Source organism: Salmonella sp. SAL04214, assembly GCF_046550615.1.
In the GTDB taxonomy this organism is placed as follows: Bacteria; Pseudomonadota; Gammaproteobacteria; order Enterobacterales; family Enterobacteriaceae; genus Salmonella; species Salmonella enterica.
The window spans coordinates 1-57,671 of sequence record NZ_JBGDXT010000012.1 but is presented as its reverse complement, the minus strand read 5'-3'; the positions used below and the strand labels follow the sequence as shown (position 1 = coordinate 57,671).

The 57,671-nt window shown below is 53.0% G+C and carries 53 protein-coding genes (1 of these 53 running past the window's edge); 20 read left to right on the top strand and 33 right to left on the bottom strand.

The features are described from left to right. Together ACLJQD_RS18760 and ACLJQD_RS18755 are read right to left on the bottom strand one after the other, a co-directional pair. Positions 1 to 13, bottom strand: the 5' end (the start) of a protein-coding gene (locus ACLJQD_RS18760) for a nickel/cobalt transporter (RefSeq protein ID WP_017442134.1). Its footprint begins 974 nt before the window's first position; only the first 13 of its 987 coding nucleotides appear in the window; the start codon lies at positions 11 to 13; its stop codon lies off the left edge, out of view. Continuing rightward, the gene (locus ACLJQD_RS18755; protein ID WP_000805728.1) at positions 4 to 642 is read right to left on the bottom strand and encodes a DUF1007 family protein; all 639 of its coding nucleotides are present in this window, start codon (positions 640 to 642) and stop codon (positions 4 to 6) included. Before ACLJQD_RS18755 ends, ACLJQD_RS18760 begins: the two co-directional genes overlap by 10 nt. 125 nt (positions 643 to 767) lie before the next feature. Here ACLJQD_RS18755 and csiE point away from each other — a divergent pair, with 125 nt between their 5' ends. Beyond that, positions 768 to 2,045: a stationary phase inducible protein CsiE gene (gene csiE, locus ACLJQD_RS18750; protein WP_000982966.1), complete on the top strand. Its 1,278-nt coding sequence runs from the start codon at positions 768 to 770 to the stop codon at positions 2,043 to 2,045. Here the strand turns inward: csiE and ACLJQD_RS18745 are convergent. Both ACLJQD_RS18745 and glyA read right to left on the bottom strand, forming a co-directional pair. Then, positions 2,040 to 3,179, bottom strand: a complete 1,140-nt coding sequence (locus ACLJQD_RS18745) for a 3-phenylpropionate MFS transporter (RefSeq protein ID WP_001173729.1) — start codon at positions 3,177 to 3,179, stop codon at positions 2,040 to 2,042. The genes csiE and ACLJQD_RS18745 overlap by 6 nt on opposite strands. A gap of 195 nt (positions 3,180 to 3,374) precedes the next feature. Next, entirely contained in the window at positions 3,375 to 4,628 is a 1,254-nt protein-coding gene (glyA, locus tag ACLJQD_RS18740) for a serine hydroxymethyltransferase (RefSeq protein ID WP_000919178.1), read from the bottom strand. A 324-nt stretch (positions 4,629 to 4,952) separates the two neighbouring features. Between glyA and hmpA the strand changes: the two genes are divergently transcribed. From hmpA to dtpD, 5 genes are all read left to right on the top strand, one after another. Next, positions 4,953 to 6,143, top strand: coding sequence for an NO-inducible flavohemoprotein (hmpA, locus tag ACLJQD_RS18735; RefSeq protein ID WP_000883151.1), 1,191 nt, complete (start codon positions 4,953 to 4,955; stop codon positions 6,141 to 6,143). 181 nt (positions 6,144 to 6,324) lie between these two features. Then, positions 6,325 to 7,866: a lysine decarboxylation/transport transcriptional activator CadC gene (gene cadC / locus ACLJQD_RS18730; protein ID WP_017442133.1), complete on the top strand. Its 1,542-nt coding sequence runs from the start codon at positions 6,325 to 6,327 to the stop codon at positions 7,864 to 7,866. Positions 7,867 to 8,226: 360 nt separating this feature from the next. After that, positions 8,227 to 9,558, top strand: a complete 1,332-nt coding sequence (gene cadB, locus ACLJQD_RS18725; protein WP_000100008.1) for a cadaverine/lysine antiporter — start codon at positions 8,227 to 8,229, stop codon at positions 9,556 to 9,558. A gap of 82 nt (positions 9,559 to 9,640) precedes the next feature. Then, positions 9,641 to 11,785, top strand: a complete 2,145-nt coding sequence (gene cadA, locus ACLJQD_RS18720) for a lysine decarboxylase CadA (protein ID WP_001100652.1) — start codon at positions 9,641 to 9,643, stop codon at positions 11,783 to 11,785. A gap of 55 nt (positions 11,786 to 11,840) precedes the next feature. Next, positions 11,841 to 13,301 carry a dipeptide permease DtpD gene (dtpD, locus tag ACLJQD_RS18715; protein WP_000856793.1) on the top strand — a complete coding sequence of 487 codons (1,461 nt, stop codon included), beginning with the start codon at positions 11,841 to 11,843 and terminating at the stop codon, positions 13,299 to 13,301. 48 nt (positions 13,302 to 13,349) lie between these two features. Here dtpD and glnB read toward each other — a convergent pair whose 3' ends face one another. From glnB to purL, 5 genes are all read right to left on the bottom strand, one after another. Next, a complete protein-coding gene (gene glnB, locus ACLJQD_RS18710) occupies positions 13,350 to 13,688 on the bottom strand; it encodes a nitrogen regulatory protein P-II (RefSeq protein ID WP_000717694.1) in 339 nt (112 codons plus the stop codon). Positions 13,689 to 13,764: 76 nt separating this feature from the next. Next, positions 13,765 to 15,099, bottom strand: coding sequence for a two-component system response regulator GlrR (gene glrR / locus ACLJQD_RS18705; RefSeq protein ID WP_024131115.1), 1,335 nt, complete (start codon positions 15,097 to 15,099; stop codon positions 13,765 to 13,767). Beyond that, a complete protein-coding gene (gene qseG, locus ACLJQD_RS18700; RefSeq protein WP_001054239.1) occupies positions 15,099 to 15,863 on the bottom strand; it encodes a two-component system QseEF-associated lipoprotein QseG in 765 nt (254 codons plus the stop codon). Before qseG ends, glrR begins: the two co-directional genes overlap by 1 nt. A 1-nt stretch (position 15,864) precedes the next feature. After that, positions 15,865 to 17,295 carry a two component system sensor histidine kinase QseE/GlrK gene (gene qseE / locus ACLJQD_RS18695; RefSeq protein WP_023242674.1) on the bottom strand — a complete coding sequence of 477 codons (1,431 nt, stop codon included), beginning with the start codon at positions 17,293 to 17,295 and terminating at the stop codon, positions 15,865 to 15,867. A gap of 648 nt (positions 17,296 to 17,943) precedes the next feature. Next, complete coding sequence (purL, locus tag ACLJQD_RS18690; RefSeq protein WP_017442131.1) at positions 17,944 to 21,831, bottom strand: phosphoribosylformylglycinamidine synthase; 3,888 nt, start codon at positions 21,829 to 21,831, stop codon at positions 17,944 to 17,946. Between the two features lie 21 nt (positions 21,832 to 21,852). Between purL and ACLJQD_RS18685 the strand changes: the two genes are divergently transcribed. Both ACLJQD_RS18685 and mltF read left to right on the top strand, forming a co-directional pair. Next, on the top strand, positions 21,853 to 22,086 hold the full coding sequence (locus ACLJQD_RS18685) for a hypothetical protein (RefSeq protein WP_001747289.1): 234 nt from the start codon (positions 21,853 to 21,855) through the stop codon (positions 22,084 to 22,086). Then, the gene (mltF, locus tag ACLJQD_RS18680) at positions 22,087 to 23,631 is read left to right on the top strand and encodes a membrane-bound lytic murein transglycosylase MltF (RefSeq protein ID WP_000734249.1); all 1,545 of its coding nucleotides are present in this window, start codon (positions 22,087 to 22,089) and stop codon (positions 23,629 to 23,631) included. Positions 23,632 to 23,681: 50 nt separating this feature from the next. Here mltF and tadA read toward each other — a convergent pair whose 3' ends face one another. From tadA to murQ, 4 genes are read right to left on the bottom strand one after another with little or no spacing between them, the layout of a single operon-like run. Beyond that, positions 23,682 to 24,233: a tRNA adenosine(34) deaminase TadA gene (tadA, locus tag ACLJQD_RS18675; RefSeq protein ID WP_001134564.1), complete on the bottom strand. Its 552-nt coding sequence runs from the start codon at positions 24,231 to 24,233 to the stop codon at positions 23,682 to 23,684. A gap of 24 nt (positions 24,234 to 24,257) precedes the next feature. After that, positions 24,258 to 24,893: a phosphatidylglycerophosphatase C gene (gene yfhb / locus ACLJQD_RS18670; protein WP_000253558.1), complete on the bottom strand. Its 636-nt coding sequence runs from the start codon at positions 24,891 to 24,893 to the stop codon at positions 24,258 to 24,260. 3 nt (positions 24,894 to 24,896) lie between these two features. Next, entirely contained in the window at positions 24,897 to 26,258 is a 1,362-nt protein-coding gene (locus tag ACLJQD_RS18665) for a PTS transporter subunit EIIC (protein ID WP_000361660.1), read from the bottom strand. 10 nt (positions 26,259 to 26,268) lie between these two features. Continuing rightward, entirely contained in the window at positions 26,269 to 27,162 is an 894-nt protein-coding gene (murQ, locus tag ACLJQD_RS18660) for an N-acetylmuramic acid 6-phosphate etherase (RefSeq protein WP_001048535.1), read from the bottom strand. 115 nt (positions 27,163 to 27,277) lie between these two features. On the opposite strand from murQ, the gene ACLJQD_RS18655 reads away from it, so the two are divergent. Continuing rightward, positions 27,278 to 28,126, top strand: a complete 849-nt coding sequence (locus tag ACLJQD_RS18655) for a MurR/RpiR family transcriptional regulator (RefSeq protein WP_017442130.1) — start codon at positions 27,278 to 27,280, stop codon at positions 28,124 to 28,126. 38 nt (positions 28,127 to 28,164) lie between these two features. On the opposite strand, the gene ACLJQD_RS18650 is transcribed toward ACLJQD_RS18655, so the two are convergent. Then, on the bottom strand, positions 28,165 to 29,082 hold the full coding sequence (locus ACLJQD_RS18650; protein WP_000684023.1) for an oxidoreductase: 918 nt from the start codon (positions 29,080 to 29,082) through the stop codon (positions 28,165 to 28,167). Between the two features lie 21 nt (positions 29,083 to 29,103). Then, positions 29,104 to 30,300 (bottom strand): OFA family MFS transporter, encoded by a 1,197-nt coding sequence (locus tag ACLJQD_RS18645; protein ID WP_001276364.1) that lies wholly within the window; start codon positions 30,298 to 30,300, stop codon positions 29,104 to 29,106. 115 nt (positions 30,301 to 30,415) lie between these two features. Between ACLJQD_RS18645 and ACLJQD_RS18640 the strand changes: the two genes are divergently transcribed. Further along, a complete protein-coding gene (locus tag ACLJQD_RS18640) occupies positions 30,416 to 31,342 on the top strand; it encodes a LysR family transcriptional regulator (RefSeq protein WP_001022463.1) in 927 nt (308 codons plus the stop codon). Positions 31,343 to 31,379: 37 nt separating this feature from the next. Further along, on the top strand, positions 31,380 to 31,640 hold the full coding sequence (locus tag ACLJQD_RS18635; protein WP_001196291.1) for a YfhL family 4Fe-4S dicluster ferredoxin: 261 nt from the start codon (positions 31,380 to 31,382) through the stop codon (positions 31,638 to 31,640). Positions 31,641 to 31,751: 111 nt separating this feature from the next. On the opposite strand, the gene acpS is transcribed toward ACLJQD_RS18635, so the two are convergent. The 12 genes from acpS to rseD form a co-directional block, all read right to left on the bottom strand. Further along, complete coding sequence (acpS, locus tag ACLJQD_RS18630; protein WP_000986043.1) at positions 31,752 to 32,132, bottom strand: holo-ACP synthase; 381 nt, start codon at positions 32,130 to 32,132, stop codon at positions 31,752 to 31,754. Beyond that, on the bottom strand, positions 32,132 to 32,863 hold the full coding sequence (gene pdxJ, locus ACLJQD_RS18625; protein ID WP_000818969.1) for a pyridoxine 5'-phosphate synthase: 732 nt from the start codon (positions 32,861 to 32,863) through the stop codon (positions 32,132 to 32,134). The genes acpS and pdxJ overlap by 1 nt, the downstream gene beginning before the upstream one ends. Before the next feature lie 11 nt (positions 32,864 to 32,874). Further along, positions 32,875 to 33,603, bottom strand: a complete 729-nt coding sequence (gene recO, locus ACLJQD_RS18620) for a DNA repair protein RecO (protein ID WP_000399380.1) — start codon at positions 33,601 to 33,603, stop codon at positions 32,875 to 32,877. Positions 33,604 to 33,614: 11 nt separating this feature from the next. Next, entirely contained in the window at positions 33,615 to 34,520 is a 906-nt protein-coding gene (gene era / locus ACLJQD_RS18615) for a GTPase Era (RefSeq protein WP_000102230.1), read from the bottom strand. Continuing rightward, complete coding sequence (gene rnc / locus ACLJQD_RS18610) at positions 34,517 to 35,197, bottom strand: ribonuclease III (protein ID WP_001068341.1); 681 nt, start codon at positions 35,195 to 35,197, stop codon at positions 34,517 to 34,519. Before rnc ends, era begins: the two co-directional genes overlap by 4 nt. A 273-nt stretch (positions 35,198 to 35,470) precedes the next feature. After that, positions 35,471 to 36,445 (bottom strand): signal peptidase I, encoded by a 975-nt coding sequence (lepB, locus tag ACLJQD_RS18605; protein WP_000002559.1) that lies wholly within the window; start codon positions 36,443 to 36,445, stop codon positions 35,471 to 35,473. A 16-nt stretch (positions 36,446 to 36,461) separates the two neighbouring features. Then, positions 36,462 to 38,261: a translation elongation factor 4 gene (gene lepA, locus ACLJQD_RS18600; RefSeq protein ID WP_000790154.1), complete on the bottom strand. Its 1,800-nt coding sequence runs from the start codon at positions 38,259 to 38,261 to the stop codon at positions 36,462 to 36,464. A 251-nt stretch (positions 38,262 to 38,512) separates the two neighbouring features. Then, a complete protein-coding gene (gene rseC / locus ACLJQD_RS18595; RefSeq protein ID WP_000589087.1) occupies positions 38,513 to 38,992 on the bottom strand; it encodes a SoxR-reducing system protein RseC in 480 nt (159 codons plus the stop codon). Then, complete coding sequence (gene rseB, locus ACLJQD_RS18590) at positions 38,989 to 39,945, bottom strand: sigma-E factor regulatory protein RseB (protein ID WP_000812017.1); 957 nt, start codon at positions 39,943 to 39,945, stop codon at positions 38,989 to 38,991. Before rseB ends, rseC begins: the two co-directional genes overlap by 4 nt. Beyond that, positions 39,945 to 40,595: an anti-sigma-E factor RseA gene (gene rseA / locus ACLJQD_RS18585; RefSeq protein WP_001168374.1), complete on the bottom strand. Its 651-nt coding sequence runs from the start codon at positions 40,593 to 40,595 to the stop codon at positions 39,945 to 39,947. Before rseA ends, rseB begins: the two co-directional genes overlap by 1 nt. Positions 40,596 to 40,626: 31 nt before the next feature. Then, a complete protein-coding gene (rpoE, locus tag ACLJQD_RS18580; RefSeq protein ID WP_000003307.1) occupies positions 40,627 to 41,202 on the bottom strand; it encodes an RNA polymerase sigma factor RpoE in 576 nt (191 codons plus the stop codon). Beyond that, a complete protein-coding gene (rseD, locus tag ACLJQD_RS18575) occupies positions 41,199 to 41,363 on the bottom strand; it encodes a rpoE leader peptide RseD (protein ID WP_014344135.1) in 165 nt (54 codons plus the stop codon). Before rseD ends, rpoE begins: the two co-directional genes overlap by 4 nt. Before the next feature lie 263 nt (positions 41,364 to 41,626). Between rseD and nadB the strand changes: the two genes are divergently transcribed. Further along, on the top strand, positions 41,627 to 43,249 hold the full coding sequence (gene nadB / locus ACLJQD_RS18570) for an L-aspartate oxidase (RefSeq protein ID WP_000989187.1): 1,623 nt from the start codon (positions 41,627 to 41,629) through the stop codon (positions 43,247 to 43,249). Here nadB and trmN read toward each other — a convergent pair. Then, the gene (gene trmN, locus ACLJQD_RS18565; protein ID WP_000083347.1) at positions 43,234 to 43,971 is read right to left on the bottom strand and encodes a tRNA(1)(Val) (adenine(37)-N(6))-methyltransferase TrmN; all 738 of its coding nucleotides are present in this window, start codon (positions 43,969 to 43,971) and stop codon (positions 43,234 to 43,236) included. The two genes, nadB and trmN, sit on opposite strands and share 16 nt — an antisense overlap. A 129-nt stretch (positions 43,972 to 44,100) precedes the next feature. Here trmN and srmB point away from each other — a divergent pair, with 129 nt between their 5' ends. Further along, positions 44,101 to 45,435, top strand: a complete 1,335-nt coding sequence (gene srmB, locus ACLJQD_RS18560) for an ATP-dependent RNA helicase SrmB (protein ID WP_000219174.1) — start codon at positions 44,101 to 44,103, stop codon at positions 45,433 to 45,435. Positions 45,436 to 45,452: 17 nt separating this feature from the next. On the opposite strand, the gene ACLJQD_RS18555 is transcribed toward srmB, so the two are convergent. Continuing rightward, entirely contained in the window at positions 45,453 to 46,352 is a 900-nt protein-coding gene (locus ACLJQD_RS18555; RefSeq protein ID WP_000365859.1) for a LysR family transcriptional regulator, read from the bottom strand. A 102-nt stretch (positions 46,353 to 46,454) separates the two neighbouring features. Here ACLJQD_RS18555 and eamB point away from each other — a divergent pair, with 102 nt between their 5' ends. After that, positions 46,455 to 47,042, top strand: a complete 588-nt coding sequence (eamB, locus tag ACLJQD_RS18550; RefSeq protein ID WP_000188414.1) for a cysteine/O-acetylserine transporter — start codon at positions 46,455 to 46,457, stop codon at positions 47,040 to 47,042. Positions 47,043 to 47,103: 61 nt separating this feature from the next. On the opposite strand, the gene grcA is transcribed toward eamB, so the two are convergent. Then, entirely contained in the window at positions 47,104 to 47,487 is a 384-nt protein-coding gene (gene grcA / locus ACLJQD_RS18545) for an autonomous glycyl radical cofactor GrcA (protein ID WP_000627811.1), read from the bottom strand. 318 nt (positions 47,488 to 47,805) lie between these two features. On the opposite strand from grcA, the gene ung reads away from it, so the two are divergent. Continuing rightward, positions 47,806 to 48,495, top strand: coding sequence for a uracil-DNA glycosylase (gene ung, locus ACLJQD_RS18540; RefSeq protein WP_000179978.1), 690 nt, complete (start codon positions 47,806 to 47,808; stop codon positions 48,493 to 48,495). A 115-nt stretch (positions 48,496 to 48,610) separates the two neighbouring features. Here ung and ACLJQD_RS18535 read toward each other — a convergent pair whose 3' ends face one another. Continuing rightward, complete coding sequence (locus ACLJQD_RS18535) at positions 48,611 to 49,648, bottom strand: tRNA/rRNA methyltransferase (RefSeq protein ID WP_000997370.1); 1,038 nt, start codon at positions 49,646 to 49,648, stop codon at positions 48,611 to 48,613. A 203-nt stretch (positions 49,649 to 49,851) separates the two neighbouring features. Between ACLJQD_RS18535 and trxC the strand changes: the two genes are divergently transcribed. From trxC to ACLJQD_RS18510, 5 genes are all read left to right on the top strand, one after another. Further along, on the top strand, positions 49,852 to 50,271 hold the full coding sequence (gene trxC, locus ACLJQD_RS18530; protein ID WP_001098732.1) for a thioredoxin TrxC: 420 nt from the start codon (positions 49,852 to 49,854) through the stop codon (positions 50,269 to 50,271). A gap of 72 nt (positions 50,272 to 50,343) precedes the next feature. Further along, positions 50,344 to 51,024: a tRNA-uridine aminocarboxypropyltransferase gene (gene tapT / locus ACLJQD_RS18525; protein WP_017442128.1), complete on the top strand. Its 681-nt coding sequence runs from the start codon at positions 50,344 to 50,346 to the stop codon at positions 51,022 to 51,024. Between the two features lie 53 nt (positions 51,025 to 51,077). Then, on the top strand, positions 51,078 to 53,738 hold the full coding sequence (gene pat, locus ACLJQD_RS18520; RefSeq protein WP_000082642.1) for a protein lysine acetyltransferase: 2,661 nt from the start codon (positions 51,078 to 51,080) through the stop codon (positions 53,736 to 53,738). A 114-nt stretch (positions 53,739 to 53,852) separates the two neighbouring features. Next, positions 53,853 to 55,208, top strand: coding sequence for a CDP-diacylglycerol--serine O-phosphatidyltransferase (gene pssA / locus ACLJQD_RS18515; RefSeq protein ID WP_000949286.1), 1,356 nt, complete (start codon positions 53,853 to 53,855; stop codon positions 55,206 to 55,208). A gap of 44 nt (positions 55,209 to 55,252) precedes the next feature. Then, entirely contained in the window at positions 55,253 to 55,576 is a 324-nt protein-coding gene (locus ACLJQD_RS18510; protein ID WP_001264473.1) for a YfiM family lipoprotein, read from the top strand. On the opposite strand, the gene ACLJQD_RS18505 is transcribed toward ACLJQD_RS18510, so the two are convergent. Both ACLJQD_RS18505 and ACLJQD_RS18500 read right to left on the bottom strand, forming a co-directional pair. Further along, a complete protein-coding gene (locus tag ACLJQD_RS18505; RefSeq protein WP_000807820.1) occupies positions 55,573 to 56,874 on the bottom strand; it encodes an MFS transporter in 1,302 nt (433 codons plus the stop codon). The two genes, ACLJQD_RS18510 and ACLJQD_RS18505, sit on opposite strands and share 4 nt — an antisense overlap. Before the next feature lie 103 nt (positions 56,875 to 56,977). Further along, positions 56,978 to 57,433, bottom strand: a complete 456-nt coding sequence (locus ACLJQD_RS18500; protein WP_000985658.1) for a DUF4385 domain-containing protein — start codon at positions 57,431 to 57,433, stop codon at positions 56,978 to 56,980. Positions 57,434 to 57,671 lie beyond the last annotated feature (238 nt).

The window sequence follows — 57,671 nt, the reverse complement described above, 5'->3', positions numbered from 1 at the left end:
AAATTACTGACATTGCAATGTCACCGTTTGGGCAAACTGTTTACCTAAATCCATATCCTCCGGCGGCGCGTCCTCTTTATCCAGCGACTGGGCGAAACGTAGCGTCTCTTCGCCGGGCGCAGGAGTATAAACCTGAATCCGACACTTTTCGCGCAGCGGTTCCGGCATCGTAATATCGCTGTCCTGGTCATAATGCATATCGACATAATAAGAGGGATCAAACGTTGAAAAGGTATAAGTCTGTCCGCTTAACGGCTGCGGTTCAGCCAGCGGTAGCGTAAAGGTCAATACCGCCTGATGCGCGTCACGCGTCATACCGTATTCTGTCGGCCTGTTTTTAAACTTCACTTTCGCGCCATTGCGCCACACTTCTGTAAAGTAGTGCTGCCCAAGTACGTTAGCCATCACTTCCGCCGCCAACTTTTTCCATATTTCTGACCCCGGTGCCGCGTTTCCGGCGTCATACAGCAGATCTGCGGATGTCAGCGCGTCCATTGTCCAGCGCATTTTTAACGCCACAAATTGCTCATTTTCACTGACCACCTGCGTTTGCAGACGGATGAAGCTGTGCGGATGCGCCGCCGCCACGAAAGATAAAACGGCAAGAAATAGTGTTAAGGCGCTGCGTTTCACTGGCTTCATCTGTTCCTCGCGATAAAAATTCTGTGACGTTCCTCAGCATTCCTGGCCTAAAAGCACGCTTATCACATTTTTCACACGCAAACTTTAGCTATCCTTACCAGACAAACTAACGGGAGACCTGACAGATGATGCCGACAATTGCCCCACCATCTGTACTTTCCGCTCCCCAGCGCCGCTGTCAGGTATTGCTGACGCTTTTCCAGCCGGAGCCAATTGCCACGGTGGAAATCTTCAGCGCGCTTAATGGCGTTGATGATGATACTGCCCGTGAGGATATCACTGAGACAAGCCTGGAGATCCAGCGCTATCATCGCCTTGCCATCACAACATGCCAGAACGGTTGCTATCGGATCGAAGGTACAGCACTCGATCAGCGCCTTTGCCTTTTACACTGGCTCAGGCGCGGCCTGCGTTTATGCCCGACCTTCGTCACGCAACAGTTTACCCCGGCCTTAAAAAACGCGCTAAAGCAGCGCGGTATCGCGCGTCCGCTGTATGATGATATTAATCTTCACGCGCTCATCAATCTGTGCGCCCGCCGGTTGCAAAAACCATTTGAACATCGCGACGTGCAGTTCCTGCGTCTCTTTTTACAGTATTGTCTGCTACAACACCATGCTGGCATCACCCCGGAATTCAACCCTGTGCAGCAGATTTGGGCGCAGTCGTGCGCGGAATATCCACTCGCCCAGGAAATTGGTCGTCACTGGCAGCGCCACGTGATGCAGGCCGCACCGCTCAATGAAGCGCTGTTTATGGCGTTACTGTTTTCAATGATTCGCCTCCCCGACCCGATTCGCGACACGCATCAACGGGCGCAGCAACTGCGACTGGAGGTGGCGCGGCTGGTGCTGCGCTTTCGAGAAAAAGGGAACGTACGCTTTAGCGACGAACAAGGGCTTAACGATCAGCTGTATGTCCATCTCGCCCAGGCGCTGAACCGAAGTTTATTCACGATTGGCATCGATAATACGCTTCCGGAAGAGTTCAACCGTCTTTATCCGCGTCTGGTTCGTACCACACGTGAGGCGCTCGCCGGATTTGAAGCCGAATATGGTGTCCACTTTTCCGAGGAAGAGACGGGTCTGGTGGCAGTGATTTTCGGCGCCTGGCTGATGCAGGATAACGATTTGCATGAAAGACAGATCGTATTGTTAGCGGATAAAAATGATGCGCTGGAGACGCATATTGAGCAGCAACTGCGTGAACTGACCCTGTTGCCGCTGAATATCAGACGGATATCGCTCCAGGCGTTTCAAAAAGAGGGATGCCCGCGCGGCGTAGCGCTGATTGTTACCCCTTACGCCACGCCGCTACCGCTCTTCTCACCGCCATTAATTCATGCGGATCGCGCCCTCACAGAGCACCAACAGCAGCAGATCCGCAAGATCCTGGAATCATGACGCGGCAACCACTTTGGGCCGAAGGAAGATAGCGGGCAATGCCACCAGCGCCATAATCCAGAATACGCCGCCGCCCAGATGTTGATACAGAAAACCGGCAAATACTGTCATAATCGCGATGCTGCCGCCCATCGCCACAGCGGAATAGACGGCCTGCAAACGAATCACCTCGCTTCCCTGACGCGCAGCGATATAACGCATGGCGGCCAGATGGCAAACGGTAAACGTGCCACAGTGCAGGATTTGTATCACAATCAGCCACGGCAGCGCCGTACTCCAGCCCATCAGCCCCCAGCGTACCACCCCGCACACAGCAGAAAGCAATAGCAAGTCGCGGGCGCTAAACCGGCGGAATAGCTTTTTACTCAGGGCGAAAATGATCACTTCCGCCACCACGCCCAACGACCATAAATAGCCGACCGCCGATGCTGAATAGCCAGCCCCCTGCCAGTAGATGGCGCTAAAACCATAGTAGGCGGCGTGCGCCCCTTGCAGCAAACAGACGCAGGCCAGAAAACGCCAACTTTGTGCCACCAGCGTACGCCAGGCGGGCCAGCCTGCGCTCTCCTGCTGACGACTTTCCCCTTGCGGCGGCACGCTGGGACGTAACAACATACCCAGCAACATCGAGGCGACGCCGAGCGTCAGTAGCGCCAGAATCGCCTGGTAATCGTATAAACTCACCAGCTTACCGGTCAGCGCCGACCCTATCACGAAGGCGATGGACCCCCACAGCCGCACCCGACCATAGTCCAGGGTAATTTGCTTTTGCCAGGTATTGGCCAGCGCATCGGTCAGCGGCACCAGTGGTGAAAAGAAGAGGTTAAACCCAACCATCACCACCATTAGCCACGCGACATGCGTTCCTGCCCAAAATGCCAGCGCAAATACCAGCGTCAGCAATGCCAGTACGCGCAGCGCGGAGATCAACCGCGAAGGATCGCTTACGCGAGGCGCAATGAGCAGACTACCGAGAAAACGCGCGACCAGACCCACGCCCAGCAGAAGACCGATGGTTTCCGGCGTTAGCCCAAGACCTTTGAGCCAGACGCTCCAGAAGGGCAGAAAAATACCGTAACTAAAGAAGTAGGTGAAATAACTGAGCGCCAGCCAGCGCGTGGAATGCAATGCCATGATTCCCTCCCGTTTGGAGGCGATAGTCTGGCGGTAAACGGTTGCGCTGGCAAGGGTAACATAAGGTTAACAGGCGGAGGGAGAAGTTCAAACGGCAACGCCGCCGGATAATGACTTCCGGCGGCGTCACGTTATGGCGCATAAGTAATGCCCGACAGACGCAGCGCCATCGGGCCATTTTCACAACATAAGCGCTTACGCGTAAACCGGGAAGCGGGCGCAGATATCCAGCACTTTCGCTTTCACGCGCTCAATGGTGGCTTCATCATTGATGTTGTCCAGCACGTCACACATCCAGCCAGCCAGCTCTTTCACTTCCGCTTCTTTGAAGCCGCGACGAGTGACCGCCGGAGAACCGATACGGATACCGGAAGTCACGAACGGGCTCTTAGGATCGTTCGGCACGCTGTTTTTGTTCACGGTGATGTTAGCACGGCCCAGCGCGGCGTCAGCTTCTTTACCGGTCAGGTTTTTATCCACCAGGTCCAGCAGGAACAGGTGGTTCTCAGTGCCACCAGACACCACTTTGTAGCCGCGGTTCAGGAACACTTCCACCATCGCTTTGGCGTTTTTCGCCACCTGCTGCTGGTAAACTTTGAACTCCGGCTCCATCGCTTCTTTCAGCGCTACCGCTTTACCCGCAATCACGTGCATCAGCGGGCCGCCCTGCGCGCTTGGGAAGACGGCGGAGTTCAGTTTTTTGTACAGCTCTTCATCGCCGCCCTTCGCCAGGATCAGGCCGCCGCGCGGACCCGCCAGGGTTTTGTGGGTGGTGGTGGTGACAACGTGAGCGTGCGGAACCGGGTTCGGGTAAACGCCTGCGGCAATCAGGCCCGCCACGTGCGCCATGTCGACAAACAGGTATGCGCCGATGCTGTCAGCGATTTCACGCATTTTTGCCCAGTCAACCACGCCGGAGTAGGCAGAGAAGCCACCGATAATCATCTTCGGCTTGTGCTCTTTGGCCAGCTTCGCCATCTCGTCATAGTCAATTTTACCGGACTCATCGATACCGTAAGGTACGATGTTGTACAGTTTACCGGAGAAGTTAACCGGGGAGCCGTGAGTCAGGTGACCACCCTGCGCCAGGTTCATACCCAGAACGGTGTCGCCCGGCTGCAGCAGCGCGGTGTAAACAGCGAAGTTAGCCTGAGAACCGGAGTGCGGCTGCACGTTAGCGTAGTCAGCGCCGAACAGTTCTTTCGCGCGGTCGATAGCCAGCTGCTCTACGACATCAACGTATTCGCAACCGCCGTAGTAGCGCTTGCCCGGATAACCTTCAGCGTATTTGTTGGTCAGCTGAGACCCCTGCGCCTGCATCACGCGCGGGCTGGTGTAGTTTTCGGAGGCGATCAGTTCGATGTGCTCTTCCTGACGTACTTTTTCCTGCTCCATAGCCTGCCACAATTCGGCATCATAATCGGCAATGTTCATTTCACGCTTTAACATCCGCATCTCCTGACTCAGCTAACAATAAAATTTGTGCCTGAAAAGGCAGTCCGTGGGACTTCGGCCAACAGTATAACCGAATCATTCTTCGATAACAGGTCTTGACAAAGGTTTTTACGCAAACGATTACCTATGCGTCAGATAAGGGTTTCCTGAACGAGAGCCTGACGAATTTCAACGGATTTCTTTTCAGCTTTGTGATGCAGATTTTTCACGTTGTTACCTCCATAACGTAAAGCAGAGAAGAACCATTTACAATGCAAGGGTATTTTTATAAGATGCATTTGATATACATCATTAGATTTTCACATAAAGGAAGCACGTATGCTTGACGCACAAACCATCGCTACAGTAAAGGCCACCATTCCCCTGCTGGTTGAAACAGGACCGAAACTGACCGCCCACTTCTACGACCGTATGTTTACGCATAATCCGGAGCTCAAAGAAATCTTCAATATGAGCAACCAGCGTAACGGCGATCAGCGCGAAGCCCTGTTTAATGCTATCGCGGCCTACGCCAGCAATATCGAAAATTTACCGGCGTTGCTGCCGGCGGTAGAAAAAATCGCGCAGAAGCACACCAGCTTCCAGATTAAGCCGGAGCAGTACAACATCGTCGGGACGCATCTGCTGGCGACGCTGGACGAAATGTTCAACCCGGGCCAGGAGGTGCTGGACGCGTGGGGCAAAGCCTATGGCGTACTGGCTAACGTCTTTATCCATCGGGAAGCCGAGATTTATCACGAGAACGCCAGCAAAGACGGCGGCTGGGAAGGCACGCGCCCCTTCCGCATCGTTGCGAAAACCCCGCGTAGCGCACTGATCACCAGCTTTGAGTTTGAACCGGTCGACGGCGGTACGGTGGCGGAATACCGTCCCGGGCAGTATCTGGGCGTCTGGCTGAAGCCGGAAGGTTTTGCACATCAGGAGATCCGCCAATATTCACTGACCCGTAAACCCGATGGCAAAGGGTACCGTATTGCCGTGAAGCGTGAAGACGGCGGCCAGGTATCAAACTGGTTACACCATCACGCCAGCGTGGGCGATGTGGTGCATCTGGCTGCGCCGGCAGGTGACTTCTTTATGAATGTCGCCGCTGATACCCCCGTTTCGCTGATTTCCGCTGGCGTCGGCCAGACGCCGATGTTGGCGATGCTCGATACGCTGGCGAAAGGACAGCATACCGCGCAGGTGAACTGGTTCCACGCGGCGGAGAACGGCGACGTTCATGCGTTTGCCGACGAAGTGAGCGAGCTGGGCCGTACACTGCCGCGTTTCACTGCCCATACCTGGTACCGCGAGCCAACCGAGGCCGATCGCGCCCAACGCCTCTTCGACAGCGAAGGGCTGATGGATTTAAGCAAACTGGAAGCCGCAATCAGCGATCCGGCAATGCAGTTCTATCTTTGCGGCCCGGTAGGCTTTATGCAGTTTGCCGCAAAACAACTGGTTTCACTTGGCGTGAATAACGAAAACATTCATTACGAATGCTTCGGCCCGCATAAAGTGCTGTAATTGCAAGAAATCCTCTGAAAAAACGGGCGTTATCGTTAAGGCGAACGCCCGTTTTCCTCCCCGTTCCCCTGCTTATTGCGCTGCTTTTTATGCCTTTCTTTTACAAAAAAGGGGAATAAAAAAAGTCTGTGCAAATCGTGTTATTATTAACGTTTGACTTAGCTCGTTAGGGCATCTTTTTATGCAGCAACCTGTTGTACGCATTGGAGAGTGGCTGGTTACACCTTCTGTTAATCAGATCAGTCGTCAGGGACGCCAGATTACTCTTGAACCACGGCTGATCGATCTTCTGATGTATTTTGCGCATCACCCGGATGAAGTGTTAAGCCGGGATAACATTATTGATCATGTCTGGATGCGCACCATCGTGACCAACCATGTTGTCACCCAAAGCATTTCTGAACTACGCAAATCATTAAGAGATGGCGGAGACAGCAATGCTGAATACATCGTTACCGTACCTAAACGCGGCTATAAGCTGACGGCGCCGGTTATCTGGTGCGAAGAAAATAGCGATGAGATCGATAATTCATCAACGTCGCCGCCGCCGATCGCAGCGACGAATGCAGAACCGACAGAGGGGGTTCTTGCCGCTACGCCTGTGCCGCCCGCCTCTTTGCAAACGCCGACTAAAAAGGCGAAAAAGCCGCGTATCGCTGCTTTCTGGACGTGGGTAATGTTCCTGCTCTCGCTGGCGACGCTGGTGGTGTTTATCGTGATGTCGGTGGTAGATCATAATGCCGCGGTAACAAAAACGCGGTTATTACTTAACCCACGAGATATAGATGTTCGTTTTGAAGGCGGCAATTCCTGTAATAACTGGGTCTCGCAGGAGTCCTACGCCATCGGTCTGGGCGGCTTAATCACCGACCTGCTGAACACCTACTCGACCTTTATGGTGCACGATAAAACCAATTACCGGGTCAATGAGCCAAGCAGCTCCGGTAAGACGTTAACCATTCAGTTTGTCAATCAGCGCCACTATCGGGCGCAGCAGTGCTTTATGTCTGTTGTGCTCATTGATAACGCCGATGGTTCAACCATGCTGGATAAGCGTTATTTCGTCACCAATACTAACCAGTTGTCCATCCAGGATGATCTGTTTAATAGCCTGTCTTTCGTTTTAACACAGCCCTGGCCTAATCGTATGCGAGAACAACTGGCCCTGTTCAGAACGCCGCAAAATACCGCGCTGATGCGTTTTTATGAGGCGCGCCAGCTTATTCTGAGCGGCGATGCGCAGGCGCTAAGTAAAGCCAGCGATATTCTGAATGGCATTATTAAGGAAACGCCTGATTTCAACTATGCCTATGAATATAAAGTGCTGGTAGATGTATTACGGCAATCACAACAGCCGTTTGATAAAGAACAAGTGGCTGCGCTGAACGAAGAGTTTAAAAAAATAGATCAAATTCCGGGCGTTGAGAAAACGTCTGTTTATTATAAAATCAAGACCGTTGATCTTTTGGGCAAAGGTGATATCGATGCAGCGTATGAGGAAATCAATAAAAGCATCGAGCTTGAAATGTCGTGGTTTAACTATGTCCTGTTGGGGAAAGTTTACGAAATGAAAGGTGAGAATCGTCTGGCCGCTGATGCCTATCTGACCGCCTTTAATTTACGTCCAGGTGAAAACACGCTGTACTGGATCGAGAACGGCGTATTTCAGACATCCGTTCAGAAAATTGTCCCTTATCTGAATAGTTTTCTGGCAGAAGATTAAATTTAACGCTGAACCATGACAAATAAAAGCGAAAAGATATTAAATTTTTCGCTTTTATTTTGTGAAAAACATGTTGCCAAAAATAGCTTATGTTAATTTTGGCAACATATTCATCGCAAAGATATGTAAATATAACTCTTTGTAATTAAACGATGTTTATCCTTTCATGATATTTTCCATGATATTTATATGTTAATTCAAAAAAATCAATCTATCAGTTTTTTCATGTTTGTGTTTATTTCACTTTTTCTTTAGGACTTATCTCAACCCATTCGTTAATCTTGTCGACAGTTGAACGGGCACGCAGCATATATGAAGCATAAGCCCGGTTCTTAAAAATACAGCTCAGGAGAAATGAACATGAGTTCTGTCAAAAAGATCGGGCTATTTGCCTGTACTGGCGTCGTTGCCGGTAATATGATGGGGAGCGGGATTGCATTATTACCCGCCAACCTTGCCAGTATTGGTGGCATTGCCATCTGGGGCTGGGTAATTTCTATTATTGGGGCAATGTCGCTGGCTTATGTTTATGCGAGGCTGGCAACCAAAAACCCTCAACAGGGTGGCCCTATCGCTTATGCTGGGGAAATATCTCCGGCGTTTGGTTTCCAGACCGGCGTTCTTTATTATCACGCAAACTGGATTGGTAACTTAGCCATCGGTATTACCGCTGTTTCTTATCTTTCTACGTTCTTCCCGGCATTAAATAATCCAATACCGGCAGGTATTGCCTGTATTGCTATCGTCTGGCTGTTCACCTTTATTAATATGCTGGGTGGGGCCTGGGTCAGCCGCTTGACAACGATTGGCCTATTCCTGGTGCTGATCCCGGTAGTTTTGACCGCAGTCGCCGGCTGGCATTGGTTCGATATCGCGACCTATCACGCGAACTGGAACACGTCCACGACGACCGACTCTCACGCCATTGTTAAAAGTATTCTGCTCTGCCTGTGGGCGTTCGTTGGCGTTGAGTCTGCCGCCGTCAGCACCGGCATGGTGAAAAACCCGAAACGCACCGTACCGCTGGCAACCATGCTGGGTACCGCGCTGGCAGGCATCATCTATATCGCCGCGACTCAGGTTATCGCCGGGATGTTCCCAGCTTCCGTTATGGCCTCTTCCGGCGCGCCGTTCGCTATCAGTACCTCCACGATTCTGGGTGGCTGGGCTGCGCCGCTGGTTTCCGCCTTTACCGCTTTCGCCTGCCTGACGTCTCTGGGCTCCTGGATGATGCTGGTCGGCCAGGCTGGGGTTCGCGCCGCCAACGACGGCAACTTCCCGAAAATTTACGGCGAAATGGATAAAAACGGTATTCCGAAAAAAGGTCTGCTGTTGGCTGCGGTGAAAATGACGGCGCTGATGATTCTGATCACCATCATGAACTCCAGCGGCGGTAAAGCGTCCGACCTGTTCGGCGAACTGACCGGGATTGCCGTACTGCTTACCATGCTGCCGTACTTCTACTCCTGTGTTGACCTGATTCGCTTCGAAGGGTTCAACATCCGTAACTCGGTAAGCCTGATTTGTTCTGTACTGGGCTGCGCATTTTGCTTCATCGCACTGATGGGCGCCAGCTCCTTCGAACTCTCCGGCACCTTTATCGTCAGTCTGATCATCCTGATGTTCTACGGTCGCAAAATGCACCAGCGCCAGAACAACGACAGCGACAACAATACGGCTGAAGCGCTTTAACCGCTAACTCCTTTTTCTCAAAGCCCCTTTCGTCACCTGCTATAGCGTAGCGGGAGGGGCCCACTTTACCAGGAACAAGACTATGAACGTTATTGCTATCATGAACCACATGGGCGTCTACTTTAAAGAAGAGCCTATTCGTGAACTGCATCGTGCACTGGAAGGTTTAAATTTCCGTATCGTCTATCCAAACGACCGAGAAGACCTGCTGAAGCTGATTGAAAATAACTCCCGCCTTTGCGGCGTCATTTTCGACTGGGATAAATATAACCTTGAGCTTTGCGAAGAGATTAGCAAGCTGAACGAGTATATGCCGCTGTACGCCTTCGCCAACAGCTACTCTACGCTGGACGTCAGCCTCAACGATCTGAGAATGCAGGTTCGCTTCTTTGAATATGCTTTAGGCGCCGCAGCCGATATCGCGGCGAAAATTCGCCAGAATACCGATGAATACATCGACAATATTCTGCCGCCGCTGACAAAAGCGTTGTTCAAATATGTGCGCGAAGGGAAATATACTTTCTGTACGCCTGGCCACATGGGCGGGACCGCTTTCCAGAAAAGCCCCGTCGGCAGCATCTTTTATGATTTCTTCGGCCCGAACACGATGAAATCCGATATTTCGATTTCCGTTTCTGAACTGGGTTCGCTGCTGGACCACTCCGGCCCGCATAAAGAAGCGGAAGAGTATATCGCCCGCGTCTTTAACGCCGAACGTAGCTACATGGTGACGAACGGCACCTCTACGGCGAACAAAATCGTCGGTATGTACTCCGCGCCGGCAGGCAGCACGGTACTGATTGACCGTAACTGCCATAAATCGCTGACCCATCTGATGATGATGAGCGACATTACGCCGATTTATTTCCGCCCAACCCGTAACGCCTACGGTATTCTTGGCGGTATTCCGCAAAGCGAGTTCCAGCACGCCACTATCGCTAAACGGGTAAAAGAGACGCCTAACGCAACCTGGCCGGTCCATGCTGTTATTACTAACTCAACCTATGACGGTCTGTTGTATAACACTGACTACATCAAGAAAACTCTGGACGTGAAGTCCATTCATTTTGACTCCGCCTGGGTGCCTTATACCAATTTCTCTCCTATTTATCAGGGTAAATGCGGTATGAGCGGCGACCGTGTAGAAGGCAAAATCATTTATGAAACCCAGTCCACACATAAACTGCTGGCGGCGTTTTCACAGGCATCCATGATTCATGTTAAAGGCGACATTAACGAAGAAACCTTTAACGAAGCCTACATGATGCATACCACCACTTCTCCGCACTACGGTATCGTAGCGTCTACTGAAACCGCAGCGGCGATGATGAAAGGTAATGCGGGTAAACGCCTGATTAACGGCTCTATTGAACGTGCGATTAAATTCCGTAAAGAAATTAAACGCCTGAAAAGCGAATCTGACGGCTGGTTCTTTGACGTATGGCAGCCGGAACATATCGATGGAGCTGAGTGCTGGCCGCTGCGTTCAGATAGCGCATGGCATGGCTTCAAAAATATCGATAACGAACACATGTACCTCGACCCGATCAAAGTCACTATCCTGACGCCGGGGATGAAGAAAGACGGTACGATGGATGAATTCGGTATTCCGGCAAGTCTGGTCGCCAAATATCTCGATGAACGCGGCATCATCGTAGAAAAAACCGGTCCATACAACCTGCTGTTCCTGTTCAGCATTGGTATCGACAAAACCAAAGCTCTGAGCCTGCTGCGCGCGCTCACTGAATTTAAACGCGCCTTTGACCTGAACCTGCGCGTCAAAAACATTCTGCCGGCACTGTACCGCGAAGCGCCTGAGTTTTATGAAAATATGCGCATCCAGGAACTGGCGCAGAATATTCATAAACTGGTCGAACATCATAATCTGCCGGACTTAATGTACCGTGCGTTTGAAGTGCTGCCGAAAATGGTGATGACGCCGTATACTGCGTTCCAGAAAGAGCTGCATGGCGAAACGGAAGAGGTGTATCTTGAAGAGATGGTTGGACGCGTCAACGCCAACATGATCCTTCCTTACCCTCCGGGAGTGCCGCTGGTGATGCCTGGTGAAATGATCACCGAGGAAAGCCGTCCGGTACTGGAATTCCTGCAAATGCTGTGCGAAATCGGCGCTCACTATCCGGGCTTCGAAACCGATATCCACGGCGCCTATCGTCAGGCAGACGGACGTTACACCGTTAAGGTGCTGAAAGAAAATACGAAATAAGTACCAAAGGGAAGTGGCTTGCCACTTCCCTTTTTTCACGCAGCAAGGAGACTTTATGAAAACACCCTCACAACCGCGCGCGATTTTTTACATCGTGGCGATTCAAATTTGGGAATACTTCAGCTTTTACGGCATGCGTGCCTTACTCATCCTTTATCTTACCCACCAGCTTGGTTTTAATGACAGCCACGCGATCAACCTCTTCAGCGCCTACGCCTCTTTAGTTTACGTTACCCCTATTCTTGGCGGCTGGCTTGCCGACCGCCTGCTTGGCAACCGCGTGGCGGTTATCACCGGCGCCTTATTGATGACGCTGGGTCATGTGGTATTGGGCTTAGAATCTGATTCAACGCTGAGTTTATATGCGGCGCTGGCCATTATTATCTGCGGCTACGGCTTGTTTAAATCCAATATTAGCTGTCTGCTGGGCGAACTTTACGCCCCTGATGACAACCGCCGCGACGGGGGATTCTCGCTGCTCTACGCCGCCGGGAATATTGGGTCGATAGCCGCGCCGATCGCCTGTGGTCTGGCGGCGCAGTGGTATGGCTGGCATGTCGGCTTTGCGCTGGCGGGCGTCGGAATGTTCATCGGCCTGCTCATCTTTTTAAGCGGTCATCGCCACTTTCAGCAGACGCGCGGTGTTAATCGCCCCGCGCTGCGGGCGGTTAAATTCGCCCTTCCAACCTGGGGTTGGCTGGTATTAATGCTGTGTATCGCGCCGGTATTCTTCACCCTCCTGCTGGAAAATAACTGGTCTGGCTATGTGCTGGCCATTGTCTGCGTCTTCGCGGCGCAACTTATCGCCCGTATTATGGTTAAATTTCCCGAACACCGTCGCGCCTTGTGGCAAATCGTTCTGTTAATGATCACCGGCACTCTCTTCTGGGTTCTGGCGCAGCAGGGCGGAAGTTCGATCAGTTTATTCATCGACCGTTTTGTCAACCGCCACTGGCTGAACATGACCGTCCCCACCGCATTGTTCCAGTCGGTCAATGCGATTGCGGTGATGGCGGCGGGCGTGGTGCTGGCGTGGCTGAGCAGCCCGAAAGAGAGCGCCCGCTCGGTGCTGCGCGTCTGGCTTAAATTTGCCGTGGGACTGGTATTAATGGGCGGCGGTTTTATGCTGCTGGCGCTAAACGCGCATCAGGCCCGGTTAGACGGGCAGGCATCAATGGGAATGATGATCGCAGGGCTGGCGCTGATGGGCTTTGCGGAGCTGTTTATTGATCCGGTCGCGATGGCGCAAATTACCCGCCTCAACCTGCCTGGCGTCACGGGCGTGCTGACCGGTATTTATATGCTGGCGACCGGCGCGGTCGCTAACTGGCTGGCTGGCGTCGTCGCGCAACAAACCACGGAATCGCAAATTAGTGATACGGCGGTAGCCGCCTACGGACACTTTTTCTCGCAAATGGGCGAGTGGACGCTAAGTTGCGTGGCGCTGATCGTCGCCATTGTCGGCCTGAGATGGGTTTGCACCCGGACTACATCGGCGCTACCGCAGGGCGATTAAACGGTGGTTCGCTGCCCACAAGGAGGAGACGGGCAGCGAATCGGCACATCAGATAGCCGCGTCGTCTTCTTCGCCAGTACGGATACGAATAACGCGGGCGACATCAAAGACAAAGATCTTACCGTCGCCGATTTTCCCCGTCTGCGCGGTACGAATGATGGTATCAACACAGGTATCCACGATGTCGTCAGGCACAACGATTTCAATTTTTACCTTCGGCAGAAAATCCACCATATATTCCGCGCCGCGATACAGCTCGGTGTGGCCTTTTTGACGGCCAAAGCCTTTGACTTCAGTGACCGTCATGCCGGTAATACCTACCTCGGCCAGCGCTTCACGGACATCGTCCAGCTTGAAGGGTTTAATAATCGCATCAATCTTTTTCATGCTATTCCTTGAAAAGGTCGCCTGTGTTTTGATCGGTTAAACGTAACATATTTCGCACTACTTTACGGCATGAAAACTACTCTTTGAAATCATTCGCATCCAGTTCGTGACGGGAGAGTAGCTTATAGAATTCCGTGCGGTTGCGCCCCGCCATCCTTGCCGCGTGCGTCACGTTACCTTTGGTAATTTGCAGTAACTTGCGCAGATAGTTCAGTTCAAATTGGTTTCGCGCTTCGGCAAAAGTTGGCAGCGCGGTGTTTTCGCCTTCCAGCGCCTGCTCGACCAACGCATCGCTGATCACCGGCGAAGAAGTTAACGCCACGCATTGTTCAATGACGTTGACCAGTTGGCGCACGTTGCCCGGCCAGCTTGCCGTCATCAGCCGTTTCATTGCATCAGTAGAAAAGGCGCGAACAAACGGTTTATGCCGCTGTGCCGACTGTCTGAGCAGATGATTAGCCAACAGCGGAATATCCTCGGTACGCTCCGCCAGCGCCGGAATTTTCAGGCTCACGACATTCAGCCGGTAGTACAAATCTTCACGAAATTCGCCCCGCGCCATCGCCTTCGGCAGATCGCGGTGCGTTGCGGAAATAATTCGCACGTCGATATCAATATCGCGATTGCTGCCCAGCGGCCTGACTTTGCGCTCCTGTAACACCCGCAGCAGCTTCACCTGTAACGGCGCGGGCATATCGCCAATTTCATCCAGAAACAGCGTGCCGCCTTCCGCCGCCTGGAACAACCCTTCACGATTGCTCACTGCGCCGGTAAAGGCGCCGCGCGCATGGCCGAATAATTCGGACTCCAGCAACTGTTCCGGCAACGCGCCGCAGTTGATGGCGACAAACGGCTTGTTACTGCGCGGGCTGGCATTATGAATCGCCTGTGCGAAAATCTCTTTCCCGGTGCCGCTTTGTCCGTTAATCAATACGCTGACATCCGACTGCGCGACCATGCGCGCCTGTTCAAGCAGTCGCAGCATCAGCGGGCTACGGGTAACGATAGCGTTGCGCCAGCTATCGTCCGTCGCGGGAGCGGACTGCTCCAGCGCTTCATCTATCGCTTTATATAACGCGTCTCTGTCGATCGGCTTCGTCAAAAAGCTGAATACGCCTTTCTGGGTAGCGGCCACCGCATCCGGAATGGAACCATGCGCCGTCAGAATGATAACCGGCATTCCCGGCTGTACTTTCTGAATTTCTGTGAACAGTTGCATACCATCCATTTCGTCCATGCGCAGGTCGCTTATTACCAAATCCACTTTTTCCCGATGCAGTACCCGCAGTCCTTCCTGGCCGCTCTCTGCGGTCACGACGCTGTATCCTTCACTGGTCAGGCGCATACCGAGCAATTTCAGTAATCCGGGATCGTCATCGACCAGCAGCAGGTGCGCCGGTTTACGGCTTATCATGGCGTTACCTCATCTTGTGACGGCGACGGCGCCGCGCCATCTTCAGACGTCGCGGGTTTGTCATTCGTATGCGGCGTATCGGCGTTGTAATTCCCTGCCGGTTTTCGTGTCGAAAGCTGGCGCTCAATATCGGTTAAACTCTCCAGCTTACGGGTGGTAAGATCGAGCTGCGTTTGCAAGGCCTGTTGCTGCTGGCGCAGCGCATCCAGCTCACTATCTGACGTTTGCTGGAGCTTGCTATAACGCTGACGTTCGGCAGAAAGCGCTAATTGCAACGCCTGACCGTCATGCCAGATTTGGTAGACGGGCCGTACCTGAGCCGGTATTTGCGCGCTTAACGCCTCCAGACGGGTCACTATGGCGCGCCGCTCCGGCGGCGTAATTTTTGCATCCGCCAGTAAAATCCCGCGCCTGAAGGCATTTTGCCAGTTATCATCCGTCAACGCGCGCGCCTCTGCGCGCGACTGAACCGGCATCAGACGATCGGCGCAGTCAATCGTGCGTAGCCAGTACAGCGGATTCGTCTCCACCGCCTGCCCGCGTAGCGACCAGATATCCGCGCACGCCGTCGGGAGATAATCCGCCAGTTGATAATGGGGGAGCGTGTCCTGCGCTGCGCTACCGGGCAGTTGCTGTGAAGCATGGGGAACACATGCGGTCAGCGCCAGACACGATATGCCCACCGGTATTCCCCACCGCAAAAGGCATCGTTTAATAGTTTGGACGAAAACGTGTGACATACGCACCAGGCTTAAATTCATATTAGTGTTTGTCAGATGCAGGCAGCGGCAGCGAGATGCGAAAACAAACTTCCTGCGCTTTGTCATCCACCAGTTGGATCTCTCCCTGCATTCGACGAATACAATCTCTGGCGATACTTAGCCCTAACCCACTGCCTTTTACCGCCCCTTTTCGCTGGTGGCTTCCCTGGAAAAAAGGCTCAAAAATCATTTCTCTTTCGGTTTGCGGAATCGGTTCGCCGCTATTAACCACATCGATATAAACCGTGGAGCCCTGAGAGCGACTACGGATACAAATGTTACCGGATTCAGCGCCATAGTGCACCGCGTTGGAATAGAGATTATCCAGCACGCTCATCAGCAACATGGGCTCTGCTATGCAGCGTTCGGCCTCCAGGTCGACATCGGTATGCATCATTTTAGCGCGGGCAGGCAAACTGTGGGCGGAAACCACCATATCCACAAGCGGCGCGATATCGACCGCTTCCAGCTCTGTGGCACTGTCTACCAGTTTCCGGTTGTAATCAAGCAATTGCTCAATCAATTTTTGTAAATTACGACTGCTGTCATCCAGAATATCGACCACCTCTTTTTGCTCCGGCGTCAGCGGCCCAACCACCTGATCGGCCAGCAGCTCAGTCCCCTCGCGCATACTGGCCAGCGGGGTTTTCAGCTCATGGGACAGGTGACGTAGAAACTGATGGCGCTGGGATTCCAGCCACGCCAGACGCTCACTCAGCCAGATAATGCGCTGCCCCACCGATCGTAATTCACGCGGACCGGTAAAGGTGACGGTATTCCCCAAAGAACGGCCTTCGCCCAGGCGATTAATCATCCGTTCAATTCCTTTCACCGGCCCGATAATCATGCGGGTAAAAAGTAGCACCATCGCCAGACTCACCAGAAATAGTACCAGCGCCTGCCAGCCGAAAAATTGTCCGCGCTCGGCGATTTCTTGTTGTAACTGCTGCCCACGCGAATAAACCACAGTACGCGTCGCCTGCACCATTTCCGTATTCGCGTTGGCAAAGGCCTCCAGACGCGCGGCCGCTGTCGCTTCCGGGCCGCTATCTTTACACTGCAATTGCGCCAGCGCGTTTAAATCCTGGCGTAACGCCTGATACAACTTATCATCCGGCAAGACGCCGGCATGGGCGTCCAGCATATCGCTATAGCGCTTACGCTGGCTTTGATACACTTTTGCCAGCGTCGGATCGTCAAGCACGCAATACTGTCGGTAGCTTCGCTCCATCTCCAGCGCGACGTTGGTCATCGCCTCGCTGCGCCGGGCGTCAATAAGCGTGCTGCGGTTAGTCACCGCAGCCTGATCGCTTAATGCGTTAAGGCTTTGCCACGCCTGCCAGGCCAGAACCAGCAACGGCAGCAGGATCAGCAAAAAAGCCAGCATGACCAATTGTCGTAAAGAACGGGGGAAAACAGACCAGCGCTTCAACGTGTCGCTCACATAAAAGAAGAATAAAAAAGATGCTAACCGAGGGAAGCGCCAGATACAACAAAGCCGGGCTAAACCCGGCTTTGTTATGGAATAAGGCGGTGCCTAACTCGACGTTTCGCCCGGAGGTTGATAAAGCTACGCTATTATCAGAAGTTGGACGGCAGGCACCTTGTTGTGCGTCATTCGAAGTTTATGTAGCGCGTCCCTAAGGGGCTGACATAAGAAGGTGAATGAGCCACTGGTTATCATTATGCAGTAATTGTGCCAACATTCAAAAGACTTTGTTAACACAATGATAGATATGAAAAATATCGTTATTCATGCTAAAAATGGCTCTGTCTGTTTTTTGCCCTTTCTGTCGCCAATCAGCAACACCTGCAACACCTAAAAATAAAACAATTTAAAATCAAATAGTTAAATGTCTCTTTTTGGCGACAACCTATCCCCCACTCATGTCGGGATTTCCCGACACTTTAATCTTGCGGCATAAGCACTAGTTTATTGCCGGATGGCGGCGTAAACGCCTTATCCGGCCTACCGCTTGACGTTCAAGACGGTAGCTTCAACCGCGCTTCCCCGTGGGCCTGTAAACGCCGTCTACAAAAAAGCCCCTCGTGAAGAGGGGCTTAATGGCTATCGGGCTAATTAACCAAGCTGCTTACGCGCATTACGGAAGATACGCATCCACGGGCTATCCTCGCCCCAGTTTTCCGGGTGCCAGGAGTTGGCGACGGTGCGGAATACGCGTTCCGGATGCGGCATCATAATCGTCACCCGACCGTTTTCGGTCGTCACCGCCGTGATGCCGTTCGGCGAACCGTTCGGGTTAGCCGGATAGGTTTCGGTCACCTTACCAAAGTTATCAACGTAGCGCAGGGCGACCAGGCCTTTGCTCTCAAGCGCGTTGAGATGCGCATCGTCCCGCACCTCAACGCGCCCTTCCCCATGGGAAACCGCAATCGGCATCTGTGAGCCTACCATTCCTTGCAGCAGCAGCGATGGGCTTTGCGTCACTTCCACCAGGCTGAAGCGGGCTTCGAAGCGGTCAGAATGGTTACGTACAAAACGCGGCCACAGTTCGCTGCCCGGGATCAGCTCGCGCAGATTCGACATCATCTGGCAACCGTTGCACACCCCAAGCGCCAGCGTCTGCGGACGATGGAAGAAGGTTTCGAATTCGTCGCGCACCCGAGGGTTAAACAAAATGGATTTCGCCCAGCCTTCGCCCGCCCCCAGCACGTCGCCGTAGGAAAAGCCGCCGCAAGCCACCAGCGCATGGAAGTTGCCCAGACCGATACGACCGCCCAGCAGGTCGCTCATATGGACGTCAATCGCGTCAAAGCCCGCACGATGGAACGCCGCCGCCATCTCCACGTGAGAGTTCACCCCCTGCTCGCGCAGTACAGCGACTTTCGGTCGTGCGCCTGTCGCAATGTACGGCGCGGCGATATCTTCATTAATATCAAACGACAGCTTCACGTTGAGGCCCGGATCGGCATCATTCGCTTTCGCCTCGTGTTCCTGGTCAGCACATTGCGGATTGTCGCGCAGACGCTGCATCTGCCAGGTGGTTTCCGCCCACCAGATACGCAGCGTAGTACGGCTTTCGCTGAATACCGTCTGGTCATTAGCGGTAATCACAAAGCGATCGCCAGCCAGAGCCTGACCAAGGTAGTGGACGCAGTCAGCAAGGCCGTACTGCGCCAACAGCGCTTCGACCGCGTCTCTGTCTTCAGCGCGTACCTGAATCACGCCGCCCAGCTCCTCGTTGAACAGCGCAGCCAGATGGTCATCGCCCAGCGCAGCGATATCGACCTGCACGCCGCAGTGGCCGGCAAAGGCCATCTCGGCCAGCGTCACCAGCAGACCGCCGTCGGAACGGTCGTGCCAGGCCAGTAATTTACGCGCAGCGACCAGCGCCTGCATGGCGTCATAGAAGCCTTTCAGTTGCGCGACGTCACGCACGTCCGCGGGTTTGTCGCCAAGCTGACGATAGACCTGCGCCAGCGCCGTTGCGCCCAGCGCGTTGTGGCCCTTGCCAAGATCGATCAGCAGCAAGGCGTTATCTTCCGTTGACAGCTGCGGCGTAAGGGTGTGACGCACGTCTTCCACACGGGCAAACGCGGAAATCACCAGCGACAGCGGCGAGGTCATTTCGCGCTGTTCGTTGCCTTCCTGCCAGCGGGTTTTCATCGACATCGAATCTTTGCCCACCGGAATCGTCAGGCCAAGCTGCGGACAGAGTTCCTCTCCCACCGCTTTAACCGCGTCATACAAACCGGCATCTTCGCCAGGATGACCGGCTGCCGCCATCCAGTTAGCGGAAAGCTTAATGCGCTTGATATCGCCAATCTGCGTCGCGGCAATGTTAGTCAACGCTTCACCGACGGCCAGACGGGCGGAAGCGGCAAAGTCCAGCAGCGCCACCGGCGCGCGCTCGCCAATCGACATCGCTTCGCCGTAGTAGCTGTCGAGGCTGGCGGTAGTGACCGCGCAGTCAGCCACCGGGACCTGCCACGGGCCAACCATCTGGTCACGCGCCACCATACCGGTGACGGTACGGTCGCCAATAGTGACAAGGAAGGTTTTTTCCGCCACGGTCGGCAGATGCAGAACACGATTTACCGCGTCGGCAATCGTGATATCCGCGCGGTTCAGCGCATCGCCTTTCGCCTTCAATGTTTGCACATCGCGGGTCATTTTCGGCGTTTTGCCCAGCAGGACATCCAGCGGCAGGTCGATCGGCTGATTGTCGAAATGGTTATCATGCAACGAGAGATGCTGTTCTTCGGTAGCGTCGCCAATGACCGCATACGGCGCGCGTTCGCGCTTACACAGTTCATCGAACAGCGGCAACTGGTCAGCCGCGACCGCCAGCACATAGCGCTCCTGGGATTCGTTACACCAGATTTCCAGCGGGCTCATGCCCGGCTCGTCGCTAAGAATGTCGCGCAGTTCGAACTTCCCGCCTCGCCCGCCGTCGCTCACCAGCTCCGGCATCGCATTGGAGAGACCGCCCGCGCCCACATCATGGATAAACAAGATTGGGTTAGCGTCGCCCAACTGCCAGCAGCGGTCGATCACTTCCTGGCAGCGGCGTTCCATTTCCGGGTTGTCGCGCTGAACAGAGGCAAAATCGAGATCCGCATCAGACTGGCCGGAAGCCATTGACGATGCCGCGCCGCCGCCGAGGCCGATATTCATCGCCGGGCCGCCAAGGACGATCAGCTTCGCGCCGACGACGATCTCGCCTTTCTGCACGTGATCGGCGCGGATATTACCGATCCCGCCCGCCAGCATGATCGGCTTATGGTAGCCGCGCAGCTCTTCGCCGTTGTGGCTGTTCACTTTCTCTTCATAAGTACGGAAGTAACCGGTCAGCGCCGGGCGACCAAATTCGTTGTTAAACGCCGCGCCGCCCAGCGGACCTTCGGTCATGATATCCAGCGCAGTGACAATACGTTCCGGCTTGCCAAAATCCTCTTCCCACGGCTGTTCAAAGCCCGGAATACGCAGGTTGGAAACGGAGAAGCCCACCAGCCCGGCTTTTGGTTTCGCGCCACGCCCGGTGGCGCCTTCATCACGAATTTCGCCGCCGGAACCGGTCGCCGCCCCCGGCCACGGAGAGATAGCGGTTGGGTGGTTATGCGTTTCGACCTTCATCAGAATGTGCGCGGGCTCCTGATGAAAATCGTAACGGCCAGTATTGTGATCGGCGAAGTAGCGCCCCACCGCAGATCCTTCCATCACCGCGGCATTGTCTTTATAGGCAGAGAGCACATAGTCCGGCGTGGTTTCGAAGGTGTTTTTAATCATTTTAAACAGCGACTTCGGCTGCGGTTTACCGTCGATAATCCAGTCGGCGTTAAAAATCTTGTGCCGGCAGTGCTCGGAGTTCGCCTGGGCGAACATGTACAATTCGATATCGTTCGGGTTGCGTCCCAGTTTGGTAAACGCCTCCTGCAAATAGTCGATTTCATCTTCCGCCAGCGCCAGACCAAGACGCAGGTTGGCGTCAATTAACGCCTGACGGCCTTCTCCCAGCAGATCGACACTGGAAACCGGCGCAGGCTGATGGTGGATAAACAGTTTTTCCGCATCGGTTAAAGAAGAGAACACCGTCTCCATCATACGGTCGTGCAGCTCTGCGGCCACTTGTCGCCACTGTTCCGCCGTCAACGTCGAAGCCTCGATATAGTACGCTACGCCACGCTCCAGACGATCAACCTGTTGCAGGCCGCAGTTGTGGGCGATATCCGTTGCTTTTGAAGACCAGGGGGAGATGGTACCAGGACGCGGTGTGACCAACAGGAGTTTACCCGCCGGCGTATGGCTGCTAAGCGCCGGGCCGTATTGCAACAGACGGGTAAGCTGCGCCTGCTCGCTATCATTTAACGGGGCGTTCAGGTCAGCAAAATGGACATACTCAGCGTATATATTGTGGACCTGGAGGTTGGCAGCCTGAAAGCGCGCCAGCAGTTTATTGATACGGAATGCAGACAGTGCAGGCGAACCACGCAGAATTTCCATCATAAGTCTCTCGTCTTCTAAGCTTTGGTGTGCGCAAGGGGGGAAACGGCCGTCATTATAAAGAATCTGACGCGCCGACGAAACCGTTTGCGTAGAAATAAAATCACCGCTTTTTCTTGTCATACGGTGCGGCTATCGTTGCGAATAAGTTGCCAACTGGCGCATTGTTACGCAAAATGCCGCTCATTAATGACTTATCTATTGCAGCAAAACATCTTTTTCAGCCCGAGGCAACGCACGATCCAGAGAATTAACTAATTGAAAAAATTAAAGATTAATTATCTGTTCATCGGCATATTGACGCTGCTGCTGGCAGCAGCCCTTTGGCCCTCAATCCCCTGGTTCGGTAAAACCGAAAACCATATCGCCGCGATTCAAGCCCGGGGGGTACTGCGCGTCAGTACGATCGACTCGCCATTAACCTATTCCGTTATCAACGGTAAAAAATATGGTCTGGACTATGAACTGGCGCAGCAGTTCGCCAACTATCTCGGCGTGAAGCTGAAAGTGACGGTGCGCCAGAATATCAGCCAATTGTTTGACGATCTGGATAACGGCAATGCCGACCTACTCGCGGCAGGGCTGGTCTACGACAGCGCGCGCGTTAAAAACTATCAGCCCGGTCCCATGTATTACTCGGTTTCGCAACAGCTCGTCTACCGGGTCGGACAATATCGCCCACGTTCGCTGGCGACCGTTAACGAGAATCAGCTTACCATTGCGCCAGGGCACGTCGTGGTCAATGATTTACAGCGTTTAAAAGAGACAAAGTTTCCCGATCTGAGCTGGAAAGTGGATGATAAAAAAGGCTCGACGACGCTGCTGGAAGAGGTCATCAGCGGCAAACTGGATTACACCATTGCCGATTCAGTGGCGATCAGTCTGTTTCAGCGCGTCCATCCCGAACTGGCCGTGGCGCTGGACGTCACGGATGAACAGCCCGTGACCTGGTTTAGCCGACTGGACGACGATAATACGCTCTCCGCCGCGCTGCTCGATTTTTTCAATTCGATCAATGAAGACGGTTCTCTGGCGCGGATCGAAGAGAAATATCTGGGACATGGCGATGATTTCGACTACGTTGATACCCGCTCTTTCCTGCGAGCGGTAGATAACGTCCTGCCGGAGCTGGAACCGTTATTTAAAAAATATGCCAAAGAGATAGACTGGCGCCTGCTGGCGGCGATTTCTTATCAGGAATCACACTGGGACCCGCTGGCGACCTCGCCAACCGGCGTGCGCGGCCTGATGATGCTGACTAAAAATACCGCCCAAAGTCTGGGGCTGACCGACCGTACCGATGCGGAGCAAAGCATCAGCGGCGGCGCTCGCTATCTTGAAGATATGATGGCTAAAGTTCCCGAAACCGTTCCGGAAGACGAGCGTATCTGGTTTGCCTTAGCCGCCTACAATATGGGTTATGCGCACATGCTCGATGCCAGATCGCTGACGGTAAAAACCAAAGGCAATCCGGATAGCTGGACCGATGTGAAGCAGCGTTTGCCTCTGTTAAGCCAAAAACCGTATTACAGTAAGCTAACCTACGGTTACGCGCGTGGACATGAGGCTTATGCTTATGTGGAAAATATCCGTAAATACCAGATAAGTTTAGTGGGGTATTTGCAGGAAAAAGAAAAGCAGGAAGCGGAAGCCATGAAACTGGCGCAGGATTACCCGGCGGTGTCGCCGGAGGAGCTGAATAAAGCGCCCTTCCCCCTCCTGTCGTTTTTATCGCAGTCATCAGGCTACCTGACGCATTCGCCGTCTTTACTGTTTACGCCGCAGAAGAAAGAAGAAAAATAGCGCGATGGTCTTATCGGATGGCGACGCGCAACGTCTTATCCGGCATTGCGCTATACTGTCGGCCCCGCGCCTTCCGCACGGTCGGCTTTCTTCAGGGCTTTAATTTCCTGACGACGCATACGGAAAAAATCACTGAGCAGCGTCGCACATTCATCGCGCAGCACCCCTTCAATAATGTCGACCCGGTGATTCATTCCCGGATGGTGCAGCACATCAATTAGCGATCCGGCCGCGCCGGTTTTTGCATCGCGCGCGCCAAAGACAACGCGTCCAATGCGGCTATGCACCATAGCGCCTGCGCACATCACACAGGGTTCCAGTGTGACATACAGCGTGGTATCCAGTAACCGATAATTCTGCAATACCAGACCGCCCTGACGCAGCGCCATTATTTCAGCATGCGCAGTAGGATCGTGGCGGCCAATGGGTCGGTTCCAGCCTTCGCCAATGACGCGATGGTTATGCACCAATACCGCGCCAACCGGAACCTCGCGTTCGTCCCAGGCGCGTTTCGCCAGCGTCAGCGCGTGGCGCATCCAGTATTCGTGATCTAATTCGACATCAGACAAAGAGGTAACTCCGGTAATGAAAGCGGGCGGCATTATACACAGACGCTATGCGTTTCACTATTCGAGCTGCTGCAGCTCGCCGTGCGGCGTCACCCGCCAGCGATGCTGGCAAAAATAAAGCAGCGGGTTATCCTGTTTGCTGTCGCTGTAGCCGCTATAAAGACGCAGCGGCGTACCGATTTTACGTTCCAGTTGCGCGACTTTTTCATGGCCCAGACAGCGCACGGTTAATACCCAGCCGCCATACCGTCGCGCCATCTGGCTGGCGATGAGGTTAACGCGCGGCAGCCACGGCGTATCAAAATAGACTTGCTCTACCAATGATTGCGGAGAACCGGTAATAAGCCAGATATCCGCGTCAGAGCTCAATAGATAGGTGGTCAGACGCTCCTGTACAACCGGAAACGCCGTGACGTTAGCGCGAAACCAACGGACAAAATCCGCCTGATGCGCCTGCAAACGCGTTTCGCTATGGCCAAAAGTACAGCCCCACAATAACAGACTCATCGGCCAGCGGGCCGCACGCCCTTTTACCAGTAAACCGATACCGATAATGGGCAACAACGGCAGTACGAGCAGCGCATTTAGCGGCTGACGGCGCAGCAAATAACGCAGAAAACTGCCGAACATATCCTGTTGATGTAACGTTCCATCCAAATCAAAAAAGACGACACGACGCTCGTGGCTGACCAAACCTTACTCCTCTGGATCATTGAACCCCAGCAGCCAGGTAAAAATAAACCCGGCAATTACCGCTATTAAATAGCCTAACAGATAGAACAGGACTTTTCCGGCAACAATTGTTAATGCCAGCGGCAAACCGGAAATACCAAAGGTAATTACCGTCGCCACTTTCCAGTAGCTGATCAACGCCCCGCCTACCGCGCCGCCGAGGCAAGCGCCAATAAATGGCTTACCCAATGGCAGCGTGACGCCAAAAATCAGCGGCTCGCCAATCCCCAGCAGTCCGACCGGAAGCGCGCCTTTAATCACCTTTTTGAGCCGCGCATTGCGGGTTTTCATCAGTACGGCAATGGCCGCGCCTATCTGACCAACGCCCGCCATCGCCAGGATGGGAAACAGCGCGTTATAGCCGTGCGCTTGCACCAGCTCCACATGAATAGGCACCAGCCCCTGATGCAGCCCGGTCAGTACCAACGGCAGGAAGGTTCCGGCTAACACCGCGCCCACCAGAAAACCGCCGCGATCGATAGCCCAGGACGCGCCGTGAGCGATAGCGTCTGAAATCCAGCCGCCAAGCGGTTGCAGAGCGACAATCGCTACCGCGCCGGTGATAACAGTCGTCAATAAAGGGTTAAGAATTAACTCCAGCGACCCCGGCAGCAGCTTACGGAACTGGCGCTCAATCCAGCACATTAACGCCACCACCAGCAGGACGGCGATAACGCCGCCCCGTCCCGGCTGAAGCGCCTCGCCAAAGAGCGTAATCTGCGCCAGTTGCGGGCTGGAAAGGATCCCCGCCATCACGCCGCCTAACGCCTGCGATCCGCCAAAGACTTTCGCGGTATTGACGCCAACCAGAATGTTCATGATAGCGAACACCGCGCTACCAAATATCCCCATCAGGCCCAGCAGGTTAGGATAGTGGACGGCAACATCGCCGACGATATCCGGACGTTTAAGAATGTTGATAATGCCGGTAATCAAGCCGGATGCGATAAAGGCGGGGATAAGCGGTATAAAAACATTCGCCAGCTTACGCAACGCATCGCTCATCGGCGCTTTATACTTCGCTTTCGCCTCGGATTTGGTACGCGCCATAGCATCGTCCGGCTTTACACCACCTGCGGCAATCTGCACGCGCATCGCATCAACCACCTGCGCAGCCTTCCCCGGCCCAACGATCAGCTGATGTTGCTCCCCTTGCTTTACGTATCCACTGACGCCAGGCAACGCTTTTAAGCGCGGAATATCCAGTTGGCTGTCGTCCTGTACCTCCACTCTGACTCGCGTCATACAGTTTTCCAGGCGCAGAATATTTTGCTCTCCGCCGATACCACGTAAAATGTCGCTGGCGAGCGCTGCCGTCTTATCCATACACACCTCTTTAGTGTTCTAACGCCGCCCTTAAAAAGCCCTGATGAGCGGCGAGTTTTTCCCTGGCGGCTGCAGCATCCAGCCCCGTAAGCGCCATCAAAATGGCGGGCTTAACCTCAAAATCGGTCTGTTTCAGCAACGTTTCCGCCTCTTCACGACCTATCCCGGTCGCTTCAACGACCATCCGACACGCGCGATCGACCAGTTTGACGTTGGTGGCTTTCATATCCACCATCAGGTTCTGATAGACCTTACCGAACTTCACCATCGCGCCGGTAGAAATCATATTGAGCACCATTTTCTGCGCGGTGCCGGATTTCAGCCGCGTGGAGCCGGTAAGCGCTTCCGGCCCGACAACGGGCGAAATAGCGATATTAGCCTCCCGCGCAATAGGCGAATCTGGATTACAGGAGACGGCAACAGTGGTACAACCGGACTGTCGCGCATAGCGCAGGCCACCAATCACATAGGGTGTACGACCCGACGCCGCGAGCCCCACGACCAGATCCTGTTCTTGCAGATTTAGTGCGACAAGATCGTCTTCGCCTGCCTGTTGGCTGTCTTCCGCGCCTTCGACCGCTTTCAACAACGCGCCCGGCCCGCCGGCAATCAGCCCGACGACCAGACCGTGCGGAACGCCAAACGTCGGGGGGCATTCTGAGGCATCCAGTACGCCAAGCCGACCACTGGTGCCCGCGCCCATATAGATGATACGTCCGCCAGACTTCAGCGCCGCCGCCGCGGCATCCACCGCACGCGCAACGTCAGGCAGAGTGGCTTTTACTGCTTCCGCTACCCGCGTATCCTGTTCATTAAAACGCTTAACTAATTCAGGAGTAGGCAACGCATCCAGATCCATCGTTTGCGGGTTACGGGTTTCAGACACTAAGGTACCGAGATTCATTTTTGTCCCTCTGGAATTTTTAATTCATAATAAGCGTCCATGATGGAATAGAATATTCCCCCAGGCGAGTGAAATTTCGTTTTGTCGTCGCCATCACGTTTCGCAGGAGCTGCCCATGAACTGTTTGATTCGTATTCGCCAGCGTTATCCGGATCTCGCGCAAAGCGACAGGAAACTGGCGGATTATCTGCTCGCGCAACCGGATACGGCGCGGCATCTGAGCTCGCAGCAACTGGCGGCCGAAGCGGGCGTCAGCCAATCCAGCGTAGTCAAGTTCGCGCAAAAACTGGGGTTTAAAGGGTTTCCGGCGTTGAAACTGGCTCTCAGCGAAGCGTTGGCCAGCAATCCTAATCCGCATTCCGTTCCCGTTCATAACCAGATTCGCGGCGACGATCCGATGCGCCTGGTCGGGGAAAAATTAATTAAAGAGAATATGGCGGCGATGCACGCCACGCTGGACGTTAACAGTGAAGAAAAGCTGTTAGAAAGCGTCACGATGCTGCGCCACGCCCGCCGTATTGTGATCACCGGGATTGGTGCCTCTGGGCTGGTGGCGCAAAATTTTGCCTGGAAGCTACTGAAGATTGGCATTAACGCGGTGGTTGAGCGCGATATGCACGCCCTGCTGGCGACGGTGCAGGCGCTGGCGCCGGAGGATCTGCTGCTGGCGATCTCTTATTCCGGGGAACGGCGCGAGCTGAACCTGGCGGCGGACGAAACATTACGCGCAGGCGCGAAGATCCTGGCCATTACCGGTTTTTCACCCAACGCCTTGCAGCAGCGCGCCACCCGCTGTCTGTATACGATTGCTGAAGAGCAGGCGACGCGCAGCGCCGCTATCTCCTCAACACATGCGCAAATGATGTTGACCGACTTACTGTTTATGGCGCTGGTACAACAGGATTTAGAGCGGGCGCCGGAGCGTATTCGCCATAGCGAGGCGCTGGTAAAAAAACTGGTTTGAAAATGGCTCTTCCGCCTCATGCAGAAGAGCTATCAAGTTTATTGCGCTTCTTTCGCGTGAATCAATTGCGTCAGGAGTGTGTTAACCGGTACGGCAATATTGTTCTGAGCGCCGATTCGCGCAATCGCACCATTTAAATAGTCGATTTCAGTCAGTCGGCCTTTATGTAAATCCTGATGCATAGAAGGATAGTGGTGGCCGCTCTCACGCGGATCGAACACTTTCTTCACCGTATTCATCACCATTTGCTCAGTCAACGGAATATTCTGGCTGGCAGCAACCAATACAAACTCATCAACTACCGCTTGCGCTAAATCTAAAGCACCAGGCCGCTGACCAAATCCGCCGACATTACAATCCAGTAACGCGCAATAGGTGTTCATTACGCTATTAAAGGCTGCTTTCTTCCAGATCGATAATAATACGTCAGGGCTTATTTCAGCATTCAATCCAGCGCTATTAAGGGTGGCAATGACCTTAGCCTCTTGAGCCGAATCCTGGCTGGCAATCGGCTGCAGTTCAATCGTTCCGGTACCGGTGGCCATAATATGCCCAGCCCCCTCCAGTTCGCTGGACCATAACGTCACACCCGCATAGATTTTCTGCCGATCGACATATTTCTCCAGCGTTTCAATATTTCCCAGGCCGTTAGATAAAATCATCACTACTTTCGCGGCTGGCAGTAATGGCTTAATACGCTGTAACATGCTATCCAGCTGCATGGCTTTGGTAAACAGAATAACCAGCTCAAACTCCCCCTGGGATTCATCGGCCAACATAGCAGGGATGGGGTAATACTTCTGAGTCGTTTCCGTTTCGACAAACAACCCCTTGCTACGAATAGCGTCGACATGCTCCTGCCAGCCATCAATAAGCGTCACGTCGTGCCCGGCCTCCAGCAGCATATAGCCAAAACGACATCCCATAGCGCCTGCACCTGCGATTGCAATTTTCATTTTTATTTCCTTATTATCTGATTAATGAATTTTGGCTAAAACCGTTGCGACATATTTCTTCGTTATCAGGGTCAACACGACTCCAATAAGCAATAGCACCGTTGTCAAAATAAATACTGTATTGTAGCTTCCGGTATATTTTGCAATAGCGGACGTTACATAAGGAGCAATAACCGCACCGACGGCAAAACCAAAATACATAAAGCCGTAGTTTAGCCCCTGGTTACGCATACCAAAATTCTGGCTGGTCAAGCCAGGGAAGATAACTAATATACCGGCATAAGCAAAGCCCACGCCCAGAGCGCTGAAATAAAATACCGAAGTATTGCCATTGAAGAAAAATAACAGCAGCATACACAAGCAAGTAAAGAGGTAAACAATAACCAGCGTATTATAGCCGCCTAATTTATCGGTTAACCCTCCCCAGAACAGGCGACCGATCGAGTTAAATATCGAGACCAGGCTAACGACTAATGCACCGGACAGTAAACCGTACTGCGTCATACCAATTTGCGCAGAACTTGAGCTAATTACCATCCCAGAGAACACGCCCAGCGCCAGAATCATAAACAGCAGCCAGAAGCGCAGATCTTTCAGCATGTGCCGATAGTCTTTATCCAGAGGCGACGCTTTAATTCCTCCACTATCTTTTGCTGGCGCGCTACGAATAAAGAACTGGACGATAAAAATAACCACCAGATAAACAATACCCAGATATAACAACGCCCGACTAACATCGTGAGTTTGCGCCATAAAATATTCGGCCAGGCGGGTGCAAAGTAGCGTCCCGACGCCAACACCCGCCAGTACGATACCGCTGGCCAGACCGCGACGGTCAGGGAAAAATTTCAGAATATTATTAAGATTACCCGTAAAAGCCAGGCCCGATCCCAACCCGGCAATGACGCCGTAGGTTAAAAACAGCATGGGCAAATTATCCACAAACCCGGACAAGATAAAACCTAAAGAAAACAGGATACCGCCGATAACTATCGCCTGCTTTCCTTTACCATTGTCGATCATTCTCCCGCCCCAAATCATCGGTAAAGGAATGATCCCCATGTTGATAGAGAATGCTAACGCCAGCGTAGCCGGATCCCAGTGATATTGCGCCATGAGTGGTGTTTTGAAATAGCTAAATGCGTAGACGCCCCCGAGCACAAAATTGATGCACACGTGAGCGGCAAGCATTCCCCAGCGGTTGATTGATGCCGACATAATTTTCCCTTTTTAAAATGCACTGATCACAGTTTAAAAAAAGCAAAATAGGCAAACAATTTGGTATTTTTTATAATCGTTATAACAAAACCCAATCGATTGGCATTAAATTTTAATGAATATCAAACAACTACATTCCTTCCTGATATTGTGTGATGAATTACATTATGGTCGGGCAGCCAGTCGCCTGTTTATCACTCAGCCATCATTAAGTCAGCAAATCAAACAACTTGAGTCATCACTTAAAACAATATTATTTAAGCGAAAAGGTAGAGGAATTAAATTAACAAAAGCAGGCATTATTTTGCAACGACACGCTAACAAAATAATGCTGGATTTAAAAAATGCCGAAAATGAACTTCTACCCTATCAGGACCAACAGCGCGATACTATTTCAATCGGGGTGTCAGGCAGCTACCTGGTCCTGCCCGCTTTTCGCAACTTTATGGCGCACCATCCGGAAATATCTTTAAATGTTAAAGAGTTCTCAACTGAGCAAACCATTAAAAAGCTGACGGATAGCGCCGTTGATATTGGCATTGTTTATCGAACAGCGCTCCCTGCCCAGCTAAGCTCGACCATGCTGTTTGAAGATGAAATTATCGCTGCAATTCCACTTTCTCATCCTCTGGCGACACGCGAACGTCTGCATTTAAAAGATTTAAACGACCAGCCCATTATCGTGCTTAATGACTCTCTGCTATTAAGAGGGATCATCACCACAGAATTTAATAACCGCAAAGTCGTCCCTAACGTCATCTGCGAACTGGATAACCACTACTCATGCCTTGAGTATGCCGAAGCGCAGATTGGCATCGCATTTATTACCCGCTCGCTAACCCATTTATCGACACCCAAAAATGTTCGCCTGGTTTCACTGGGCATCCCCGCATTCTTTATTCCTGTCATGCTGGTGCACAGTAATGACCTTTCACTGGATAACGCAACCATCTGCCTGCTCAAGCAGATCAAAAATTTTTACACTGTAGATAACAAATCAGCGCCAGAAAAGAGCTGGCCCGAGCAGAAAATAGGCGTATAATACCCGCCCGATTTGTGTTGTTTCTGAGAATTTCCTGATGGCGCTGTTAATCACCAAAAAATGTATCAATTGCGATATGTGCGAGCCGGAGTGCCCGAATGAGGCGATTTCAATGGGCGACAGCATTTATGAGATTAACAGCGACAAATGCACCGAGTGTGTAGGCCATTACGAAACGCCGACCTGTCAGAAAGTCTGCCCGATCCCCAATACGATTTTGCAGGATCCCGCCCATGTCGAAACCGAAGAACAGTTGTGGGATAAGTTTGTTCTGATGCATCACGCAGATAAACTGTAAGCGGGTTAACGCACTTCCAACGCAACAATGCCTGATGGCGCTATGCTTATCAGGCCGACAATATATCGGCCTGTAGGTCAGATAACGTGTTTACGCCGCCATCCGGCAAATCTAACTTTCCAGAATGACCGTGGCGCAGGCGTAATGGCGTTCATCGGCCAACGTGACATGCATGTGCGCCACACCGAGTTTTTCCGCCAGCGTTAACGCCTCGCCCCACAGCCGCAAACGTGGTTTTCCCAGCTCATCGTTAAACACTTCGAACTGATTAAACGCCAGACCGTTGCGGATGCCGGTGCCAAAAGCTTTCGCTGCCGCCTCTTTGACCGCAAAACGCTTGGCGAGAAAACGCACCGGCTGCTGATGCGTCTCCCAGATAGCCCACTCGTTGTCACTGAGCACACGCCTTGCCAGACGTTCGCCGGAACGGGAGATCACTGCCTCAATGCGGGCAATCTCTACAATATCCGTTCCCAGGCCGAGAATCGCCATTAGCCGCGCGCTTCCAGCATCAAACGTTTCATTTCAGCCACCGCCTCTTTCAGCCCCGTCATCACCGCCCGACCAATAATGGCATGACCGATATTGAGCTCGTGCATTTCCGGCAGTGCGGCAATAGCTTTGACGTTATGGTAGGTCAGGCCATGACCCGCATTTACTTTTAGCCCCAGACGGGCCGCCAGGGTCGCGGCGCTGGCAATACGCGCCAGCTCTTTTGCCTGTTCCGCATCGGTTTCTGCGTTGGCGTAGCAGCCGGTATGGATTTCGATAAACGGCGCGCCGACTTCCGCCGCCGCGTTGATTTGCCTTTCATCGGCATCGATAAAGAGCGAAACCTGGATGCCAGCCGCCGCCAGGCGCGCACAGGCATCACGCATTTTATCGCGCTGTCCGGCCACATCCAGGCCGCCTTCGGTGGTGACTTCCTGGCGTTTTTCCGGCACCAGACAACAGAAATGCGGCCTGGTTTCTACGGCGATCGCCAGCATCTCTTCGGTCACCGCCATCTCCAGATTCATACGCGTATGCAGCGTCTGACGCAGAATGCGCACATCGCGATCGGTAATGTGGCGACGATCTTCGCGCAGGTGTACGGTAATGCCGTCCGCGCCTGCCTGTTCAGCAATAAACGCCGCCTGTACCGGATCCGGATAGTCGGTGCCGCGCGCATTACGTAACGTGGCAATGTGGTCAATATTGACGCCTAACAGTAATTCAGCCATGACAATCCTCGTTAATCTTTCTTCGTTTTTACTGTGCGTTTGGGCATAAATTGCCGGAACAGCTCCCGGCTTTTTAACGGTTTTCCCCCAAGATACGGCTTTAATGCCATACGGGTAAAGCGTTTAGCGGCACGCAGGGTATCTACATCCGGAAATTCCCGCGCCTCCAGCGCTTTCAGGTGCCGTCCGGTAAAGGTGTTGTTATCGATGACGACGCTGGCGAAAAAGCCTTTTTCTTCGCGGTAACGGTAGGTCATGGTGTCATCCACCCGTTCGCCGCTGCCTGCACAGTGGGTGAAATTGACGCCATACCCCAGATGTCCCAGCAACGCCAGTTCGAAACGTCGCAACGCTGGTTCAGGCGAGCCGGTGGTTCCCGCCAGCGCCTGAATACAGTTCAGATAATCAAAAAAGAGTTCGGAGAAGCGCGTTTCATATTCCAGTACGCGAGAGAGGAGTTCGTTGATGTACAGGCCGCTATAGAGCGTAATACCGCTTAACGGCAGCGCCAGAGAAACTGCCTCGGCGCTGCGCAGGGTTTTCACCTCGCCGCGTCCGCTGTAGCGTAGCAATAACGGTGTAAAAGGCTGTAACGCGCCTTTCAGATTGGAACGTTTAGATCGCGCGCCTTTGGCGACAAGGCGCACGCGCCCCGATTCTTCCGTGAAGACGTCCAGCATCAGGCTGGTTTCGCTCCAGGGGCGACTGTGCAGGACAAATGCGCGCTGCCACCCTTCCACGCTGTGTTAACTCACAGATCGTCTACGTAACCGAGACTGCGCAGAGCGCGTTCGTCATCGGCCCAGCCGGATTTCACTTTCACCCACAGTTCCAGGTGTACCGGCGCTTCGAACATCTCCTGCATGTCTTTACGCGCTTCAATACCAATGGTTTTGATTTTGGCGCCTTTGTTGCCAATCACCATCTTCTTCTGCCCTTCGCGCTCGACGAGGATCAGCCCGTTGATATCATAGCCGCCGCGTTCGTTGGTAACAAAACGTTCAATCTCAACGGTAACGGAATACGGCAGCTCGGCGCCGAGAAAACGCATCAGCTTTTCACGGATGATTTCAGACGCCATAAAGCGCTGAGAGCGATCGGTGATGTAATCTTCCGGGAAGTGGTGAATCGCTTCCGGTAAATGTTTACGCACGATACCGGCAATGGTATCGACGTTCATACCCGTTTCAGCAGAGATCGGTACGATATCAAGAAAGTTCATCTGGCTTGCCAGGAACTGGAGGTGCGGCAGCAAATCGGCTTTTTCCTGCACGTTATCCACCTTGTTAACGGCGAGAATAACCGGCGCTTTGCCATCGCGCAGTTTGTTCAGGACCATTTCGTCGTCCGGCGTCCAACGGGTGCCTTCCACAACGAAAATCACCAGCTCAACGTCGCCAATCGAACTGCTCGCCGCCTTATTCATCAAACGGTTAATGGCGCGCTTTTCTTCCATATGCAGACCCGGGGTATCGACATAGATTGCCTGATACGGGCCTTCGGTATGAATACCGACAATGCGGTGGCGCGTGGTCTGCGCTTTACGGGAAGTGATCGAAATCTTCTGCCCAAGCAGTTTGTTCAGCAAGGTGGATTTGCCAACGTTCGGACGTCCGACGATGGCAATAAATCCGCAGTAAGTTTTGTCGGTGCTCATTCCAACTCCAGTTTTTTCAGCGCCTGTTCGGCGGCAGCCTGCTCCGCCTTACGACGGCTGGAACCCGTGCCAACCACCGGTTCGCTCAGGCCGCTGACCTGGCAGTGGATAGTAAATTCCTGATCGTGCGCCTCGCCGCGCACCTGCACAACCAGGTAAGATGGCAGCGGCAGATGGCGACCCTGCAAATACTCCTGCAAGCGCGTTTTAGGATCTTTTTGTTTATCGCCCGGACTTATCTCATCCAGACGGGTTTTATACCAGTTAAGGATTAACTGCTCGACGGTCTGGATATTGCTATCGAGAAATACTCCGCCGATTAACGCTTCCACGGTGTCCGCCAGAATGGACTCCCGACGAAATCCGCCGCTTTTTAATTCGCCCGGCCCTAAACGCAGGCACTCGCCTAAATCAAATTCACGGGCTAATTCCGCCAGCGTATTACCACGTACCAACGTGGCGCGCATACGGCTCATATCTCCCTCATCCACCCGTGGAAAACGGTGATAAAGCGCGTTAGCGATAACGAAGCTCAGGATTGAATCGCCTAAAAATTCCAGGCGTTCGTTATGTTTACTGCTGGCGCTGCGGTGAGTTAATGCCTGCTGCAACAGCTCCTGATGATTAAAAGTGTAGCCCAGCTTCCGTTGAAGCCGATTAATTACGATGGGGTTCATGCGATACCAATAAATGAATGCGTCAACAATCCAGCACACGAAACAGACCTGATACACGTCATCTGTCCTGCCGCATCGCTGCAGCGGAAAGAAGGTTGTCTATAACCAACGCTGTTTCGTGTGCCGTGGCGACCAAACGGCGCCAACCTAAAACTTCGGGGGAATATTCTATACACAACGACAGGGGATGTCGTTAGTCTGAGGGAATTTATCCAGGAAATAATTCACGCTGCCGCTAAAAAGACGACAGCGTGAACGATCATTTCGTCACAGTTAGTGAATACCGCCGATACGACTCAGGCGTACGCCTGTCGGCCACTCCCCTTCCTGCTTGTCAAAGCTCATCCAGATAGCGACCGCTTTACCGACCAGATTCGCTTCCGGAACAAATCCCCAGTAACGGCTATCCGCGCTGTTATCGCGGTTGTCGCCCATCATGAAATATTGTCCCGGTGGTACAACCCAGGTCGCCAGCGGTTGTCCTGGCTGTTGGTAATACATGCCCAACTGATCCTGAGCTATCGGCACCATCAGGATGCGGTGCGTCACATCGCCCAACGTCTCTTTACGTTCGGTCAGGCGAATGCCGTTTTCTTTCGTCTCGTTTAGCGGAACCTCAAAGAAACCGCTGGTCGCTTCTCCGCCGTTACGGCGGGCAAAGGTCTGTACAAAATCACTCGGCTCAACGTTAGAGTAGGTAACCGGCAGCGCATTTTCGCACGCCTGACCGGAGCTACAGCCAGGCTGAATCGTCACCTCTTTCGCAACCGGATCATAAGTGATTTTATCGCCCGGCAAACCGACTGCGCGTTTGATGTAATCTAACTTAGGATCTTCCGGATATTTAAATACCACAATATCCCCGCGCTTTGGATGACCGGTTTCAATCAGGGTTTTCTGGTAGATCGGATCTTTAATGCCGTAGGCAAATTTTTCCACCAGAATAAAATCGCCGATAAGCAGTGTCGGCATCATTGAGCCTGACGGGATCTGAAAGGGTTCATAAAGAAATGAACGAACGATCAGAACGATCGCCAGAACCGGGAAAACCGACGCCCCGGTCTCCAGCCAGCCCGGCTTAGGCGCCACTTTATTGAGCGTAGCGTTATCCAGCGCATCTCCCGACGCCGTTTGCGCGGCAGCCTGGCGCGCCCGACGTTTTGGCGCGAAAACAAACTTATCAACGCACCATAAAATGCCCGTCACCAGTGTGGCTATCACCAGAATCAGGGCAAACATGTTCGCCATGCCAACTCCTTAGGGATTATTTATTGTCTTTACCGACATGCAGAATGGCGAGGAACGCCTCCTGAGGCAGCTCGACGTTACCGATCTGCTTCATGCGTTTCTTACCTTCTTTCTGTTTCTGCAGCAGTTTTTTCTTACGACTGATATCACCGCCGTAGCACTTCGCCAGCACGTTTTTACGTAACTGTTTTACCGTCGAACGGGCAATAATATGCGTACCAATCGCCGCCTGAATCGCGATATCAAACTGCTGACGTGGGATCAAATCTTTCATCTTCTCCACCAGCTCGCGACCACGGCTTTGCGAGTTATCACGGTGTGTGATCAGCGCCAGCGCATCGACACGTTCGTTGTTGATTAACACATCAACACGCACCATGTCGGAAGCCTGGAAGCGCTTGAAGTTATAATCCAGAGACGCATAGCCGCGCGACGTTGATTTCAGACGGTCAAAGAAGTCGAGCACCACTTCCGCCATCGGGATTTCATAGGTCAACGCGACCTGGTTACCGTGATACACCATGTTAGTTTGTACGCCGCGTTTCTCAATACACAGCGTAATAACGTTACCTAAATAGGCTTGTGGTAACAGCATATGACATTCGGCGATAGGCTCGCGCAGTTCATAAATGTTATTCAACGGCGGCAGCTTGGAGGGGCTATCAACATAGATAGTCTCTTTCGCCGTTGTTTCTACTTCATACACCACGGTCGGCGCAGTGGTGATCAGATCCAGATCGTATTCGCGTTCCAGACGCTCCTGAATGATCTCCATGTGCAACAGGCCGAGGAAACCGCAGCGGAAACCAAAGCCCAGCGCCGAGGAGCTTTCCGGTTCATAAAACAGTGAGGCATCGTTCAGGCTCAGCTTGCCGAGCGCGTCGCGGAAACTTTCATAATCGTCGGAGCTGACCGGGAACAGACCTGCATAGACCTGCGGTTTCACCTTCTTAAAGCCCGGCAACGCTTTTTCCGCTGGGTTACGCGCTGAGGTTAAGGTATCACCAACTGGCGCGCCGAGGATATCTTTAATGGCGCAGACCAGCCAGCCTACTTCGCCGCACTTCAGCTCGGTACGATCAACCTGTTTTGGCGTGAAGATCCCCAGGCGGTCAGCGTTGTAGGTCTGCCCGGTGCTCATCACTTTAATTTTGTCGCCTTTACGCATGGTGCCGTTTTTAATACGCACCAGCGATACCACGCCCAGGTAGTTATCGAACCAGGAGTCAATAATCAGCGCCTGCAGCGGGCCGTCCGGATCGCCTTGCGGCGGCGGGATATCGCGCACCAGGCGTTCCAGAACATCCGTCACGCCGACACCCGTTTTGGCGGAGCAGCGTACCGCGTCCGTCGCATCGATACCGACAATGTCTTCGATTTCTTCCGCCACACGCTCCGGATCGGCGGCCGGCAGGTCAATCTTGTTAAGCACCGGCACCACTTCAAGATCCATTTCCATCGCGGTGTAGCAGTTCGCCAACGTTTGCGCTTCTACGCCCTGGCCGGCATCCACCACCAGCAGCGCGCCCTCGCAGGCGGCTAACGAACGGGAAACTTCATAGGAAAAGTCAACGTGTCCCGGCGTGTCGATAAAGTTCAGTTGATAAGTTTCACCATCAGACGCTTTAAAATCCAGCGTCACACTCTGGGCTTTAATAGTAATACCGCGCTCACGCTCAAGATCCATCGAATCAAGTACCTGAGCTTCCATTTCACGGTCAGACAGGCCACCGCAGATTTGGATAATACGGTCAGACAGCGTCGATTTACCGTGGTCAATGTGAGCAATGATCGAAAAGTTACGTATGTTCTTCATAGAGATAAATTATTATGCCTTACGCCTGGTTGACCAGACTTTAGAGGTCGCTGTTCTGAGCTTAACGTCTGTTTTAACTGAAACGCCGCATTCTACACTACAACGCTAAGGCGAGGAAATGTTCATAGTGTAAGGAGAGCGGGAACTGGAAAACGCCTCGCTTTTTTCCTGTAAAACACCGCAACGCAGGAAAAGCGCATGCTTATCGGGACAACAACCCAACGCGGCAGGTGTACCGTTGGGCAAAACGTTTACTGGCGCGTTTCGATTGAGGTAGTTTCGACGCGAACAAGGTCCGGCGGGAGGGCAACGTTTAAAATCACCGGCTGCCAGGCGTCACGCTCCGCCAGTTTTCGGGAATAGCCGCGGGCAACCAGAAAACCGCCCACGCCGCCCAGCACGGCCCCGCTTAATGCGGCAAGGTCAGATCCAAACAGCATCTGAAAAAGCGCCGCACAAAGAAATAGCCCCGCTAAAGGCGACATATAAACCAGCAACGCCGAACCTAAAAGGCTTTTTTCGGCGATGCCCAACTCGACTTTCTGCCCCGGCGCCAGCGGCTCCGCGCTTGGCACAACAATGGTATGCGTGGTTTGCGGCCCTAATTTATTCAGCACGCGACTGCCGCATCCCGCACGGGAGGCGCAGCTGCTGCATGACGCTTTAACGTCGCAGCTCACCACCGCCTGACCATTCTGCCAGGAGACAACGGTTGCCCACTCTTTAATCATTGTACTGCCCTGAATTTGATACTGTCGGCAATGCGCTTCGCCGTTTGCGGCGGAAGCTCGCCGACAATGGTGATTTCCGCGTTGTCGCGAACGCTGCTATAAACCGTTCGGCGCCCGGTGCGCAGCATCTGATCGCTGCTGTTTTGCGTCGCCCGGTTCACATTGACGGAAAAGCTAAACAGACCGTCAGAATAAAGCCGCGATTCGATAGGCAGGTTATCCATCGTCGGCAACGGACGACGGCTGCTGGAAACTTCGCTAAAGCCTTGCGGCACCCATGATGGACTCCAGTTAAATTTCGTTTTTTCCCCACCGGGAACAGAAAGCAGCGGCGGCAGATTCGCCTTCGCCAGCGCCTGCATGTTGCTGCCGATATCCTGACTCACCGTGAACGCAATAACGCGGAACTGCTCCAGCGTCTCGCCATCGCGATCCAGCAGATCAACGCGCATCGGCAGTTTGGTGTCCATGTCCATCCAGACGATATAGCTATAACGCGTACCATCGCGCGCCACAACGCGGATAACTTCGCACAATCTGTCTGCGATACGGGTGCGTCCGACAGAAATAAAGTCGTAGTAAGGTGCCAGGCGCTTGAAGTCGGTGTAAATCAGGGAAGGCAGAGAATCGACAATATAATCACCGTTCAGGGTGAACGGCTCAAGGCCCGGTTCAAAATAACTGATTTCATTACCACGTTGTACGACCTCCCGGCGGGGACCGTCCAACTGTAGCAATTGCGCAAGCGGGCGACCATCCAGGCGTGCGTGTCGATAACGTAGAGATTCAACGCCTTGTTTCGTGATGCTGACGAATGACAGCTCGTAATTCAGTGACTGACTGGCGATGTTCATCTGCTGCAATAACGCCCCGGACGCAGGGTCGGCCGAGGCGTTTGCTGAGAAGAACAGGCTAGCCGCCACAAGGGACATGGCAAACCAAAGTTGCTTCATTACTGCGATTGCGTTCCTAAAGTTTGGATTCCTGGCACCTGTACCGCGGCTTGCTGGGTTTGCGCCTGCTCAAACTGAAGCTGTTCGGAGTGCAGTCGGCGCTGCAGTTCATAGTCCTGCAACATGGCATTAATGCGACGACGCTGCTCCTGTACCTGCTGTTGCTGACTGCCGACAGGCGCTGCTTCAGAAGGCACTCCCAGACTTACCGGGCTGGCTTTCCCCATCATAGGCAGGGTATTGAAAACCGGCGTTTCAGGTTGTTGGGATGTTTCAGATTGCCCATTATAGTGCTGGACACCGACGATAACTGCAAGTGAAACGCACGCCGCCACGCCCATTTGGGTAAGCTGCGCCGCCCACGGACGCACTTTTTTCCAGAACGGCATTTTCTGCCATTGCTGCGGAGCGGGTTGGGCCTCAGGGATTAATGGCGACACCTGACGTACTGGCTCGTTTTCAATAGCGGCCATCACGCGAGCGGATATATCGAAATGGAGAACGTCAGGCGTATCCCCCCGCATTGAATCGCGGATCAGGTGATAACTCTCCCAGGTTTTCTGCATTTCCGGGTCGTGCGTAAGCGCTTTGAGCAGCTCACTATCCAACGTTTCGCCATCCATCAAAGCGGAAAGTTTTTCTTTCTGCATGCCTAATACCTTTTCCAGTATCCCGCTATCGTCAACGCCTGATAAGCGGTTGAACTTTATTATCAATAGCTTCCCGCGCCCGGAAGATACGTGAACGCACCGTCCCCACCGGACAATCCATGATAGCCGCTATCTCTTCATAGCTCAGGCCATCCAGCTCCCGTAAGGTGATTGCCATACGTAAATCTTCCGGGAGGGACTCAATAGTTCGGAAAACTATCTGTCTCAGTTCTTCTGACAACATTAAGTTCTCAGGGTTCGAAATTTCTTTCAGCGCGCCGCCGCTTTCAAAGTTTTCTGCTTCAATCGCGTCTACATCACTGGAAGGCGGACGACGCCCCTGCGCAACCAAGTAGTTCTTCGCGGTATTGACCGCAATACGATACAACCAGGTATAAAAAGCGCTATCCCCCCGGAAAGAATCCAGCGCGCGATAGGCCTTAATAAATGATTCCTGTACGACATCGGGAACGTCGCCCGATGGCACATAGCGGGAAACCAGACTCGCCACTTTATGCTGGTAGCGCACTACCAGTAAGTTAAAGGCTTTCTGATCTCCCTTCTGGACCCGTTCAACCAGGACCTGGTCCGTTAACTGCTCGCTCATCCGAGGTAATGTCTCCCCAAACCAAATTTCCACGCGCTTTCGAAACGCCACTCCATAAGCCGCACTATGAGCAAGCAACAGGTTAGAGTGTCTATGTTTCGTAAAGTTCCGTTACGCATTTGTTTTTGTTTGTCATGTTGTAGACAGGTCTTATCTTCCATTATAAGTCTACAGATGCTGAACAACGCACTATCTGTACAGAAATGCCCATTTCGTCGTTTGCAGAGTAACCTAACAGCATCTTTATTTCACTACAAAATCCGACGCTAACACCCTGCCCTATAAAATATTTTTTGCCGTTTATCTCTCGCCGTATTTTTATTTTATGTTTAATAAGCACAACACCAGAGAAATCATAACGTGCTTTTTAACGCCATATAGTGCTAATCTGCCGCAACCATGTTTAGTAAATTAAACAAGAACCATGATGACAACTCCTGAACTGTCCTGTGATGTGTTAATTATCGGCAGCGGCGCGGCCGGACTCTCGCTGGCGCTGCGTCTGGCTGAAAAGCATAAGGTTATCGTCCTGAGTAAAGGGCCGGTGAGCGAGGGCTCCACGTTTTATGCGCAGGGCGGTATTGCCGCCGTGTTTGATGAAACCGACAGTATTGCGTCGCATGTCGAAGATACGCTGATTGCCGGTGCCGGAATTTGCGATCGCCACGCGGTGGAGTTTGTCGCCAGCAACGCCCGTACCTGCGTGCAGTGGCTTATCGATCAGGGCGTCCTGTTTGATACGCATGTCCAGCCAAACGGCAAGGAGAGCTATCATCTCACGCGTGAAGGCGGCCATAGTCATCGCCGTATCCTTCATGCCGCCGACGCTACCGGAAAGGAAGTCGAAACCACGTTGGTCAGTCGGGCGCAAAATCATCCTAATATTCAGGTGCTGGAACGCAGCAACGCCGTTGATTTAATTATCTCCGATAAAATGGGTCTGCCGGGGCCTCGCCGGGTCGTCGGCGCCTGGATCTGGAATCGCAATAAAGAGTGGGTTGAAACCTGTCATGCGAAGTCGGTGGTGCTGGCGACCGGCGGCGCCTCAAAGGTTTATCAATATACCACTAACCCGGATATTTCCTCCGGCGACGGTATCGCGATGGCCTGGCGCGCAGGCTGTCGGGTCGCTAATCTGGAATTTAACCAGTTTCATCCCACCGCCCTTTATCACCCGCAGGCGCGTAATTTTCTCCTTACCGAAGCGCTGCGTGGCGAAGGCGCATACCTTAAACGTCCGGACGGTTCACGGTTTATGCCGGACGTTGACGAACGCGGGGAACTGGCGCCGCGCGATATTGTCGCCCGCGCTATTGACCATGAGATGAAACGACTCGGCGCAGACTGTATGTTTCTCGATATCAGCCACAAGCCTGACGATTTTGTCCGCCAGCACTTCCCGATGATCTATGCGAAACTGCTCGATTTGGGGATGGATTTAACCAAAGAACCGATTCCCGTTGTTCCTGCCGCGCACTATACCTGCGGCGGCGTGGTCGTCGATGATTATGGTCGTACCGATGTAGACGGCTTATATGCCATTGGCGAAGTCAGTTACACCGGCCTGCACGGCGCTAACCGTATGGCGTCCAACTCGTTGCTGGAATGCTTAGTGTACGGCTGGTCCGCGGCAATGGATATCGACAGGCGAATGCCTTCTGTCCACAGCGTTGACGTCCTTCCCGCCTGGGATGAAAGCCGCGTGGAGAACGCCGATGAGCGGGTGGTGATTCAGCATAACTGGCACGAACTGCGTCTGCTGATGTGGGACTATGTGGGGATTGTGCGCACGACGAAACGGCTGGAGCGCGCCCTACGGCGTATTACTATGTTGCAACAAGAGATTGACGAATATTACGCCAACTTTCGCGTCTCGAATAATTTACTGGAGCTGCGCAATCTGGTGCAAGTGGCCGAACTGATTGTGCGTTGCGCGATGATGCGTAAAGAGAGCCGGGGGCTGCACTTTACGCTGGATTATCCGCAACAACTGGCTGAATCAGGCCCATCGATCCTTTCGCCGTTAACGCCTCACATAAACAGATAAAATGCCTGGGTCAGCGCCGTATAACTTTCAGAATAATGCTGGTCTGACCCGCGAATTACTAATCTGTCGCTAAAGCACTCCCCGGCTTGTGGGGAGAATGCGAGCAAAACCCGGTGCGGCAAGCGCGCTTCGTTTTCCGCAACGTCAGTACGTAGCCGCAAATGCCATCCCATGTTGAGCGCTTGCTGCGTAAAAGCGTTACCTATTTGTTCCGGCAAGACTACGCAAAAAAAGCCATCTTCGGTAATACAATCCGCCGCAATAGCCAATAACGTCTGGTGATCCAGCGTAGCGGTGTAACGCGCCTGCTCCCGCTGCGGCGTGGCGCATTCCACACCGGGTTCGTAATAAGGCGGGTTGCTGATAATAAGATCAAAGCGTACCGTCTGGCGAGGCGCCCAACGCTGAATATCGTCAGTATGCACCGTTATTCGATGCGGCCAGGGAGAGTGAGCCACGTTTTCCTGCGCTTGCATGGCAGCCCCGGAATCCAGTTCCACGGCGTCAATAGGCACATTGTCATCCGTCCGCTGCGCCAGCATTAACGCCAGCAGACCGCTTCCAGTACCGATATCCAGAATTCGCTTTACATCCGCGACCGGCGCCCACGCCCCGAGTAAAATACCGTCAGTTCCCACTTTCATCGCACACCGATCGTGTGCGACAAAAAACTGTTTAAACGTAAATCCGTTACGACGAAGAACGGAGCCAGACTGAGACATGTAAAAACAACCTTGCAAAAAACGGCGACAGCGCCGGGTGAAAACAATACCTGAGAAGGGATATCCATACAAACAGATGAAGATTGCGGCCGTAACGTCTATAATCAGCGCCCCACACAGAGGTAGAACATGACTGTAACGACTTTTTCCGAACTTGAACTCGACGAAAGCCTGCTGGATGCCCTCCAGGATAAAGGTTTCACTCGCCCGACCGCCATTCAGGCTGCCGCCATTCCGCCTGCGCTCGATGGCCGTGATGTACTCGGTTCTGCGCCGACAGGCACCGGTAAAACGGCGGCATATCTGCTGCCGGCGTTGCAGCACCTGCTCGACTTTCCGCGTAAAAAATCGGGGCCGCCGCGTATTCTGATCCTGACGCCAACCCGCGAACTGGCAATGCAGGTTGCCGATCACGCTCGTGAACTGGCTAAGCATACTCATCTGGATATCGCCACGATTACCGGCGGCGTGGCCTATATGAACCATGCTGAAGTGTTTAGCGAAAACCAGGATATCGTGGTCGCCACAACGGGCCGTCTGCTGCAATATATAAAAGAAGAGAACTTTGACTGCCGGGCGGTTGAAACACTGATCCTTGACGAAGCTGACCGGATGCTCGACATGGGCTTCGCTCAGGACATTGAACATATCGCTGGTGAGACCCGCTGGCGTAAACAGACGATGCTGTTCTCCGCCACGCTGGAAGGCGATGCGATTAAAGATTTTGCCGAGCGCCTGCTGGAAGACCCGGTTGAGGTTTCCGCCAATCCGTCAACCCGCGAGCGTAAGAAAATTCACCAGTGGTACTACCGTGCCGACAATTTCGAACATAAAGTTGCGCTGTTGAAGCACCTGCTAAAACAAGACGATGCAACCCGTTCTATCGTATTTGTACGTAAACGTGAACGCGTCCATGAATTGGCTGAAACGCTGCGTCTGGCAGGGATCAACAATTGCTATCTTGAAGGCGAGATGGCGCAGATCAAACGTAACGAAGGTATTAAGCGTCTCACCGACGGTCGCGTTAACGTGCTGGTCGCGACCGACGTCGCGGCACGCGGGATTGATATTCCTGACGTCAGCCACGTCATTAACTTCGACATGCCGCGCAGTGGCGATACCTATCTGCATCGCATTGGTCGTACAGGCCGTGCGGGTCGCAAAGGCACTGCAATCTCGCTGGTAGAAGCCCACGACCATCTGTTGCTGCTGAAAATCGGTCGCTACATCGAAGAGCCGCTAAAAGCGCGCGTCATTGATGAGCTTCGCCCGACCACGCGTGCGCCCAGCGAAAAGCTGACCGGCAAACCGTCGAAAAAAGTGCTGGCGAAACGCGCCGAGAAGAAAAAAGAGAAAGAAAAAGAGAAGCCGCGCGTGAAGAAACGTCACCGCGATACAAAAAATATCGGTAAGCGCCGCAAGCCAAGCGGTACGAAAATGCAGGAGCAATCCAGCGAAGAGTGATGATAATGCCGGGTTCGTTAACCCGGCATTTTTTTATCTTCCACGGTAAAACACGCCTCCATACACTGCATAAATATCTGCATTGCCGGGCTGATCGCTTTCCCGGCATGATGGGCACACAGCGCCATAATCGATAGCGACGGCGCGCCAAACGGCAGCTCTTTCAACTGACCGGTACTAAGTTCTCGTTCAACGGCAAAACGTGGTAAAAAGCTGATGCCCAGGTTAGCAGCCACACACTGTTTAATGCTTTCAATACTCCACAGTTCAATGGTGTTTTCCAGCGTAATCCGCCTCTGCCGTAGCGTACTTTCAAACAGCTGGCGGAAAACACATTGCGGTTCATTGATGATGAAGCTACAGGGAATATGCTGATCTGGCTGCGTAAAATCAGCATCCTGTAGCAGTGGAGAGGCCACCAACGCCAGCGACTGCTCCCCCAGTTGCTGCATCGTGAGCGCGTCATCATTACCTACGCGATAAAAAACGCCTAGATCGACCTCGTCATTCAGCAACGCATCACGTATCACATAGCAATTCAGCGATTGTAGCGACAATCTGACATTCGGCGCTCGCAGCTTAAAACGTTGTAAAACCTGCGGCATTTTGTACGCCAGTAAGGTTTCACCTGTCGCCACGCGCAGCTCTCCGCCGGGTTCCGCATCCTGTCTTGCGGCTTCACGAATCGACTCCATCACACGCGTCAGTTCATGGATATGCGGCATCAGCTTTTTCCCCTCATTGGTCAGGCACATTCGGCGCCCTATTTTCTCGAACAGTTGCAGGGAAAACTCACGTTCAAGCTGTTGAATATGAAAAGTTACTGTCGACTGAGTGCAGCACAGCTTTTGCGAAGCCCGCAGAAACGAGCCCTCTTCCACTACCGTTTTCAGCGTAATAAACCGACGCAGATCCATAACTACCAACCTATCGAAAATCTCGAATTCAGAATTAAAAAACATTCATTTTTTTAAATATTTCATATCGGGTACTGTCTGCTAAAACAGAGGAGATGACAAGTGACACCGATGCTTTTAAGCGCTTTCTGGACTTATACATTAATCACCGCCCTTACCCCCGGCCCAAACAATATTCTCGCGCTTAGCGCAGCAACTGCACATGGTTTTCGGCAGAGTATTCGTGTACTGGCAGGTATGAGTCTGGGATTTTTGGTCGTCATGCTGCTGTGCGCCGGGATCGCGTTTTCCCTTGCGGTTATCGATCCGGCAATCATTCATTTGCTCAGTTGGGTAGGGGCTGCGTATATCCTGTGGCTGGCGTGGAAAATTGCCACCAGTCCAGCGGCGGATGAGAACGCCAGACCAAAACCGGTTGGCTTTTGGGTAAGCTTTGGCCTGCAGTTTGTGAACGTCAAAATTATTCTGTACGGCATTACCGCTCTGTCTACATTTGTTTTACCGCAAACGCAGGCGCTGAACTGGGTCATCGGCGTCAGTATATTGCTGGCATTGATCGGCACGTTCGGTAATGTGTGTTGGGCGCTGGCGGGACATCTGTTTCAGCGGGCGTTTCGCCATTATGGTCGCCAGTTAAATATCATTCTGGCGTTACTGCTGGTGTACTGCGCGGTGCGGATTTTTTACTGACCCAAATAAAACAAAAGCGGAAAAGGCCCGGCCTCTTCCGCTTGTTATTACCGGATAAGCCTTACAGGCTTTCGGTAAAGGTACGAGCGATAACGTCGCGCTGCTGTTCCGGCGTCAGGGAGTTAAAACGCACCGCATAACCAGAAACACGAATAGTCAGCTGCGGGTATTTTTCCGGATGCTTAACCGCGTCTTCCAGAGTTTCACGACGCAGAACGTTAACGTTCAGATGCTGACCGCCTTCAACGCGTACTTCCGGTTTAACTTCCATCGGAATTTCACGGTATTCAATCTCGCCCAGTTTGCTGACAGCCACAACTTCATCTTCAGCAAAGCCGGATTTTGCAACGATGCAGCGCGCTTCGCCTTTTTCGCTGTCCAGCAGCCAGAAGGAATTCAGCAGGTCGTCGTTAGCGGCTTTAGTAATCTGGATACCTGTAATCATGTGATGCCTCCCCAGGCAAAATTATTTGATTTCGGTCGGCCTAATCCCGGCCAATTGGTAAAACCATTGTTGCTTGAGTGTATATATACCCTTCGATCACCCTTCATTCTTTGATTTAAATCAATAAAAACCACAACATAAAAAGGGTGATGAAGGGAATTTATTGTTTTACATCAACTTACACCATTCAGACCTATAAACTTTTTACATAAATTTTCAACTATCTTTTGTAGGTAACCGTTTTTGTAGCACGCAGGATTTTGCACTGCAGAAAGAAGCAGTTAAGCTAAGGGAACTGGAAATTCGCAGGAGAGCGAGATGGCGACTGAGTTAACCTGGCACGATGTGCTGGCTGATGAGAAACAGCAACCTTACTTTATCAATACGCTTCACACTGTTGCTGGCGAGCGTCAGTCGGGTATCACGGTCTACCCGCCGCAAAAAGATGTGTTTAACGCCTTTCGCTTTACGGAACTGGGCGACGTTAAGGTGGTGATCCTGGGACAAGATCCTTACCACGGCCCCGGCCAGGCACATGGTCTGGCGTTTTCCGTGCGTCCTGGGATCGCTCCCCCGCCGTCATTAGTGAATATGTACAAAGAGCTGGAAGCCTCCATTCCCGGCTTTGTTCGCCCCGCGCACGGTTATCTGGAAAGCTGGGCGCGCCAGGGCGTACTGTTACTGAATACGGTGCTCACGGTACGGGCAGGCCAGGCGCACTCTCATGCCAGCCTGGGGTGGGAAACCTTTACGGATAAAGTGATAAGCCTGATTAACCAACACCGCGAAGGGGTCGTCTTCCTGCTGTGGGGCTCGCACGCCCAGAAGAAAGGCGCGATTATTGATCCACAGCGCCACCATATTCTGAAAGCTCCGCATCCCTCGCCACTCTCTGCGCACCGCGGATTTTTTGGCTGTAACCATTTTGCGCTAACGAACCAATGGCTGGAACAACACGGCGAGAAAACTATCGACTGGACGCCAGTATTACCGGCTGAGAGTGAATAACGTTGGCGGCTCGCCGCTTTATCGCCCGGATAACGGCGCGAAAGCGCCTTGTCTGACCGGGCGGTAGGAAGTACATAATCGGCCCGGCGCGCGTTGCGTCACCGGGCTGCAGCCCTTACGCTTTATTCTGTCGCCACCACTCGGCGAGCAGCACGCCTGTCGCAACCGACACATTCAGGCTTTCCACGTTCCCGGTGCCGTTAATTTTCACGCACAGATCGCCGGGTTCGCGCGCCGCTTCCGGCAGGTAGTCATATTCACGGCCTAAGACCAGCACCATCTTTTCCGGCAGGGTCGTACTAAAGAGCGCCTGACCGCGATCGCTGGACGTCGTCACCACGGTGTACCCCGCCTGACGAAAATCATCCAGTACGTCAACAATGCTTTCACCAGTGATCGGCTGGACATGCTCCGCCCCGCCTTCCGCAGTACGAATCGCCGCGCCGGACTCCAGCAACGCCGCATCCTGTACCACCACGCCCTTCACGCCGAAGTGCGCGCAGCTACGCATCATGCCGCCCAGATTATGCGGGTTAGCGACATCTTCCAACGCCAGCACGCAGTCTTGATCCGCCGCCTGCTTTACCCATTGCTTAACGGTCGTACCGTTACGCTTTTTAATCAGGAAACACACGCCGCCGTGGTGCTCAGTCCCGGAAGCTTTTGCCAGTTCGGCTTCATCCACCACATGGTAGGCTTTACGATTCGCCGCCATCCAGCGCAGGGCTTCTTTAAAGCGCGGCGTTACGCTTTGGATAAACCATGCGCGCACGATGGCGTCAGGACGGCTCTGGAATAGCGCCTGGCAGGCATTTTCGCCGTAGACGCGTGTCTCTTCCGCACGCTGGCGACGCAAAACTTCAGGGTCAATAAAACTTTTACCGCTAATACCACCATGATCGACTTTCTCAGGCGTTTCATCGCCTGGCGCGCGGGACACGGTGCGCCACGGCGAAGTTTCATGTTTACGGTCACGGCTCTGATTATTTCGCTCATCACGGGCGGGGCGACGTCCACCGTCAGTGCGAGACTTTGCTGGGCGGCCTCCCCCTTTCCCGGTACGCGGGTTATGGGTGCGTTTATCAGAGTCATCATCACTACGGACATACATCACTTTGACTTTGCCGCTTTTGTTTTTTAATTCATCGTTCATGCTTTTCTCCACCAGCGCTGCGCGAAGCGCGAAGATTACCCGATGTGCATCCGGTTAGCCATGATTTCGTTTAAAAGCTTGCGACTATTGTACTCATTGAATAAAACACATTGTTGTTTAGCACAGACTCCTCGATAATATGTAACATTATAGAAACATCCCGCGCGTAGCGGGACGTCTTCCGACGTATTCAGAGGTTAGCTATGAACACCGTTTGTACCCATTGTCAGGCCATTAACCGCATCCCCGACGATCGCCTTCAGGATGCGGCAAAATGTGGACGCTGCGGTCATGAGTTGTTTGACGGAGAAGTCATTAATGCGACCGGCGAAACGCTGGACAAACTGTTGAAGGACGATCTTCCAGTGGTGATCGACTTTTGGGCACCCTGGTGCGGCCCTTGCCGTAACTTTGCGCCAATCTTCGAGGATGTCGCAGAAGAGCGCAGCGGTAAAGTCCGTTTCGTCAAAGTGAATACCGAGGCGGAACGGGAACTCAGCGCCCGTTTCGGTATTCGCAGCATCCCGACGATTATGATTTTTAAACATGGACAGGTGGTCGATATGCTTAATGGCGCAGTGCCTAAAGCGCCTTTCGACAGCTGGCTGAACGAAGCGCTGTAAACGCCACGGGGCGCATCTTGTGCCCCGTTTTCACCTCTGCCACAATAGCGTTTTTCTCCGCAAACGCTTTCTATGACCAATAACGCTGTCCTTCAGTTACGCGCCGAACGGCTTGCGCGCGCTACACGCCCTTTTCTTGCCAGAGGCAATCGGGTTCGCCGCTGTCAACGCTGCCTGCTGCCGCTAAAATCTTGCCTGTGTGATACGTTAACGCCTTCTCAGGCGAAAAGCCGTTTTTGTCTGGTCATGTTTGACACTGAACCGATGAAACCCAGCAATACCGGCCGGCTGATAGCCGATATTTTGCCGGATACCGCGGCGTTTCAGTGGTCGCGTACCGAGCCGCCGCAGGCGTTGCTGGAGCTGGTACGGCATCCGGATTATCAGCCGATAGTGGTATTTCCTGCGTCCTACGCCGGCGAAGCGCGCGAGGTCATTTCCACCCCGCCCGCCGGGAAACCGCCGCTGTTTATCATGCTGGACGGCACCTGGCCCGAAGCACGTAAAATGTTTCGTAAAAGCCCTTATCTGGATCATCTGCCAGTCATTTCCGTCGATTTATCGCGTCTTTCAGCTTATCGTCTGCGTGAAATCCATGCCGAAGGGCAATATTGTACCGCCGAAGTCGCCATAGCGTTGCTAGATCTGGCGGGAGATCCCGAGGCGGCAACCAGTTTAGGTGAACATTTCACCCGTTTCAAAACGCGCTATCTGGCAGGAAAAACGCAACATCCGGGAAACGTCACAGCATAAAATAGCGAAAGCGTTTAAAATTATCCGGTCACTTCTGTGTAAGGGAAACCGGTATGAGCCAGCAAGGACTGGAAGCGCTACTGCGACCAAAATCGATCGCGGTGATTGGCGCATCAATGAAGCCCCACCGCGCGGGTTATCTGATGATGCGTAACTTGTTGGCGGGCGGATTCAATGGCCCCGTCCTTCCCGTGACGCCCGCCTGGAAAGCCGTTTTAGGCGTCATGGCCTGGCCGGATATCGCCAGTCTCCCTTTTACTCCCGATCTGGCTATTTTATGCACTAACGCCAGCCGTAACCTGGCGTTACTGGACGCGCTTGGCGCGAAAGGGTGTAAAACGTGCATTATCCTTTCTGCTCCCACGTCGCAACATGAAGAACTTCTTGCCTGTGCCCGGCATTATAAAATGCGTCTGCTGGGTCCAAACAGTCTTGGGCTCCTCGCGCCGTGGCAAGGGCTGAATGCCAGCTTTTCTCCCGTCCCGATTAAACAGGGCAAGCTCGCTTTTATTTCCCAGTCTGCCGCCGTTTCCAATACTATTCTTGACTGGGCGCAACAGCGTGAAATGGGCTTTTCCTACTTTATCGCGCTGGGCGATAGCCTGGATATTGATGTCGATGAACTACTGGACTATCTGGCGCGCGACAGCAAGACCAGCGCGATTTTGCTCTACCTGGAACAGTTAAGCGACGCCCGCCGTTTTGTTTCCGCCGCCCGTAGCGCTTCACGTAACAAACCGATTCTGGTGATTAAAAGCGGCCGAAGCCCGGCAGCCCAGCGTTTACTTAATACCAGCGCGGGAATGGACCCTGCGTGGGATGCGGCCATCCAGCGCGCAGGCCTGCTGCGAGTCCAGGATACGCACGAGCTTTTTTCCGCCGTCGAAACACTGAGCCATATGCGTCCGCTACGCGGCGACAGACTGATGATTATCAGCAATGGCGCCGCGCCTGCCGCGCTGGCGTTAGATGAGTTGTGGTCGCGTAACGGCAAGCTGGCGACGTTGAGCGAAGAGACCTGCCTGCAACTACGGCAGGCGCTTCCCGCGCACATAGATATTGCCAATCCGCTGGATCTGTGTGATGACGCCAGCAGCGAACATTACGTCAAAACGCTGGATATCCTGCTCGCCAGTCAGGATTTTGACGCGCTTATGGTTATCCACTCTCCCAGCGCTGCCGCGCCGGGTACGGAAAGCGCCCATGCTCTGATCGAGACGATTAAGCGCCACCCCAGAGGCAAGTTTGTTACGCTGCTGACAAACTGGTGCGGCGAGTTCTCGTCTCAGGAGGCAAGACGGCTATTCAGCGAAGCCGGATTACCAACCTACCGCACGCCGGAAGGCACGATTACCGCGTTTATGCATATGGTGGAATACCGGCGTAACCAGAAGCAACTGCGGGAAACGCCAGCGTTGCCGAGTAACCTGACGTCCAATACCGCTGAGGCGCATAATCTGTTACAGCGGGCGATTGCGGAAGGCGCCACCTCACTGGATACCCATGAAGTACAGCCGATTTTACACGCCTATGGGCTGCATACGCTCCCAACCTGGATTGCCAGCGACAGCGCTGAAGCGGTGCATATCGCCGAACAGATAGGCTATCCGGTAGCTCTCAAGCTGCGCTCGCCCGACATTCCGCATAAATCTGAAGTTCAGGGGGTCATGCTTTACCTGCGGACCGCAAGCGAGGTACAACAGGCCGCGAACGCCATTTTCGATCGTGTAAAGATGGCCTGGCCGCAGGCGCGGATTCACGGTTTGCTGGTACAAAGCATGGCTAACCGCGCCGGCGCGCAGGAGCTTCGAGTGGTGGTCGAGCACGATCCGGTGTTTGGTCCTTTGATTATGTTGGGTGAAGGCGGCGTAGAGTGGCGTCCGGAAGAGCAGGCGGTCGTCGCGCTGCCGCCGCTCAACATGAATCTGGCGCGCTATCTGGTGATTCAGGGCATTAAACAGCGGAAAATTCGCGCCCGTAGCGCGCTGCGTCCGCTGGATATTGTCGGTTTAAGCCAATTGCTGGTCCAGGTTTCAAACCTGATTGTCGACTGCCCGGAAATTCAGCGTCTGGATATCCATCCGCTGCTGGCTTCCGCCAGTGAGTTTACCGCGCTGGATGTGACGCTGGATATTGCCCCGTTTGATGGCGATAACGAAAGTCGACTTGCGGTACGCCCCTATCCCCACCAGCTTGAAGAGTGGGTGGAGATGAAAAATGGCGATCGCTGCCTGTTCCGTCCTATCCTGCCGGAAGATGAGCCCCAGCTGCGACAATTCATCGCACAGGTCACCAAAGAGGATCTTTACTACCGTTATTTCAGCGAGATCAACGAATTCACCCATGAAGATTTAGCCAACATGACGCAGATCGACTACGATCGAGAAATGGCCTTTGTGGCCGTGAGGCGGATGGACAACGCTGAAGAGATCCTCGGCGTAACGCGCGCGATCTCCGATCCTGACAACGTAGATGCCGAGTTTGCCGTATTGGTGCGTTCAGATCTCAAAGGGTTGGGTTTAGGACGCCGTTTAATGGAGAAATTGATTGCCTATACTCGCGATCACGGATTGAAGCGGCTGAACGGTATTACGATGCCGAACAATCGCGGCATGGTCGCGCTGGCCAGAAAACTGGGATTTCAGGTCGATATTCAGCTCGACGAGGGCATCGTGGGATTGACGCTGAATCTGGCCAAATGTGATGAATCGTGAGTAATGTACTGGAAATGTTGACCACTTTAACGGGTACTGATGTTATTATTGCTCGCTTATGTCGTCTGCATAGCACAGAGGACCCTTCAATGAACAGAGAAGAAATGCACTGTGATGTTGTCAAAATTTAAGCGTAATAAACATCAACAACACCTTGCCCAACTCCCTAAGATTTCTCAGTCAGTTGATGATGTAGATTTCTTTTATACTCCTGCTACTTTTCGGGAGACACTGCTGGAGAAAATCGCCAGCGCGACGCAGCGTATTTGTATCGTTGCCCTGTATCTGGAACAGGACGATGGGGGTAAAGGTATACTCGACGCGCTCTATGCGGCTAAACGGCAGCGTCCTGAACTGGACGTGAGGGTGCTGGTCGACTGGCATCGCGCGCAACGCGGGCGCATTGGCGCAGCGGCCTCGAATACCAATGCAGACTGGTATTGCCGACTAGCGCAGGAAAACCCCGGCATTGATGTCCCGGTTTACGGCGTACCGATTAATACGCGAGAAGCGCTTGGCGTACTGCATTTTAAAGGCTTTATCATTGATGATAGCGTCCTGTACAGCGGCGCCAGCCTGAACGATGTCTATCTCCATCAGCATGACAAATATCGCTACGATCGCTACCAGCTGATTCGCAATCGGCAAATGGCAGACATCATGTTTGACTGGGTGACGCAAAATCTGATGAATGGCCGTGGTGTGAATCGTCTGGATAATACCCAGCGTCCGAAAAGCCCGGAGATTAAAAACGATATCCGCTTATACCGTCAGGAGCTGCGTGATGCGTCATATCATTTTCAGGGTGATGCTAATGACGAGCAGCTCTCCGTTACGCCGCTGGTCGGGCTTGGAAAATCCAGTCTGCTGAACAAAACCATTTTCCATCTCATGCCCTGTGCGGAGCATAAGCTCACCATTTGTACCCCTTACTTCAATCTACCAGCGGTACTGGTGCGGAACATTATTCAGCTACTGCGCGACGGAAAGAAAGTCGAAATCATTGTTGGCGATAAAACCGCGAATGATTTTTACATTCCGGAAGATGAACCGTTCAAGATCATTGGCGCGCTGCCCTATCTCTATGAGATTAACCTGCGCCGCTTCCTGAGCCGTTTACAGTATTACGTCAATACCGATCAGCTTGTGGTGCGTCTGTGGAAAGATGACGACAATACCTATCATTTGAAAGGGATGTGGGTAGATGATAAATGGATGCTACTCACCGGCAACAATCTGAATCCTCGCGCCTGGCGTCTGGATCTGGAAAACGCCATTCTGATCCACGATCCTAAGCAGGAGCTTGCCCCTCAGCGGGAAAAAGAGCTGGAACTTATCCGAACGCACACAACCATCGTAAAACATTATCGTGACCTGCAGAGCATTGCCGACTATCCGATAAAAGTGCGTAAACTGATTCGCCGCCTGCGCCGGATCCGCATCGACAGATTAATTAGCCGTATCCTGTAATCGAAGCCCCGTCCTGTACGGGGTTTTCTCTTAGGAGTGAACTGGTGCGCGTGTTGATTCCTTTTACGGTGTTGTTTCTCTCCGGGTGCAGCCATCTGGCTAACGACCACTGGAGCGGTCAGGATAAAGCCCAGCATTTTATGGCATCAGCGATGCTATCGGCAGCCGGTAATGAGTATGCGCGTCACCAGGGAGTAAGCCCTGACCGCAGCGCAGCGATAGGGCTGATGTTTTCTTTGAGTCTCGGAGCCTCAAAAGAACTCTGGGACAGCCGCCCGGAAGGCAGCGGCTGGAGCTGGAAAGATTTTGTCTGGGATGTCGCTGGCGCGACAACCGGTTACGCTATCTGGCAAATGGCGCGATACTAAAGGCGCAAGCCCTTTCCTTTACGGTGCAACATCAGCGAAACCAGGAAAGCCAGAACGGCCATCGCGGTAACATACCAGAAGAACGAACTCTCCATACCGACAGATTTTAGCGACAGCGCGACATATTCCGCAGAGCCGCCAAATAACGCGTTTGCTACCGCATAGGATAAACCGACGCCCAGGGCGCGAACCTGCGCCGGAAACATCTCCGCTTTCAGGATCCCGCTAATCGAGGTATAGAAACTCACAATCAATAGCGCGCACATCACTAAAGCAAATGCGGCATAAGGCGACGTCACATTCTGCAACGCGGAGAGAATTGGAACGGTGAAAAGCGTCGCGAGCGCGCCAAAACATAGCATAGAAGTGCGCCTGCCAATCTTATCGGATAACGCGCCGAATAACGGCTGCACCAACATGAAAACACACAGCGCGACCGTCATAATGCCGCTGGCGACATTGGCATGCATACCTGCTGTATTTACCAGATATTTCTGCATATAGGTGGTGAAGGTATAAAAGCACAGCGAGCCTGCCGCGGTGAAACCAAGCACCATCAAAAAGGCTTTGCGATTACGCCACAAACCTTTCAATGAACCGGCTTCTTTTAACGCGCGAGTCTCATGCTTCGAGGTTTCATCCAGCTGGCGACGTAGCCATAATGCCACAACCGCCAGCACGGCGCCCAACGCAAAGGGAATACGCCATCCCCAGGCACGAAGTTCAGCATCTTCCAGAACCTGCTGCAAAATCACAACGACCAGCAAGGCCAGTAGTTGGCCACCGATAAGCGTAACGTACTGAAATGACGCGAAAAATCCCTTACGACCTTCAAGCGCAACTTCACTCATATATGTCGCGCTGGTCCCATACTCTCCCCCTACCGAGAGCCCCTGAAATAACCTTGCAACAAGTAGCAGCGCCGGTGCCCAGGTGCCGATGGTATCGTAACCAGGTAAGCAGGCAATCACCAGCGACCCCATGCACATCATGCACACCGAAATCAACATTGAGGCTTTGCGCCCGCGTCGATCGGCAATGCGTCCAAACAGCCAACCACCGATAGGCCGCATTAAAAAACCGGCGGCAAAGACGCCTGCCGTTTGCAAAAGCTGAGTAGTGGTATTACCAGAAGGAAAGAAGATATGTGCAAAATAGAGCGAGCAGAAAGAGTAGACGTAGAAATCAAACCATTCCACTAAGTTTCCGGAAGAGGCCCCCACGATAGCCCATATGCGTCGCCGCATCTCCGGAGCCTCAGCGTTGTTTTTATCTATACGCTGAATAATTTCTGCCATACTGTTCTCCTTGTTGCCAGGCTTAATCGGCCTTTTATTTTGGAGATTCAGATTACGCGAGACAAAAAAGTAAATAAAGTGTTAATTATTTGTTTGCTAATTTTTATCCCCACCGTGCCTGATGCTGGCGTTTCCGTTTCAGATAGTCTTCGTCCTGACGAATTTTATCCCACCAACCTTTGAAAACCGTTGCCGCCGCGGCCTTAATAGGATCATTACCCCGTGTATTCAGGCTGCCGTCTTCGGCATACTTTTTACCGCCTTTATAGTTAGCGTATCGCCTGGCGCGGGTGTATCCCATCTGAATAAATTTACGCGCCATGTCCATACCAACGAAATCATCCTGCTGCCGGTAAGCTTCGAACAACTGGTAGATTTGCTCTGCGGATTTCATCGCCGATGCTTTATCTTTATAGCGCCAGAAAGGAAGAATTTCGCTTTTGTAGGGTTCAACCAGTAGCACCCCCTGCTCGCCTCGTCCAACCTGATACAATTCAGGCTGCTGGCGGAAGTCGATGCTGGAAAAGTCCTGCTGGTAGTTAAAAGGTTTGATAGCCAATGAAAATCCTCACTGCTTATATAAGCACGTGTAAAGGATAGTTCATCGTTAACGATTGGGTGGGTTGTGCTCTTATCGGTTCTACAAGAGCACCAGCTTCGTAGGCGGGATAATTCCTGTAGGCCGGATAAGGCGGAGCCGCCATCCGGCAGAAACAGACAAAAACAAAAGGCCCTGTCTTCCGACAGGGCCCTTCGTTTTATTTGATGCCTGGCAGTTCCCTACTCTCGCATGGGGA

Coding starts and splice junctions, on each gene's coding strand:
- glnB (WP_000717694.1), bottom strand. CDS start 13,688: ATGAAAAAGATTGATGCGATTATTAAACCCTTCAAGCTGGACGATGTC.
- cadA (WP_001100652.1), top strand. CDS start 9,641: ATGAACGTTATTGCTATCATGAACCACATGGGCGTCTACTTTAAAGAA.
- pat (WP_000082642.1), top strand. CDS start 51,078: ATGAGCCAGCAAGGACTGGAAGCGCTACTGCGACCAAAATCGATCGCG.
- ACLJQD_RS18645 (WP_001276364.1), bottom strand. CDS start 30,300: ATGTCGGCATCAATCAACCGCTGGGGAATGCTTGCCGCTCACGTGTGC.
- lepA (WP_000790154.1), bottom strand. CDS start 38,261: ATGAAGAACATACGTAACTTTTCGATCATTGCTCACATTGACCACGGT.
- acpS (WP_000986043.1), bottom strand. CDS start 32,132: ATGGCGATTCTCGGCCTGGGAACGGATATTGTAGAGATTGCCCGCATT.
- rseC (WP_000589087.1), bottom strand. CDS start 38,992: ATGATTAAAGAGTGGGCAACCGTTGTCTCCTGGCAGAATGGTCAGGCG.
- tadA (WP_001134564.1), bottom strand. CDS start 24,233: ATGCCGCCCGCTTTCATTACCGGAGTTACCTCTTTGTCTGATGTCGAA.
- rseA (WP_001168374.1), bottom strand. CDS start 40,595: ATGCAGAAAGAAAAACTTTCCGCTTTGATGGATGGCGAAACGTTGGAT.
- csiE (WP_000982966.1), top strand. CDS start 768: ATGATGCCGACAATTGCCCCACCATCTGTACTTTCCGCTCCCCAGCGC.
- trmN (WP_000083347.1), bottom strand. CDS start 43,971: ATGTCTCAGTCTGGCTCCGTTCTTCGTCGTAACGGATTTACGTTTAAA.
- nadB (WP_000989187.1), top strand. CDS start 41,627: ATGATGACAACTCCTGAACTGTCCTGTGATGTGTTAATTATCGGCAGC.
- ACLJQD_RS18650 (WP_000684023.1), bottom strand. CDS start 29,082: ATGAAAATTGCAATCGCAGGTGCAGGCGCTATGGGATGTCGTTTTGGC.
- qseG (WP_001054239.1), bottom strand. CDS start 15,863: ATGAATTTAAGCCTGGTGCGTATGTCACACGTTTTCGTCCAAACTATT.
- rpoE (WP_000003307.1), bottom strand. CDS start 41,202: ATGAGCGAGCAGTTAACGGACCAGGTCCTGGTTGAACGGGTCCAGAAG.
- lepB (WP_000002559.1), bottom strand. CDS start 36,445: ATGGCGAACATGTTTGCCCTGATTCTGGTGATAGCCACACTGGTGACG.
- ACLJQD_RS18555 (WP_000365859.1), bottom strand. CDS start 46,352: ATGGATCTGCGTCGGTTTATTACGCTGAAAACGGTAGTGGAAGAGGGC.
- trxC (WP_001098732.1), top strand. CDS start 49,852: ATGAACACCGTTTGTACCCATTGTCAGGCCATTAACCGCATCCCCGAC.
- ACLJQD_RS18745 (WP_001173729.1), bottom strand. CDS start 3,179: ATGGCATTGCATTCCACGCGCTGGCTGGCGCTCAGTTATTTCACCTAC.
- hmpA (WP_000883151.1), top strand. CDS start 4,953: ATGCTTGACGCACAAACCATCGCTACAGTAAAGGCCACCATTCCCCTG.
- ung (WP_000179978.1), top strand. CDS start 47,806: ATGGCGACTGAGTTAACCTGGCACGATGTGCTGGCTGATGAGAAACAG.
- tapT (WP_017442128.1), top strand. CDS start 50,344: ATGACCAATAACGCTGTCCTTCAGTTACGCGCCGAACGGCTTGCGCGC.
- dtpD (WP_000856793.1), top strand. CDS start 11,841: ATGAAAACACCCTCACAACCGCGCGCGATTTTTTACATCGTGGCGATT.
- grcA (WP_000627811.1), bottom strand. CDS start 47,487: ATGATTACAGGTATCCAGATTACTAAAGCCGCTAACGACGACCTGCTG.
- glyA (WP_000919178.1), bottom strand. CDS start 4,628: ATGTTAAAGCGTGAAATGAACATTGCCGATTATGATGCCGAATTGTGG.
- ACLJQD_RS18535 (WP_000997370.1), bottom strand. CDS start 49,648: ATGAACGATGAATTAAAAAACAAAAGCGGCAAAGTCAAAGTGATGTAT.
- rseD (WP_014344135.1), bottom strand. CDS start 41,363: ATGGAAGATAAGACCTGTCTACAACATGACAAACAAAAACAAATGCGT.
- pdxJ (WP_000818969.1), bottom strand. CDS start 32,863: ATGGCTGAATTACTGTTAGGCGTCAATATTGACCACATTGCCACGTTA.
- ACLJQD_RS18505 (WP_000807820.1), bottom strand. CDS start 56,874: ATGGCAGAAATTATTCAGCGTATAGATAAAAACAACGCTGAGGCTCCG.
- srmB (WP_000219174.1), top strand. CDS start 44,101: ATGACTGTAACGACTTTTTCCGAACTTGAACTCGACGAAAGCCTGCTG.
- rseB (WP_000812017.1), bottom strand. CDS start 39,945: ATGAAGCAACTTTGGTTTGCCATGTCCCTTGTGGCGGCTAGCCTGTTC.
- rnc (WP_001068341.1), bottom strand. CDS start 35,197: ATGAACCCCATCGTAATTAATCGGCTTCAACGGAAGCTGGGCTACACT.
- purL (WP_017442131.1), bottom strand. CDS start 21,831: ATGATGGAAATTCTGCGTGGTTCGCCTGCACTGTCTGCATTCCGTATC.
- cadC (WP_017442133.1), top strand. CDS start 6,325: ATGCAGCAACCTGTTGTACGCATTGGAGAGTGGCTGGTTACACCTTCT.
- cadB (WP_000100008.1), top strand. CDS start 8,227: ATGAGTTCTGTCAAAAAGATCGGGCTATTTGCCTGTACTGGCGTCGTT.
- pssA (WP_000949286.1), top strand. CDS start 53,853: ATGTTGTCAAAATTTAAGCGTAATAAACATCAACAACACCTTGCCCAA.
- ACLJQD_RS18755 (WP_000805728.1), bottom strand. CDS start 642: ATGAAGCCAGTGAAACGCAGCGCCTTAACACTATTTCTTGCCGTTTTA.
- ACLJQD_RS18665 (WP_000361660.1), bottom strand. CDS start 26,258: ATGGATAAGACGGCAGCGCTCGCCAGCGACATTTTACGTGGTATCGGC.
- era (WP_000102230.1), bottom strand. CDS start 34,520: ATGAGCACCGACAAAACTTACTGCGGATTTATTGCCATCGTCGGACGT.
- ACLJQD_RS18635 (WP_001196291.1), top strand. CDS start 31,380: ATGGCGCTGTTAATCACCAAAAAATGTATCAATTGCGATATGTGCGAG.
- ACLJQD_RS18655 (WP_017442130.1), top strand. CDS start 27,278: ATGAACTGTTTGATTCGTATTCGCCAGCGTTATCCGGATCTCGCGCAA.
- ACLJQD_RS18640 (WP_001022463.1), top strand. CDS start 30,416: ATGAATATCAAACAACTACATTCCTTCCTGATATTGTGTGATGAATTA.
- murQ (WP_001048535.1), bottom strand. CDS start 27,162: ATGAATCTCGGTACCTTAGTGTCTGAAACCCGTAACCCGCAAACGATG.